This is a genomic window from Uliginosibacterium paludis (assembly GCF_039631355.1).
GTDB classification, from domain to species: Bacteria; Pseudomonadota; Gammaproteobacteria; order Burkholderiales; family Rhodocyclaceae; genus Uliginosibacterium; species Uliginosibacterium paludis.
The window spans coordinates 56,424-107,081 of record NZ_JBDIVF010000010.1; the positions used below are offsets into that span (position 1 = coordinate 56,424).

The window sequence follows — 50,658 nt, forward strand, 5'->3', positions numbered from 1 at the left end:
CAGGTTTCGTCCGAATATTGGTGATGAGAAAGTTTGACGGTTTGCGGCCAGGAGCGGAGGGTCAGGCTTGCTGCCGGTTAGCCCTAAAGGAGAAAAAGTGCAACTGCCTGAAGAATTCCTTCAAGCAAAGCTGATACAGCGATTTCATCGCTTTGCCATTTTTGAGCATGGTGAGCACGCATACTTTGGCCTTTTGGGCGAAGATGGTATTAACAATTACTTCCAGTGCTCTCGTGCTGTCATTACTGGGCTTGCTTTGGAATTTGGAGGCATGGCCGGACACATGGAAGCTTTATCAAAAAGCTTACCGCCATCGCCACAATTGGTTCCGTTTTATACCACCATGGTATTTGCAGGAGCCCTGCACGGAGGCGATGCCGGCGGCCAAGTAATGCTGAATTTCTTCACTCCATCTGGCAATGGCCTGACAACCATTTTGAACGCAGAGTGTGCGGCAACGCTTGAGTTTTCTCTAAAAAACTCGCTCGACGCCCTTCCTCACAGGCCGAAACCCGCTAACATATTCAACACTTACACACCTGGGGCTGAGTCAAAATCCTCCTCGACAACAGAGTATTTTGGGCAACAGTACCCTTCCAAAACGCTTGAAGCACTCGGCTTACTAATGGTGCGAGCGAACCTTCTCGATCGAGCAATGGTTCAATTATTCACAAAACTAAGCGGCTTAAGCACAGACAAAGCTGAGGCCTTGTTTTTCTCAAGCCGCAATAATGCGGCACGCGTAGGAATGATAGTGGCACTACTTCCGACTGTTGACATCAAGAAAGAACAAAAAGAAGACATTAAAAAGTCCCTTGATAAAGCTCGATCAGTGATGGACCAGCGCAACGACCTTGTTCATGGGGAATGGCGCTTTAATGAAGACAAAATGGCGGTGGACCTCTTCACTCCAACTGCGCCGAAGCCAGAGAAGAGGCATAAGACACTTACGGTAACTCCGCAGTTCATTGAGGCACTTGCATCTGAATACAGAGGAGCGACCATGATGATATCTGCCGCCTGTCACTATCAAACTCCAGCCGGCAACAAGGATACATAGCAAGCTAGGATGAAGGTGAATCCGGTTTCCAGGGTCTTTCCTCGCCGCAGTGACCGCTCCCCGGACTCCGCTTTGCTGCATCCGGGCTACGTTTTAAATGCCTGCTTTTTTCCCCGACCGACCGCTCTGGAGCGAAAAGTGTCTCTCGAAGTCGCGCAAAGCAGCCATCTGCCGGAGCGGCTGCTATGCGGATAACATGGAGGGCAGGTGCCGGCCAGGAGCGGACGATCGAGCCTGCATGCCGGAAGCAATAATTCGCGGGGGTCGAAGTGCCTGCAGGGTGTGCCCCCTGCCAATAAGTGGGGCCGAATTAGCTCGGCGAGCACCACCCTCTTGAATGGTGCCAACATGGCCTAGAAGCAGAACACAAGACCACTTATCCGCAATTTGTGGCGAGGAGATGAAAAATGGATTTGAAGGTAGCCAGTCGCTTGAGACCTGTCACCGAGGCTGGGACTTCGGTTGGTCGCATCTATCTGTACCCGCTGCAGGAAAAAGATTTGAATAACTTCGAAAAGCTTCCCCCTGCGGACGTCATCAAGCAGGTCAGGAATTTGCTCACCAGCATTGGCAGCCTGACCTTGGAGTCCGAAGAAGCACCGGATCGTATTCCTCTCGATCCTGAAATCACGACTACGCTTTCGCAAGAAGAGGTGGAGCAGCTTGCTGAAGCCTATGTGAAATCGTCTGAGTGGCAGACAGCTCTGAAAGACAGTCAAGAACGCACACCTGTTGCGCGGGAGGCGGGTGAAAAGGCTTCGGCTTACCTGATTCGGCTGGTTGAGGACGAAGTCCAACAGCTTGGTCAGAAGACGAAGCAACGGCACGAGAAGATGCTTGGCTCCAGTCGTGGCATATTTGACCAAGTGCAGAAGAGCACAGATGCTTTGGGCGTGACGTTGAGCGAATTCGAAAAACTCACCAAATCACATGGCGTGACGGCAGCGGGGAGCTATTCCGCTAGCAAAGACGACCTTAGTGAGGTCAATTCTTTGATGGCGGATCTAGCTTGGACTCGTGGGGAAGAGCGTGCAGAAGAATTGGAATTGCATCGACTCACTGGTCAGATGACAGCTGATTCCGCTAAGGCCCTCAAAGATTTGGTGGCAGCGGCTACGAAAATGATGGGGGATATGGACGCGCGTGACATTCGAAACGATAAGTCGACGCGCAGGCAAATCATAATTGCAGTGTGGTCTGTTGGTATATCTGCAGTCTTTGCGTTAGTCGCTTTAATATTTTCTGTGCTCTCATACTTTCAAGACAGAAATAACAACACCACCGATGACCAGTGGCAGACGAAAGTATTGACTGTTATCGAACAGGTAAGTCAGCAGCATTCCGCTCTTCAGCGAGAAACTCAGGCACTTCAGGCACAGGTGGAGTTGCAGGGTGCTCGCATCACTGAGCTGAGAGCAATTCAGCGCGCCACCGCCAAATCAATTGGAACGTCACGCCCCCTCTCCAAGCCCGAATAGCTTTTTAAGGTAGGAAATCCTTCCTGCTCGCCGGAAAGATGGGCAAAAAGGGGCTTTGCGTGAATTTATTTCCGGGATCTTATCCAGCAGTGGCCGGAGTTATAAAGCAAAATTGCTGTCAAAATTTAAGGGCTTCACTATGCACAGCATCCCGAAACAGCTCTATCGATATCGCAGCATTGAAGGCGAAGCACAAGCAAGAACCCAACGCTTGATCGAGACGGGAATTCAATACTTCGCCGCTCCCACTTCTTTCAACGATCCGTTCGACAGCCGCCCAGATTTCACTCTGTCGGGCACAGAGGACGAAGTTCGTGCCTATCTGAACGAAATGTGGTCGCGACAAGCGCCGCATATCTCCAGCGAAGACAGAAAGCGAGAGATCGAGGCGATCCTTCGAGACCCGAATCGCGATCCGCGCTTGCCAGAAAACAGTATGCAAACCGCCGCTGTCTACGAAGCCATGGTCACCGCCAAGATAGGCGTGATGTGCCTTTCTGCGGTAAGAGATAGCGTCCTCATGTGGTCTCACTATGCCGATTGCCATCGAGGTATCTGTCTCGTATATGACACGTCAGATGAATTCTTTGCCACGGCGCAACCGGTTCACTATCAACACGCGAGGCCGCAAGCAAACCCAATAGCTCATACACCTGAGGAGATGCTGGACAACGCCATCTTTACGAAGTCAGACGCATGGTCGTATGAGCAGGAGTGGCGCATCCTGCACTATCAGCGAGGCCCCGGTGAGCGCCAAATGCCACCAAACTGTCTGCGCGCTGTCTTGCTGGGTGTTGCTGCATCCGACTCCACGAGAAGACTAGTTGAGTCTTGGGCAAAATCATCCGAGGCAAAGCCACAAGTCATCCGAGCTCGTCTTTCCCCATCGGCTTTTGAGATTCAGTTCCCAGGAGACAGTGGTGAAACCTCTCAGGTCAATCCTCACAACCCTTTAATTCTTAAAGGCGGTCAAGATTGACTTCCGGCCGATTACTTCGCTAACCCTTCCGTCGAGAGGACGCTCGCCCGGCATGCCGTTCAAGGCCGTAACCCGGAATCCGGGCCCGAGTAGTAGGTCGGAAAAGCGAAGCGCCTTCCGACTTCCGGAGTGTTCCGCCTCGGTAGTTTTTGTACCGCCAAGCGTCGGAAAGCGCCCGCGGCTTTTCCGACCTCTGCCCTGAGAAGCATACCGCAGGCTAACTCATCATCCCACCGGACCCGCGTGAAAATCAGCGTAGGTCGCTGCATTCAAACGTTGGTCAACTCAAAGGAAGAATCATGAAACTTGGTACTTGCGTTGATATCGTCACCGCTCTTGTCGCGGCCGCTTTGCTGGTTGGCTGCGCTTCGGCACCAACGCAGGAGGAAATATCGCGTGCCGACTACGGGCAGCCAATGTCGCAACAGGAATGCCTGTCGATCTCGGAGGCTGCAATAGCCAATCAACTCAAAGATCCGAGCTCTGCGCAGTTTCGTAACGAGCCCCCTTGCTACACCGGTTGGGTGAGTTCAGTTCCGCTCATGGGACTGAGGGCTGCGTTCGGCTATGTGCAAAGGGGCGAGGTAAACGGCAAGAACTCATTTGGCGGGTATGTAGGGTTCCGTCCGTACCTGGTTCTTATTAAAAATGGTGTCGTCGTACGTAGTTGCATCACTGACCCTAATGGCGTTTGCATTCCAAGCGGGCAGTAGGCTTACGTGTTCGCGCGGAGTGGCCCAACATGACGCTCAACCTCACTCCCTTCGATCGCTGGCCCTAGGACGCTGCGTGATAAGTCCGCGCAGCGCTGGTTAGCACTGCGTTGAATATCGGCCTTCCAAAAGTCTGACTTTCTGCAACGGGTCGTTACGAGCCAGCGAACTGTCATCAAAAGTTGGCGATGCTTGCAGCCTGAAGGTTCAAGACCCCCTTTTCCACCGCCTCAGTATCTCCGGCAGCTCTGCATTGACCTTTTCCACCATAGGCTCAATGCGTGCGGCGATGGAATAAGGGATGAAGAATTGAGCGAGCAGGATGAAGAAGGCAACGGCGAGCAGCACTGAAACCAGTGTCAGCAAATACGCCGCGGGCAGAGACGTGTGCATCACGATGAAGATCGCAAGCAGGCAAACGCCCAGGCTCATCAGGATCAAGCCGGTGACTTTCGGCACCCAGTGATCCAGTCGGAGGGTGAAGTGGTCCTCGACGAACTCCATCTCGTCTTTCCAGATCTTGGAGAGTGATCTGGCGGTAACGTCTTCCTTCATCAAGCGGATCAGCGCAACACGCGCCGGGGCGGAAGCCCACATGCCGGTTGCCTTGTAGAACTCCGCCTCGTCGATATACACCGGCGGCGCGGGCAGCTCGCTCGCAACACAATGAAGCGTGGCTTTGCCTTTGACCACCACGCCGATATTTCGCCTGAACTCGAACCTGTCTCCCATGCTCATTCCTACACGCGCTGATTGAAAAAAACAGAGCCGCGCAGCAAACACTGCGCGGCTCTTTCAGACGTCATTGTATGGCTTTGGCATAAGGCGGGCACCCCGCCCCACGATCCTCGATCTCTGCGAAACGACGCGGACTCAGCGTTTGCGCTTCCCGCCCACGTTGAGCTCACCGATGGTGACAGGTCCGTCGATACGGGCACCCACGTTGCCGTGCACGATAAAAGAATCCCCGGAGGTTTGCCCGGTCAGTAAGGCGGCAAGCGCTGCTTTGCGGACGGCCTCCGGCGCTGCGCGATAGGCCGCCAGCATCTCAGCCTCATTGGCTTCAACGATACCGACCGCGTGCTTGCCTGTTAGGACGTACAACACGTCGCCTCCAGCATCGGCCAGCTTAGCCAGGAACTCAGACTTGGGTTGCGTCTCCCCCGACTCGTAAGCGCAATAGGAGCGCTTTGAGGTTCCACAACGCATGGCCATCTCATCTTGCGTGAGCCCCATTTGCTCGCGCTCGGATTTTAGGCGGTCCCAGAGATGCATTTTTCTGCAATTCCTTGTTGACTTGTTGCAGCTTTCTGCAACAATTCGGTTGTGTCTTTTACTGCATCTCATCGTACCCCATGAAAAACACCGCCGTACAAGCGCCGCGCAGCCGCACGCCAAGAGGAACTGGCGAAGCGGGGCGAATCAATCTCTCTCTGCTACCGAATGAGCGGGCAGAACTTCAAAAACGAGCAGATGCAGACGGGCGCACCCTCAGTGCCATGGCACGCGTCCTGGTGCTCCGCGCATTCTCGGATTCCACCACTCAAGGAGAGCAATCTTGAAACACCTTACGATTTCCATTGAATACGCTGGACTGTCCCTACCTGTAATCAAGAACGAGCGTGGAACCGAGCTGGTACCGCTCAAACCCGTTTCTGACTCATTCGGACTTCATTGGCCGAGCCAGTTTTCTCGAATGAAGGAAGACTGGACTGCGCGCTTTCTTGGTGTCTGCATTCAGGATATCCAGAACGCAGGTGACCAGAAGCGCGAGATGGTGTGCATCCGCCTGGACCGTGTTGCGGCCTATCTGATGAGCCTCAATCCGATCAAGATCCGAGCGGCAGGCAACACCACCGGCGCCGACTTCCTAGAAGCGCGCCTCAATGAGTGGGCCGACGCACTGCACGACTACGAAACCCTCGGGGCCGCGGTGAATGAGCGCCACATCGCCGGCCAGGCCACGCTCCGCGCGGCGAACGCCGCCCTCAAGCTGATCCGCGCCAAGGCGGCAACGGTGTCGAAGGCCGATCGCGGTTTGATCGACGGGCTGCTGCAGAACCTGTCCCGCGAGAACGGCATTCCCTACCAGCCCGATCTGGTGCCCAGCGCTGAGTGATGATCTGAAAGGTACGCGCAATGAAATCGAGCGTCATGTGTCCCGGCTCACAAAGCCTGATCGCCAGCCTACGCGCCGCCGTCACCACCTGGCGCCAGCGCAACAACTGGAGCCGTGAAACGGTGATCGCCGAGATCGTCGGCGTGCACAAGCGCATCGGCGCCGAGGCGGCCAGCGGCATTCAGTTCGAGGAAGGGGGCGACGCCTTCAACCGCATGCGCGCCAATGCCGAGCGCGTCTGGCGCTGGCTGGATGATGAGACGAAAGACACGAACCTGCTGCCGGCGAACTTCATCCGCAGCCTCATCGTGGCGCTGCCGCTCGATCTGCGTCTGCAGGTGATGGATGCGCTGCTGATGGGCACGGGCCTGCATGCCGATGTGCTGAGCGACGCGCAGAGTGATGCGAGCCTGCCCCAGCACCTGCGGCGCATCAGCAAGGAGTGCGGTGAGGCTGCGGCGAGCATTGCCCAGGTGCTGGACAAGGGCGACGCCACCGATCTGGCCAATGCCGACCGCGAGCTCGCCGAAGCGGCCGAGGCGATCGAATCTGCCCGCAATGAGATTGGCCGCCGGCGCACGGTTGCGGCTGCTTCCGCTTCTGCCGCGTAGGAGGCGACATGGCTATCCAGACCAGCGTGCTTCGCCACACCTCGATCCCCTGCCCGCTCTGCGGCTCGATCCTCACCGTGCGCACCTCGCGCCAGCTCACCGAGGTGCTGCGCGAGGAGTATGTGGATTGCAGCAACCACTTGTGCCCGGGCCGATTCAAGGTGAGCCGCGAGATCGTGGCGAGCCTCTTCGAAGGCAGTTATGACCACGGCCTGAAGCTGCCGCAGAGCCTGCGCAAGCAGGCCCTCGCCCCGACGCCGGCGCCGGACCCGAACCAGCTCCAGCTGCCGGGGCTGGACCCGGAGCCGCCGCCCGATCTGAGCTGCTACGGCAGCCCGCCCGGCCGCCAGGCCCGCGCGACCTGATCCCCCGCTAACCCTTCGCTCGACCCACCCGACATGCCTGTTTCAGCAGGCGTGCGGGACCTTTTACGCCCGAATTCCCGACCACCACCACCCACCACGCAACCTGGAGCACCACCATGAACCGTGAAATCACCCAGATCATCGAGGCGGCGGATGCCGTGAAGGCCACCGTCGAGGGCGTCGCCAATGTGGGCGACAGCGCCGCCTCCAGCGCGCTGATCGGCGCACTCGACACGCTCGATGCCGCCACCGAGGCGCTGCGCCGGGCGCCCCGCATGCCGGCCGTCAATGGCCTGTGGGAGCGGCGGATCACTGTCGAGGCCATGTACTGGCCTGCCGTCTATTTCGACGCGCAGTTCAATGGCGAGGCGCTCGCCGAGCTGGTCGAAACGCTGGACGATCACGGCACCACCGGCGTGCCGCGCGCCGTGACTGCCGCCACCGCCGAGAAGATCCGCCGCAATGAGTACGAGGGCCTGATCGCGGTCGTGACCATGTACCGCAATGAATCGAGCCGCTGGTCTGGCGTGATCACCGCGGAAGACTTCGAAACGCTGGCCCTGCGGGCCATCGAGTGGGGCGACGCGGTGCTCCACCGCCATCAGGCCAGGAAGGCTCCGCTCAGCCTGGTGAAGGCAGCCTGAGCATGGCCACCCGCGAACCTACCGACGCGATGCGCGCCCAGCTGCGAATCCACCTCGCCTACCTCGCGGATGTGCAGGGCTGGACGAAGGCCCAGCGCATCGAGCTCGTCGCCGACTACCAGCAGGCGATGCAGACGGAGGAAGGCTTCGCGGTCATCGAGGCCCACCTCGCCAGCGTCACCCCGCATCAATCCGCTTTCCTCGCCAAGATCGGAAGGACAACAGCATGAACACCCGGAACACCTCGCACGTCGTCACAGACCTCAGCGGCCGCGCGCTCAAGCTGGTGGGGGTGCTGTGATGGCCCGCCCCGCCACCGGCCCCTATCGCGCCGGGATATTCCACCAGTCCGACTACCGCCGCTGCGACAAATGCAAGGTACCCACCCTGCGTATCCAGGGCGACTACGTCGAAACCTCCCGCACAACCATGATTTGGTGCTGCCCCAAGTGCGTGCAGCGCCTCACCGCCTCCGGCCTGCGCCTGGCGGTTTGAAGGAGACTGTTATGGCCCCCCGCATCACCCCCGGCCCCTGGAAGGCCGTCGCCTACATCGACCCGGCGGAGCTCATCAAAGGCCCGGACGGTCAGGTGCTCGCCATGCGGCAAGACGACGCCACCACGGCAGACATGACTCTGATGGCTGCCGCGCCGGAGCTGCTCGCAGCCCTCACCGCCCTGGTCGAAGAGGCCCAGCCGCTGGGCCTCCAACGCCGCCCCTACAAGACCGCCCTCTCTCTGGTCCTGAAACTGGAGAACGCGGCATGACTTCCGCCCACCCCGGCCCAGCTGCGCCCGAGAGAGGCCTGGCAGGCGGACGTCGGCAAACAGCATGCCCGCAACGAAGACCAGAACTGAGTGACAACAAAGATGGCAAGCATTGAAGAAATCAAAGACCGAGTAGATCTTCCAGACCTCGCCGCCAGCCTCGGCATGAAGCAGGGCGCTGGCCAGAAGGCCAACTGGTTCAGCCCCGCCCGCGAGGAGAAGAATCCGTCGCTCTCCATCACGCAAAAGGGCGGCCGCTGGAGCTGGAAGGATTGGGCGGGCGATGACAGCGCGGCCGGCAGCTGCATCGATCTGGTCATTTACTGTGGCCGTGCGAATGACGTGAGCGAGGCGCTCAAGTTTCTGCATGAATACTTGGGCATCCCGACCGAGTCGCCGCTGCGCGATGAGCCGCGCCGTGAGCGCACGCTGGCCGAGAGCATCGGTGAGGATTGTCTGCGTCAGGCCGAGCAGGCGAAGGACTACCTGATGAGCCGTCGCATCAGCGTCGAGCTCATCAATGAAGCCATCGCCCGCAAAAGCATCGGTTTCAACACCTACACCAGCAAGAAGGTCGAGGCTGGCCAAGCGGGTCACGGTGGCCCGGCCGTGGCGTTCATCGTGCGAGAGCTCACAACACCGCGCATCGTGGCGGTGGATCTGCGCTACCTCGATCCTGCGCTCAATGGCGGCGTCAAGACTCAATGCCAGGGCGACAAGCAACTGCACGGCTGGACCTTGTGCCCGCGGAAGCTGGCGGAAGCGCGTACGGTAATCCTCACCGAGTCCAGCATCAATGCCCTGTCTGTGGAATGTGCTCGGCTCCCGAAGACGGCGGCCTATGCGGTGCTCGGCACGAAGAACATCAAGCATAAGGACTGGCGCTGGTTGCGCGGCCGGCAGGTGCTCATCGCATTCGATCACACGGATGCGGTAGACGAGAAATCTGGCAACCGACCCGGGCTCTCCGCAGCCTGGGAAATGCACGAGATTCTGACCCGTCTCGATATCTCCGCGATGCTCATCGACATGTCCGGCTGGGGTGAAGGGTGTGATCTCAACGACTACCTGAAGGAGCATGGCCCGGAAAAGCTCGCAGGCGCCTTAAGACGTATTGAACCCTGGCTCTTTCAGGGCATGGCCGGCTTTGACAAGAAGGATGACCGGCCGGAAGGACGGCAGCGCGTCTATCTGCCCTGGCATGACGCCTCGGTGTATTGGCGCTACCGCGTGCAGAAGGATTTCACCACCTACATCACCGAGCTCAAGACGGACGACCAGGGCGCGGTCAGCATGGATTCGAAAGAGGTCTGCAGCTTCCGCGTGGCGGGCCTCTCACGCGTCACGATCCAGGGCACAGTGGCCACCACCACTGGTGAAGAAGATAGCCAGCCCTCGGTGGCCTTTGCCGCGGTGGTTCAGGCGGCTCGACATGGCGACAAGCTCATGCGTCAGGTGGTGGAGGACGAGAAGCTCTTCAACATCGACACCTGGAAGAAGTTCGGCGCGGTGTGGGATCAGAGCCGCTTCATGCGCATGCTCAACATTCTCGAGCGGGGCGCAGGCATCGGCGAGCGCAAGGCCGCGAACTTCGTGGGCCTGTGCTTCATGGACGGCCGGCTGACCGTGAGCGAAGGCAGCGACACCTATTTCACCAACCCGAAACAGCAGTGCCCTTACAGCAACCTGAGCTTTCCGACCGGCCGGGCCAGTGACGCCCGCAAGGTAATCGAAGCGTATCAAGCGACCTTCCGCGATAACGCAGCCAGCATTCTGCTGGCCTGGACGATGGGCGCGCACATGAAGGTGTTGCTGGGCTTCTGGCCGCACATGCAACTCCAGGCGAGCAAGGGCAGCGGCAAGAGCGTGCTCACCGGCCGCCTCGAGCAGACCACCGCCATCAAGGTGTTCTCGAAGGAGGCAATCAAAACGGCGTTTCGCCTGGTGATCACCACCAGCGCGACGAGCCACCCGGTGGGCTGGGAGGAAATCTCGGCCAACCAGCAGGTCGTGATTGATGCTGCGGTCAGCCTGCTGCAGGAGGCCTACAACTTCAAGAGCTCGCCACGCGGTACGGACGCCCTGGAATATCTGACGTGTGCGCCGGTGCTCCTCATCGGGGAAGACGTGCCGGTTCGCTCGCTGACGGGCAAGCTGGTGCGCGCTGACCTCACCGGCAAGAAGGGGCCGATGATGCCCATGGACCTGCCGCGCTTCCCGGTTCGCCAGTGGCTGGAATTCCTGGCCAGCCAGGACCGCCACGCGGTGCACCGGAAGTACGAGGAGCTCCGCAAGCATTGCCTGGCCAAGAGCCGGGCGAGCGGCACCGATGATGGCGCGCAGCGGATGGCGGCGAACTATGCCTGCATCCTGCTGGCCTGGCGTTACCTATGCGAGTTCGCCGGCATCGAGGCCTACGACCAGGGCGGCTTCCCGCAAGACGTGCTCGCCGAAATGAACCGGCACATCGGCGAGACCAGCGCGGACCGCGAGCCTTGGGTCTGGATCATGGAGACGCTCCTATCTGAAATCTCCTCCCATTCTTTCGAGCATCCGTACGTTTGGGATGTTGTGAAGGACGCGGCCGGCGAGGAGGCGCTCTGCCTGCTGCTGCGCCCCTCACATGTCATGGACCATATCAAGACCACCACGCGCCTGCGAGACATCTGGAATGGCCTGCCGGTGAAGAGCGATCGGGTGTTCAAGCAGCAGCTGCGCCACAGCGGCGTGATCGTGGCGGACGACATCGAGCGGATGATCGGCCCGGATGGCAACCGGCAGCGCATGGGCCACCTCACCGCCATCAGCCTGGAGCGCCTGAAGGCCTTCGGCCTGCACGCCGTACAGCGTGGGGGCGAGCGCGGCGATGCCCTGCTCTATGACGGTGTCGCACCCGCGGCGAGAGGTATGGCGGCCGCTGCATGAAGCCTGCAGCGCCCATTTCAAGGCTCATCACCCCTTCCGGGCGAAAGCCCGGCTGATCAGGAAAGTGGGCCGGCCGAGGCTAATCGCTTGGCCGCCGCCCCCCTTACCCCCCGCACAAGAAACCCGGCCCAACGGCAGGCTTTGAAGGCAAAGGGGGCAAAAACTGCGCCAGTCGGTGGAATTGCAGGAGCGGGCAGAGTTCAAGAACCCGTGGATTTCGGTGGATAAGTCGCTAAGTCATTGATCGGCGCGGGGTATTTATGCCGAGAGGGTGCGAAATATCCACGAAACAGCGTGATTTCTCCACGGGTTGCATTTGTCATTATTTGTGAGAGTTTCCCTATATGTATTTCTATCTATTTGTTTTTAAAGAGAGAGAAGAGAAAGAGGAAAGAATGAAGAGCATCCACGGGAACAGGCAAAAAATCCACGGGTCGCGAAGCTGCTCAAAAATGATTCCACGGGTTGGCTCCCCGCAAAACACCCCAACCCGTGGAATCCGTGGATACATTTGTCTTTTATATTCAATCGTTTGCAGCAACAACAGACCACATCCACGCATCCACGGATTTTTTTCCCCCTACCCCCTCCGGAGGCCGGCATGATCTTCCTCACGCGTACCAATCTCACTGAACTCAGTGGCCGGAAGCGCCCGAACGCTGTTCGGGCTTGGCTCGATTGCCAGGGCATCCCATACGTGGTTGGGGCGGACAAATGGCCACGTGTGCTGGAGGCCGCTATCCTTTCCAAAATGGGAATGGCAGACAGCTCTGCCGGCGAAGAACCGAGGCTGATCCTTGACTAAGAGCAGAACGCTACCGCGCTGGATGCACCTAAAGCACGGCCGCTACTACATCGTCCGAGAGAACAAATGGACACCACTGGCGCGAGATCTGCACGACGCGCTGGTGGAGTACGCTCAACTCACGGCCACGACCAACCGCGGGGAAATGGCAGAACTGGTAAACCGGGCGTTGGAAGATATGCGGCTCACGGTCGCCGACAGCACGTATAAGAACTACAGCGTCTGTGCCAAGCGGGTGAAGAGATCTTTTGCCAAGTTCACGCCACGCCAGGTCAGGCCGGTGCACGTCGCTGAGTTCCTTGATCACCACAAGAAGAAACCGAGCATGGCGAACCTGCTGCACTCGTTCCTGAAAGGGATGTTCCAACGTGCGGTGCGCTGGGGCATCGTCGAAGCCAACCCGGTGCGCGATATCCAACAGTTCGCCACCAAGCGCCGCGACCGCTACATCACAGCCGACGAATACCAAAAGATCCTGGCCAAGGCTCCAGAGACGCTGCAGTGCCTCATGGAAATCGCTTACATCACCGGTCAGCGCATCGGTGACGTAATGAATATCCGGTATTCGGACATTACCGAGGCGGGCCTCTTCGTCAGACAGCAGAAAACCAAGGCCCGGGTAATGATCACCATGACGCCAGACCTCACCGCAGCCATCAACAAGGCGCGCTCGATCCACCAGTCAGTGAAAGGCCTGACGCTCTTTCACAAGCGTAACGGCGAGTTGCTGGCCTACTCGACGATCTACGGCCACTGGCAGAAGGCTTGTAAAGCGGCAGGCGTGGAAGACGCCCACTTCCACGATATCCGCGCTGCCTCCGCGACGGATGCGAAAAAACAGGGTCTCGACAGCAGAAAACTCCTTGGCCACACCACCGAAAGCAGCCACAACCGCTACCTTCGCGACAAGGAAACTCCTGTTGCGACACCTGTCCCTGCAAGAAAATCTTAGACGCGTCTAAGAAAAAACCGCCAAAACCCTGCTGTAGAGGGAAGAAAAATTAACGCTACATGAACTTCGACAAGATCGAGGAATACGTTGAAGTAGCGAAAGAAGTCAGCATCTGAGCGCTGCCGGCACGAGCCTCAACCAAGCCCGGAAACCCGCCGCAAGGCGGGGCCGGGCTTTTTAACTTTCCGGGCGCTTGCCGCGCGGACCGTCCCCGGTGTGCCCAACAGTCGTCCGCCTCGCGCCCGCAAGGGCCTGACCTGTCAGGCGCTCCTCTTGCCCTCTGATCGATGCAGGGGCAAGTTGCGGATGCTTTTGCGCCCATGCCACCATCTGTCCGTTAGTCGGCTTGAAATTGCGGCAAATAGCAATCGCGAAATACAAAGAGGGTAAGCTAGCCCCCATACTTTAGTTATACGCATTCAGCATCAGAGCGATTACTCAGCCCAAACTCCCCACTGCCGCACTCATTCGAACGTCATGATGCCCGCCTTTCCCGGATCCGGCCCGATGAAACCTCAGCGCTCAAGGTTCTGTGGTTCCTCGTCCGGTCATCAATCGGGAGGACATCTTTTCGATGCGCTGCGCGAACTCGAGTTCGAGCAAAGTCTGGAAATCGACGGCCAGCGCCTCCGGGTCGGCCTTGCCAACAATGCCTGGCAGATGTACCAGGCGCACCTGCTGCTGGAAAAACTGCATGCGCGAAACGGGCAGCGCAGCCATGTGCGCCCGCTGTGTCCCGGCCTGAATCACGCCGTGGCCGTTGCGCTCAAAGTCCAGCCCGCTTCCCGCAGCCTGCGCGCACAGGGAATCCTGGTCCTGCGACGCGACAGCCATGAAGGGCTGGCACTTGAGCAACGTCATCTGGCGCAACTCGAGTCGCTGCGCCAGCAGGGCGCCCGTCTCATCGAGATCGAGCTGGTTGCCTTCGAGGAAGTGACCCAGCTTGAAAACCTGCTCCACGCGATGATCAGGAGCCTGCTGCAGTCGGTCAATGACTGGCAGGCAACGGACATCCTGGTGGAATGTCCGCGCGAACACGCAAAAATCTATTGTCGCCGGCTCGGCTTCAAACGCTGCGGCGAGCGCGGGCATGGCAACTCGCGCCTATTGCTGAGACTCTCAGCCGCGCGCCTGCTGGACCGCATGCCCCGCATTTCCTGAAACACGGGGTCATGCATCGAGCGGCACTGCCCCGATCAACGCGTCGGGCTCTTGCTGCAGAGCGTGCTGGCCCGCACGACCAGGTCGTGATAGAGCACCGGGCTTTCCGGAATGGCGCAGGCTTCCGGATAAGGCTCGCCACGGCGCTCGCAGATCCGGCGTACCAGCAGGCGCAAAGCGACCTCTGCCATGCGCGGCGTGTCCTGGGTCATGGAGGTCAGCGGCGGAATCAGGAAGGCACTTTCCGGCTGGTTATCAACGCCCATGACCGCAATGTCTTCCGGCACGCGCAGACCCAGTCTGTGGGCTTCAGCCAGAACACCGATTGCCATCCGGTCACTGCCCACGAACACGGCGTCCAGCTGCGGGCAGATTTCCCGCAGACGGCGCAGCCCGGGCCCGCCACTGGTGACATCCCAGTCGCCTTCAACGAGATTGCGCCCGGCTTCGGGCAGCCCCGCTTCGGCAAGCGCTGCTCGCCAGCCTTCCACGCGCTGCTGAGTCACCCAACGGTTGGCCGGCCCGGAAATGTGTCCGATATTGCGCCGCCCAAGGCTCAGCAGGTGCCGCGTAGCGAGCCGGCCCGCTTCGAAGTTGTCGAAACTGACGGTATCCACACCCGGGCGCGCCTTGGCATTGATGGCCACAAGCGGCATGGGCAGGGACGCGAGATCGAAGTCATCCAGCCAGGCGTGACTGTCTCCGATTTCAGGTCCGGCCCAGATGACGCCGTCGACCTGTCGCTCGATCAGGAAATCGAGCATGGCCCGTACGCTGCCTGCGCTGAAATCAACCATTTCCTTGATGAGCAGCGCATAACCCATGCGATCTGCCTGCCGAACCATGCCGAGGTAGGCGACGCCGGTCACCAGATACCCCTGACCGCCGTTACTCACCACACCGATGGTCTGACTTCTGCCCGTACTGAGCTGTCGCGCGAGAGCACTCGGCCTGAAGCCGAGCGTTTCGATACAGTGAAGCACACGCTCCCGGGTGTCTTCGGTCACATGCGCGCTGCCGTTTACCACCCTTGAAACGGTCTGCTTTGAAACACCTGCCAGCTTGGCTACGTCTGCCAGGGTGACGCGTTTGTCCCCGCCCGGAATCGTCACGATTGACCTGCCCTTTCCTGTTCTCTGAATGCGCTTGCCTCGGCCACGGCGCCTCTTGCCAGCATGAAACACATCCAGGCGAGGCGCCCAAGTTCCGGCACTGCCCGGGATTATCACCTGAAAGGCCGCCGCCAAGCCTGCAGTGGTCGTCCCTGAGTGTTGCGCCGACGCCGCAGAATGAACCGTGCTTCAGGTGAGACCGGTAGCATCGTGAGCCGAAAGCACAACAAGGCCGCAACGCCGGTCAGTAAAGGGAGGAGACCATGCCGCAGCACAGAACATTGATGCCACTCGAAAAGGCGACCACATATTTGACGGCAGTGGCACTTTCGGCCGCAGCCCTGACAGCATGCGGCGGCGGTGGAGGCGGCGTACAGGTCGGATCCGGAGGCACTTCAGCCGCCTCGTCCGCAGCGGCATCATCGGCGTCCTCAACTGCCAGCAGTTCGGTAGCATCCAGCGCCACAGGGGGCAATGCGTCATCCGCCTCCTCGTCGTCGCTCGCGTCCTCATCGCTCTCGTCAACCGCCAGCGCACTCCCGGCGCCGGTCGATCTGCAGGTACCGACGCTGGCCTATGACGACACATCGATCACGCTGGTCTGGAAGAAGCCGGATGACTACAGCAAGATTGTCGATTACCGCGTCTACATGAACGGGAAACCGCTTGGACTGGCCTCTGCCAACAACAGCACGCACTCGCCGGCCAAACCCTACATCGACGCCTTCTACGCGGCCGATGCGGCGGGCTTCCACCGCAAGATCACCTTCCAGAACTTTCTCGCGACCGGACTTGCAGCAAGCACGAGCTACAGCTTCACGGTTCGCTCCATCGACGCCGCAGGAAACGAATCCGCCGACAGCACCGCGCTGGTGTGGAAAACCGCAGCAGGCTACGCAAAGGTGGTGAACCTTGCCAGCGCCGGCGCTGTCGGTGACGGCGCAACCGTCAATACCACCGTCATCCAGAATGCGATCGACACCTGTGCGAGCGGTTCAACGTCGGCTTACGGATGCAAGGTCATCGTTCCAGCTACGGCTGCGAGCGGCAAGGTGTTCGTCAGCGGAGCCCTGTTTCTCCGCAGCAACATGACGCTGGAAATCGAAGAAGGCGCAACATTGAAAGGCGCCACGCTTGCAAGCGAGTATCCGCTCAATCGCGGCTACCAGCTCTACAGCTACTTCACGAACTCGACCGATGACCGTCGCCCCCCGTCACTGCTGAATCTGCTGAGCACCTCGCACATGAACGGCAGCAGCGCCCTGACAGACCATCAAGGTTACGACGACTCGCGAGGCAGCTTCACCAACATCCGGATCGTGGGCAAGGGAACGCTTGACGGCAGCGGATGGGTCCGAAGCAGCACTGACACCGTCGACGAGATCGGCAACAAGCTCGCCTACTACGAAGCAGGCAGCGCCAGCAAATGGAGCACGCTGGGGCTCCTCGCGAAGAATCAGATGCTTGCCGCGCAAACAGAGGTCGGCACCACACTCAACAGCACGCAGAACGCCAACTACTACAGCAACCGGAGGTCCAGCCTTGCCACCTTCCGCGGCGCGCGGAACATCTACGTCGGCGGGCTCATGCTGCTGAATCCCGCCTATCACGGCGTCATGTTCCTGGAGAGCGAGAACATCGTTTTCGCCGGAACGCGCTCGCAGACCTATGACATCAACAATGCCGACGGCGTGGAGTTCGGCAACAGCGACAACGCCATGATCTTCAACAACTTCTTCGACACGGGGGACGATGACGTGAACTTCGCAGCGGGCCAGGGTGCGGATTACGAGAACGCCCTTGCGCAGCAGAATGCCTGGATTTTCAACAATTACATGCGTGAGGGACATGGAGCGGTTGTGGCAGGCAGCCACACCGGTGGCTGGATCCAGGACATCCTTGCCGAAGACAATGTCATGTATCACACCGACAACGGCCTGCGTTTGAAGAGTACACCTGCAACAGGTGGCGGCGCGCGGCGCATCACCTTCCGTGACAACGCGATGAAGGACATGAGCACCAACGCATTTATCTTCACCCTGGCCTACAGCGCGGGAAGCAATGTGTTCAGCAGCGCCGGTCAGTGTGCACGCTTCCACGACATCAGCATCCGAAACGTAAGCGTGGACAACATCGGCGCGGGCGGCGCTCCCATCGCAGTGGACGGCTATGCCGGCACGGACGCTACCCTGCCCTACCCAGAAACCTTCCAGGAGGCGATCAGTTTCGATACGCTGAAGATCACCAATGCGAAATCGGCCACGAGCATCAGCCGACTGAAAAACAGCAGCTTCAAGGATGTGACGATCACCAACAGTCCGAGCACTTTCTGGGTATTCAGCAACTCCAGTGGCAACAGCTTCACCAACGTAAGTCCGGCGCCCTGATCGCCTGGAGACAGCGGCGCTTCGAGCCCCCATTCCACGGAAGGCGGGGCCGAAGAAACAGGCAAGCAAAAACAACACGGGGAGCCGAAGCTCCCCGTGTTGTTCATCGGGCCTGTTTGAACAATCAGGCTGCAGCGGCCAGATTCGACTCCAGCAGCAACTGAGCGCGGGTGGCAACTTTCTGCTCCCCCATGCCGCCCAGCAATTCCTTCATGTCGAGGATCAGCACGATCTGTCCGTTGGACAGGGTGGTGACTCCCGCGACGCCCTTCGGTCGGAAATCGTCGAGCGACTTGATCACTGCATCTTCCCGGCCTGCAAACGAATCGATTGCCAGAATGAAGCTCTGCTCGGCCGACTGCATCAGCACGCCATACTCGGGTACCCGCTGTTGCGGCCAGCCCAGCAACGCAGCGAGCGTGACGATCGGCAGCACCTCGCCGCGAACCACCATCGTCGCACGGCCACCCAGCTCCTGAACCTCCTTGGCCTCGATCGGCAGGATTTCGCGAACCATCGAAAGCGGCACCGCAAAAGGCTGATCCTCAAGGCACACCAGCAGCACAGGCAGAATGGCCAGCGTCAGCGGCAGGGAAATGATGAACTCGGTTCCCTTGCCCTGCACCGAGCGGATGTCGATCGAGCCGTTAAGTTTCTGGATATTGGTTCGCACCACGTCCATGCCGACGCCGCGGCCGGAAACGTCCGACACGGTGGAAGCCGTCGAGAAGCCCGGCAGGAACACCAGGTTGTAGCTCTGGCGCTCATCCATCGTGTTGGCTTCCTCATCGGTGATGAGTCCCTTCTCCAGAGCCTTGGCACGGAGCTTCTCCGGATTCATGCCGCGTCCGTCATCGGCGACCAGGATCACGATGTGATCCCCTTCCTGGCGCGCTTCTAGGCGGACGTTGGATTTTTCCGGCTTGCCCATTGCCATGCGTTCGGCAGGCAACTCGATGCCGTGGTCCACTGCATTCCGGATCAGGTGAATGATCGGATCGGAGAGGTCCTCGATCATCGTCTTGTCGATCTCGGTCTCCTCGCCCAGCAGCAGGAGTTCAACATCCTTGCCCAGCGAACGTGCGAGGTCTCGTGCAATCCGAGGATATTTCTGGAACAGGCGGCCGATCGGCTGCATCCGCGTCTTCATGACAGCGTTCTGAAGATCAGACACCAGCAGATCGAGCTGGCTCACCGCCAGATCCAGCGCATGCAGGGTATCCGTATCGTTCTTGCCGTTCAGGATGTCGGAGCGCAAAGCCGTCAGGCGGTTCTTCGTCAGGCCGATTTCACCGGAGAGGTTGAGCACCTGATCCAGCCGCGAGGTATCGACGCGAATCGAGTTGTCCCGCTGGCGTTCGCCTTCGCGGCGACCTCCCGGGGGCCCCTGATATCCGGGCTTGTCCGTTGTACGGCGTCCGACGGCAGCCTGGATGATTTCGGCAGCCACCGTTTCAGTCAGGTGCGGCGCGTCATCCGCCTCGGGCGAAATGGCAGCCACCACGGGCACGCCACCGGCAGGAACGATCCCCGTCACGGCATGATAGTAGGCGTTCCAGTCCGGGTCATTCGGCGAACCAGCCACCGGTGCAGCGGCCGCCACTACCGGAACGGCGGGCTCGGCGGCCGGACGGGAGCGGGCCACATCGGCGAGGGTGCCCGCCAGCGCATGCTTGAGTTGGTCCATCAGCTGAGGGTCCGCAGAAGCCGGCAACATGCCGCGCTCGAGTTCGTTGAACATGGTCCGTACTGCAGCCGTGGCCGCAAGGATCACGTCAAGCATCTCGGGGCCGACCTTGAGCTCTCCGGTCCGCAATTTGTCGAACAGGTTTTCCGTCAGGTGGCACAAGGCCACCAGTTCGGTCGCGTTCAGAAAGCCCGCGCCGCCCTTGATGGTGTGAAAACCCCGGAAGATCTCGTTGAGCAATCCCAGATCGTTGGGGGTGCGCTCCAGATCTACGAGTTTGTTGTCGACGCCAGAGAGCAAGTCTCCGGCTTCAACGAGGAAGTCCTGCAGCAGATCTTCCATTCCCGCGAAATCGCTCATGGCTGACTCCGGTTATACGCTGACAAATTCGAACGCATGTCGCCGCTTCGCGCCGACACTCAGAAACCCAGACTGTCGAGCAGATCGTCGACCTGCTCCTGACTGGTCACGACATCCTCCCGCCCTTCCGCACTCACGACCGGGCCGTTGAGGAGACCATCTTCTGCAACCACACGCTTGCTCTCGGGCATGATGTCGATCAGGACCTTGAGCAAACCGTTTTCAAGCTTGGACGCCATCTCGACGATTTTCTTGATCACCTGGCCGGTCAAGTCCTGGAAGTCCTGCGCCATCATGATCTCGAGAAGCTGCTCGTTGACCACCTTGCTGTCTCTCGCCGACTGGTCAAGAAACTTGCGGGTACTCGCAGCCAGCGCCTTGAACTCTTCAACCGACAACTCCTTGTTGTAGAGCTGTGACCAGCGCTTGCCGAGCTCGGCAGATTCGCTCTCGATCCGGTCCTGAATCGGCTTTGCAATATCGGTAGCGTTGAGCACGCGGCTCGCCGCCTGCTCGGTCATCTGCGAAATGTACGAGAGGCGCTGACGCGCGTCAGGCAACTTCTCCGCGGTTTCTTCCAGCATGCGGTCATAGCCGAGCTGGTGAATGGTGTCGTGCAGCAGACGGGTCAGCTGACCGATCTGCACGAATGCCTGCTGCTGACGCTCTTCTGCGGACATGGCAGATGCGGCAGCCACCGCTTCCTTGATATTCACGGAGTCATCTGCAGGAACAACCGGTGCGCTCTGCGCGGGCTTCGTTGCCACGCTGTCAAACAGGGCCTGCAACTCTTCAGAGTCGCCACCACCGTCCGATGCAGGTGCTGCAACCGGAACACTCGTCCGTGCTACCGGAGCAGCCGGAGCCGGCTCCGAAGTGTTCGTGATGGAATCGAACAGTGCCTGCAATTCGTCGTTATCGCCTGATTCGTCCGCTTTCAGCCGTTTGGCCATGGTATCGGCTCCTAATCCTGTATCTCAGCGGCCTTGCCGCTCACATGCTTGAAGTACTGCCGGACGGCGGCATTACTTGCCCAGTTTTTCGAAGATCTTGCCAAGCTTCTCGGACAAGGTCGCCGCAGTGAAAGGCTTGACGATGTATCCGCTGGCCCCGGCCTGGGCGGCTTCAATGATGTTTTCCTTCTTCGCCTCGGCCGTGATCATCAGCACCGGCAGGTGAGCCATGCCTGCATTGGCCCGGATGGCACGAAGCAACTCGATGCCTGTCATGTTCGGCATGTTCCAGTCGGTCACGACGAAGTCGATCCCCCCGGCTGACAGCTTCTGCATGGCCACGACACCGTCTTCCGCCTCATCGACGTTGGTGTAGCCCAACTCCTTGAGGAGGTTCCGGACGATGCGCCGCATCGTCGAGAAGTCATCCACCACCAGGAATTTCATTTTTGGATCCGACATGATTGGTTTTCTCCGGATTAGTCCTTGTAGGCCTTCAACAGATACGGACGCAAGGTTTCCGCCAGTATTTCCGCATCGAACTTCGCAACGTACGCATCAACGCCGACCGCCTTGCCCATCGAGCGGTTAGCTTCCGAGGACAATGACGAATGCATGACGACGGGAATGCCGTCGAAGCGCTGATCGTTCTTGATGTTTCGGGTCAGGACATATCCATCCATCTCCGGCATTTCTGCATCGACGAGAATCATGTTGATTTCGTCGCTCAGTTTTCTCTTCTGCTGCTGGGCATGGGCGGCCATGCCGTCGAGCCGGGTCCAGGCCTCCAACCCGTTCAGTGCGTGCTTGTGACGTACGCCCAGCTTGTCGAGTACTTCGGCAATCTTCTTGCGCGCGATCGCCGAGTCGTCGACAAAGAAGATGTTCGTTTCGCTGTTCCGGTCGAGCGAGGCGATCTGGCCCACCGGAGCCTCCCCGAAGGTCTGGGAGAGGATGGTTTCGACGTCCAGGATGGAAACCAGCTTGCCGTCAGCGAGTTCGGTCAGCGCCGTAATGTAGTTCTGGGAAGTGCCCGACATGTTCTCCGGCTGCCGGACCTTGCTCCATTCGACGCGAATGATCCTGTCCACGTCGTGAACCAGGAAGCCCAGCGTGCGCTTGCTGTATTCCGTCACCATCATCGAGCCGCCGAGACCGTGCTCGGGTTTGTTGATTCCAATGATCCGCGCCAGCGAGAGGACCGGAATCACGTTGCCGCGCAGCGAGATCAGTCCTTCAACTCCCGTCGGCATGTTCGGGGCCTTGGTGATGAAGGGTGTCTTGGAAACTTCTCTCACCTTGAACACGTTGATGCCGAAGATCTCGCTCGTGCCGAGCGAAAACAGCAGGATTTCCATCCGGTTGGAACCGGCAAGCTTGGTACGGCCATCGACCGTTTCGAGCAGATTGGTGTTTGCGTTTTCCATATTGACCTCCAATTCGCTCAAGCCAGCATTTCGGGGGTGTCTTCCGGCGACAGCATTGCCCGGATGGCACCCGCCAGACGATGAGGTTCAAATTTGGGCACATAGCCATCCACGCCGACCGATTTCCCCAAAGTCTGGTTCGAAATGCTCGACAGGGAAGAATGCATCAGGACCGGCACGCCGTCGAAGCGGGGATCGGTCTTGATTTTCTTGGTCAGAATGTAGCCATCCATTTCCGGCATTTCGACGTCCGTCAAGATGAGGTGAAGCACTTCCCACACCTTGCGGCCGGTTACCTCTGCATGCTTGGCGATGCGCTCCAGCTCATCCCACGCAGCCCGACCATTCACGGCAGACACGTGGCGGACGCCCAGCACATCCAGTGTTTTCGCGATCTGCCGGCGTGCCACGGAGGAGTCGTCGGCGAAGAGCACGGTGAAGTCACGGCCGATCGGGGGAATGTCCTTGAACATGTAGTCGTCGTCATACTTTGTCGTTTCGGCCAAGACCTTTTCGACGTCGAGCATCATGATCAGGCGGTTGTCTTCAAGCTCGGTGACGGCCGTGACCAGTCCGCCGAGGCGGGTCGTCATCATGTCAGGCGGAATCCGCATCTGGGCCCAGTCCAGGCGAAGAATGGTGTCAACGCCCTCGACCAGGAAACCCTGGGTATGACCGTTGTACTCGGTCACGATCATGATCTCGCGCTTGCCCTCAGGATCGATCCCGCAGTACTTCGCCAGATCGACGATGGGCACAAGCTGGCCGCGCAGCGACACCATGCCTTCGACACCCGGCTGCATGTCGGGGGCAGCGGTAATCGGCGGCGTGCGCATTACTTCACGCACCTTGAACACATTGATGCCGAAACTTTCCTTGCGCCCGCTCCGGGCGTCGGTTCCCAGCGAGAAAAGCAGGATCTCGAGCTTGTTCGTTCCTGCCAGCCTCGTCCTCGCATCAATATTCTTCAGCAATTCCGACATGGTGTTCTCCGCTTGACTGTCTGCAGCGCATCCCGGCAAAAAACCGTGAAGCGTTGTTCCTGAGAGCTTTACGACACCCGATGCGCAAACTTGAGGGAGCTGCCTGCACATCAACGGTGGCGAAAACCAAAGCCTTGCCATGGCCCTGCTCTGCCGGAATTAGCGGTCGAACACGGAATAACTTTAAGGAGGAAAAGGGCGGGGGAAAAAGAGAGGGGACTTGCGGGAACTGCCGGCACCGGAAGGTGCCCCCTGCGGCCTTGCACCGCAGGGAATACCGGTCATTTGCAGTGAATCAGCTGATCGCGAAAAGCTTGGAGAAATTGGCGATATCCAGCACCTGCCGGACACTGCCCTTCACGCCGATCAAAGCGACATCCTTGTTGGCGGCCTTGGCCTTGTCACGCAGCATCAGCAGCATGCCGAGTGCAGAGCTGTCGAGATAGGAAACGTCGCCCAGATCAACCTGGAGAGGTTTTCCACCTGCCTGTCCGAGCAGGGAATCCACGGCATCGCGAAACTCACGGTGGGCCTTGAAATCGAAACGCCCGCCAAGCCGCAACACCGCCTGCGAATCGCTTACCGTGACCTTTGCATCCATCGAAATATTCTCCTTGCAGAAACTGTGAATTCTTAGCGGGTCGGTCAAAAGGGTCTGACCTCTTGGCTCAATTACGGCACATCCCTGCCTGTCTGGCCCCATTATGCCCAGCCGGGCGGTCAGCCGCCACGCAATACGCTGACGATCCTGGCCGGAATATCGTGCAATGAAGCCACCTCACTGGCCGCACCATTCATGGTTGCTTCTCGCGGCATTCCCCACACCACGCAGGAATGCTCGTCCTGACAAATGTTGTGACAACCTGCCTTGCGCATCGCAAGCATGCCTACGGCGCCGTCCTTTCCCATCCCCGTCAGCATGACGCCCAACCCGATCCTGCCCGCCTCCTTGGCCGCCGAATGGAACAGCACATCGACGGAGGGACGGTGCCGATTGACCGGTCCGGCGCGTGAAAGTTCGCACTGAAACCCGCCTCCGACACGCTTGACCAGCAGATGAGAGTGCCCGGGCGCAATATACACGCACCCCGGCCGTACGCGTTCGCCCTCTTCCGCCTCTTTGACAGAGAGCCCACAGAGGCCATCGAGCCGCTTGGCAAAGGATGCCGTGAACATTTCCGGCATGTGCTGCACGATCATGATGGGCGGCATGTGTGCCGGCAAAGCGGTCAGCACCGTGCGAAGCGCCTCGGTTCCGCCCGTCGAGGCCCCGATGAAAACGATTCTTTCCTGGAGCACACGGCCCGGCAGCGGCACATGCATGCCTGCATGGGCAAGCCCCGCGCCCGGCTCAGCCTGGTGCGGGGCGGCCTGTGTCTGCGATACGGCTGGTTTGAGCGATTTCGTATGCATGGAAGCTTACCTGCCCCGATCGCGGGGTTCGCCTGGAATGCCCTTGTCTGACCTGAAGTGGCGCCGACGCGTCAATCCGCCCTGGCTATGCGCCTCTGCGCTGATCCGCCCGTTCGTAGACCGTTCGCCCGAGAGAATGAAAAAGACTGGCGGCATGAATGAAATTCTCTGAGTGCCCGGCATACAGCAAACCCTTGGGTTGGAGCAGCGACACGAAGCGCTCGAGAATGCCGTACTGCGTAGGCTTGTCGAAATAGATCATCACGTTGCGACAGAAGATCGCATCGAATCCGGACTGCAAGGGCCAGTTCGGCGCCAGCAGATTGATCTGGCGGAACTTGATCAGGCGTGAAAGCTCGGGCTTGACGCGGAACTGCCCCTCGGGGTCGCCCGGTCCCCGCACAAAAAACCGCTGCACACGCTCCTTGCTCAGGCGCTCGACACGATCGGGCGTGTAAAGGCCCTTCTGTCCATGCGCCAGCACGTTCGTATCCAGATCGGAAGCGATGATTTCGACCGGAGGATTGTTGCCGAAGACTTCGCAGGCTGTCATGGCCAACGAATAGGGCTCTTCCCCGGTAGACGCGGCATTGCACCAGATACGGAATGGCCTGCGATCCGACATGCGCTTCATCTGCTCTGCAAGCATGTCGAAGTGATGCGCCTCGCGGAAAAAGGACGTCAGATTCGTGGTCAGCGCATTCACGAAGGCCTCCCACTCCGATTCGTCATGGCTGCGTTCGAGCTGGTCGAGGTAGTCCGTAAAGCGCTTGAGCCCCTTCGCACGCAAACGTCGGGCAAGGCGGCTGTAGACCATGTCCTGCTTGACTGGCGAAAGCGAAATACCGGCCTTTTTGTAAATCAGCGCGCGGACGCGTTCGAAATCCTGTGGCGTGAACTCGAATTCACGAACCCCGGCATCAATCCGCTGAACCGGCTCGAGCGGCGCAAGTCTGGAGGTTCCCGATGCAGCCGTTGCGGGACGCGCCGAAGCCAGCGGACGTTCCGTTCGCGCTACCGACGCATGGCCGGTCGATGCAGCGGGCCCCCCGGGCAACGGAAATTTCGTGCGGTCGATCATCGGAAGTTTCCTTATCAAGTCAGGCTCGGGCAAAGCGCCACCACTACGGAAGTCGGAAAGACGCGCCGGTCATCATCGTCGTGGCGGGCTGGTTTCTGCGGGAGAGAGCACCCGGCGGGCGCCATCTACGATGGGCGCGGCGTCGAGTTGCCGGTTGGCATCCACATCCAGATCGCCACCTTCGTTACGGATGGCTTCTTCGGTCCGCTTGTTCATCACGATCAGCGTGATGCGCCGGTTGATGGGATTGAGCGGATCGTTGCGGTCGAGCGGAATGGTCGATGAGAGCCCGACAACGCGCATGATCTTGCGTTCGTCCATGCCGCCTACGATCAGCTCGCGGCGTGAGGCGTTCGCACGATTTGAGGAGAGTTCCCAGTTTGAAAACCCGCGATCTCCGCCGGCATAACGCGCGGCATCGGTATGTCCGGAAATGCTGACCTTGTTCTGTACCTGATTGAGCACCTGGCCAATGGCCCGCACGATGCTGCGCGTATAGGGCTTCATCTCGGCACCACCCGAATCGAACATCGGCCTGTTCTGATCGTCCACGATCTGAATGCGCAGGCCTTCCGATGTAAGGTCCAGCAGGAGCTGGCTCTTGAACTGCCGAAGATCGGGACTGGCTTCGATCACGGCCTCCAGCTTGTCCTTCACATCCTGCAGACGCATTTTTTCTTCCTGCTCGATCTGCTTCTCGGCAGCTTTCAGATCGGCCTGCCCCGTCCCGGTGACAGCATTCGATTCGGCAGGAGTCACCTTGACCTCACTGATCTTCTTCGGCTCCTTGTAGGAACTCTTCGCGATCTGCCCGACCGACTTGGTCAGATCCTGACCCCCACCTGAAATCGGCGCCGTCGCGCTGCCGGAGCCCGGTCCGCCAGCCATCGAGACTTTCAACGGGTTCTGGAAAAAATCCGCAATGCCCTTCAGATCTCCCTGGGTTGTGGAACCGAGCAGCCACATCAGCAGAAAGAACGCCATCATGGCCGTCACGAAGTCGGCATACGCGATTTTCCATGCACCACCATGAGCGCCGCCCCCGCCCTTCTTGATGCGCTTGACGATGATGGGTTGCTGGTTGTCGCCGCTCATGCTGCGCTCATCTCCATCCGCTCAGGGCTCACTTCTTGCGGCTCTTGATTTCTTCTTCGAGTTCGGTGAAGCCCGGTCTGTCACCTGCAAACAGAACCTTGCGACCAAATTCGACCGCCACCTGCGGCGCGTAACCGCTCATGCTCGCCAGCAGCACGACCTTCATGCACTGATAGATCTTTCCGCCCTCTTCCACCTTCTGCTCGAGCTGCGAGGCAATCGGGGCAACGAAACCGTATGACACAAGAATACCGAGAAAGGTCCCCACCAGCGCACCACCGATCATCTTGCCCAGCACCGCCGGGGGCTCGCCCACCGACCCCATGACGTTCACCACCCCCATCACCGCCACCACGATACCGAATGCTGGCGTCGCATCCCCCGTCTTGGACCAGATGTGCGCCGGGGCATGGGCTTCGGCATGATGGGTTTCGATCTCGATATCCATCAGGTTCTCGAGCTCGAAAGCATTCAGGTTGCCGCCCACCATCATGCGCAGGTAATCACAGAGAAACTCGACAGCGTGGTGGTCGTGCAGAAAGGCGGGGTACTTGGAAAAGATCGGGCTGGATTCCGGGTTCTCGATGTCGCCTTCGATCGACATCAGCCCTTCTTTGCGGACCTTGGCCAGGATCTCGAACAGCATGGCCAGCAGCTCGATGTAGAAGGTCTTGTTGTAGGGCGAGCCCTTGAACAGGGCAGGCAGTGCGCCGAAAGCGGCCTTGACGTTCTTGGGCGAATTGCCGGCCACCAGACCACCGATGGTCAGCCCCACGATGGCCAGATACTCCATGGGCACGAACAGGGCCGCGAGGCTGCCGTGTACCGCGTATGTCCCCACGGATGCCGCGAGGATGATGACGTAACCGATGATGAGGAACATCGCTCAGACCTTCTGCCCGAATTGATCAACCGGGTCATGCCCAGACCTACCGGGATATCGGCATCCCACAGCGAAACTTGACAGTCGCTCGCCGCTCAACAGACACAAAAAAGCCGGCAATGCCGGCTTTTTTCGCGATCCAGAAATCAAGGAATCAGACCGCCACGGCGCTCACATCGCGCATCGGGCGCTTACCCTTACCCGCACGGGCGGGGACGTGACAGAGCCCGCAGACATAACCGTGGGACGGATCGAAGGCATGCGCCACGAAATGCCCCGAGCACTTCGTGCAGCATGTCTGCTGCAGCATCTTTGCATCAAAGAACCGGACAAGCGTCCAGGCGCGGGTCAGGCTCAACACCTCTTCCAGGTCATTGCGCTCGAGCTGCTCCCGGTACATGCGATAAGCCTGCAGTGTGGCGGCCAGACCGTCGAGGCGGGCGTTGCGCGTCACGAAGCCACGCAGGGACATGAACAGTGAGGCGTGCACGTTCTGCTGCCACGGGATAAACCAGTCAGTCGAGAAAGGCAGCATGCCCTTGGGCGGCGACTCACCGCGGATTTCCTTGTACAGCTTCAGGAGACGTTCGCGAGAGAGTCCGGTCTCGGACTCCAGCATCTGCATGCGGGCGCCGAGTTCGATCATCTCGATCGCCAGCCTCGTTTCCTCTGCATCCTGCACCAGACTTTTCATTCTCATGACGCGCTCCCGGATCCCGGCTCAGGAAAGATGTTCAACAGGCTTGGAGGCCGCGAGGATGGTGGCATGAATGCGGGCCGCAGCATTTTCGCGACCATGATTGCTCATCAGATTGAGCAGCAAACTGTCATCGAAGCGGAAACGGCACAACAGCATTTCGTTTGATGCCATGCGCAGGATCTGGGCCGGAGAGAGGTTCTCGACGATATCGGCGACGTCTTCGCCGATTCCCAGCTTGAACATGGCGTTCGCCCGGTCGGACTGCAGCATCTGCTGCGCAAGCATCAGGTAGGAGAGATTGAGTTCCCTGATTTCGCCGCCAATATCCATTTTCATGTTTGCCTCCACTGCACTGTTCGGGGGACCCGTTCTGCTTTCGGGTTTGTGTGTCAATTGTTGTCGACGCAGGGGGCGACAACAATTCAGGCAGTGTCGGAAAATGACGTACCAATAAGACGCGCAAGGCGTGTAGGAACATGTCCTACACGCCTTGGCAAAGGAATCCAGAATTCAATCAAATTGATGATTTTTAAGGAAAAATCAAAAACCTATGCGGCACTCATTGATGATTTACGACCGCATCGGAGCGAACTTTAGGGTGTGTTTGAAATAATAGGGACTTTCCCTTTATTCGCCCGCCTGCAAGGCAGAAACGCGATTCCGGCCAGCCTGTTTCGCCCGATAAAGGCTCTGGTCAGCCTGACGCACCAGCGCATCGGCATCCGGCGTATGACGATCCCGGCAGGCCACGCCGAGGCTGACCTGCGGCTTCAGCCGATGCGGGCCCGCCGTCACATCCACAGCGATCACTGCGCGCCGGATGCGTTCGGCACAGGCCTGAGCCGCCTCGAGCGACAGCCCCGGGCACAGCACAACGAACTCGTCGCCGCCGAGGCGGGCCAGCAGATCGCTCGAGCGCAGGCTGCTGCGGATGGCAACTGAAACCGCACGCAGCACCTTGTCACCCGCCTCATGGCCGTGAGCGTCGTTGATGCCCTTGAAGCGATCGATATCGATCACGATACAGGCCAGCAACGCATTCGAAGCCTGGGTGGCAGACCAGATTTCCTCAAGTCTTTCCACAAAGCACCTGCGGTTCGGAAAACCGGTCAGCGAGTCCGTCAGCGCGACCTCCTGCAGACGGCGATTGCTCACCGCCAACTCGGCTGCAAAGCGGCGGATCTCCTCGCGGTCCTGCTCGATCTCGTATTGAAGCGAGCTGATGCGCTTGCCGGCTTCCAGGCGCGCAAGTAGCAATCTTTCTGACACGGGCAGCGACAGGATGTCGTCTGCTCCGCCATCGAAGGCGGCAATCGTGGTCTCCTCGTCACCGCTCAGCGTGAGCAGCACGATGTAGATGGCCCGACCGATCCGGGTGCGGCGAAGGCTGGCCAGCATTTCAAGCCCGGAAACATCCGGCAGTGACCAGCCAAGCAGCATCATGTCGGGACGGAAGTCGAGCGCCGTCTCGGTCGCACTGAACCCGTCCGTAGCTTCAGCCACTTCATAACCGGCCTTGAGCAGGTAGGCACGCAGCGACGCACGCTGCGAGGGATCCGCTTCAACCAGCAGCACCCGCATCCCGTCGCTCGCGCGCTGACTGGCACTTACGCCCTCGTCGTCTGCCGGCAACGCAGACGCCGGCAGCTCCGGCCCCTCCTCTTTCGACTGGAAGGGCGAACAGCCATCGGTCGCAACATCCAGCAGCACACCCCATTCGCTCCACTCCAGGAGCGCGGTGTCGATCATCCCGGAAACGGTTTCCTCATCGAATCCGAGACAGGAGCCTGCGGTGAGCAGCTTCCAGCGCAGCGGCTGGCAGTCCTGCTCGGTCGTGTTGCACAGACCACCCGCAATCCGGGCGAAGCTCAGGGAATACTCGAGTGCAGCCTGACGCGTGCCCTCGCCGTGATGGCCGGCACGCAGGATCGCCACGTTGAACGCGGCATCGCAAAACAGGCGTGGCAGGCCCCAGTCCGCGAGCATGGCGGCTCCCAGCTCGGCGCTGTTCATCGCGAAGGCCCGGGTTTCATGCTCGAGCAGTTGCAGCGGATCGCTGCCGGCCTCCTGGCAGATGCGGGAGTAGTCGTGCGGATAGAGCGTGGCGAGTGCGAGCTGGCCGACCCGGGCGAGCAGACCGAGGCAATAGCTCTCATCCGGCGCAACGACGCGTGTGCGCAGGGCCACCGTCTGCATCGTGACCGCGGTGAGCAACGATTTGCCCCAGAAGGCACGATAGTCGAAGCCCTCGCAGGCGCCGCTGCGGTAGTTGTTGAGCAGGGAGAAACCGAGCGCCATGGCTCTGACGGCGGGTACGCCGAGCACGTTCAGCGCCTCGCCGATCGAGGCAACCGGTCGCCTGCCGTAACCGATGATGTCGTTGGCAGCCTTGATGAGCCGCCCTACGAAAGCCGGATCGCTGCGGATCAACGCGGCAAGCTCGGCCAGCGACATCCGCTCCTGCTGCGTCAAGCGGATGACGGCCAGCGCAATCCCCTTGGGCGAGGGAAGATCGCCCGAGGCTTTCAGCTGTTCGAAACGGGAAATATCAATCGGCACCTGAACACATGTCCATAGCAAGAAAGGCACAGCTGGCAGACAGTGCGCAGCCGGAGCCAGACATGCTTTTACGTCGCGACGCGGGCTTTCTTGAACCCGGAGCGATCAGGCCAGGTTGACGCGATTCCGCCCTTCACGCTTTGCAGCATAGAGCGCCTGATCGGCTGCGACCATGAGATCCATCATGTTTCCGTAATCGGGAAACTGCGCCATGCCGGCACTGAAGGTGACCGAAAAAATCCCGTCGTCGTACGCGTGATAGATGCGCGAAAAACTGTCGCGGATGCTCTCCAGCCGCTCAAGCGCCTGCTCGACCGGCGCATCCACGAACACCACGACGAACTCCTCGCCGCCGTATCGCCCGACGATGTCCGCCTTGCGCAGCCGTTGCTTGAGGAAACGCGCCAGCGAACGCAGCACGCGGTCGCCCACGGTGTGGCCGTAGGTGTCATTCACCTTCTTGAAATGATCGATATCCAGAATGGCATAACACACAGGCGACCCCACGCGCTCGGCCTGCAACAGGGCCTGCTGCAGCAGCGCCTTGGTTTTCACGTGGTTGAACAGGCCGGTGAGGCTGTCTTCCACCATCAGCTTGCGCAGGCTGCGATAGCGCTCGGCCTTGCTGATGACGGTATTGACGAGCTGAGCCTGACTGATCGGTTTGGTCAGGAAATCGTCACCGCCATGGCGCATCGCTTCGAGCTGGATGGCTTCGCTGGTTTCGCTGGTCAGGTAGATGAGCGGAATGGATTCGAAGGCCTTGTTCTGGCGAATGATCTTGGCCACCTCAAGACCATTGCATTCCTGCATGTGGAAGTCGAGCAGGAGCACGTCCGGCGCAAAATCCATCAGTGTTTCGAGCACCAGTTCCGGCTGGCGCACCGCGCAGAAGCGCAGGTTCGGCTGGGATTCGAGCGCCTTCATGATCGACGCGAGCACGGTGACCGAGTCATCCACGATCATTACCCGGAAGGGTTCCTCACGCGCAGTGAAGATCAGCGGATCGATGGCATCGACGAAGGCCGTGGCGGTCAGCGGCTTGAGGAAGAACCCCTGTGCCTTGAGGCGGACGGCCTGGAGACGCAACTTGAAATCGCCGAAGCTCGACAGCGGGAACCATTTCACGCCAGCCTGCGCAGCTTGCCGGGTCATCTCGATGGTGGCCTCGTCAATCTCGGCATCCACCTCCACAACCAGGGCTGCAGCGCGTTGAGTCACCGCCAGGCGCAGTGCCGCAACCGCATCGGAAAACACCTTGAGCGCATAACCGTAGTGCTCGACCTGCATGAGCAGTTCTTCGAGCTCGTCCGGATGCCGGCTCAGCACCACCACCAGGGGCAAGCCGGTCTCGTCTTCGGCCAATTGGGTCTTGCTGCGCCGGGGTGCAGGCCCGCAGGCCTCGCGCACGGCTGCAAAGATGCCGGGCAGCAGCCGATCAACGGCAGATTTTTCGCTGTCGTTCGGGGCCGCCAGGCCTTCCATCATGTGAAGAAGCGGCGCCAGTGCAGCTTCCAGCTCATTGAGCCCCTGCTGCCGGGCCAGCGCATTGAGCCGGTCACAATGAAGCATGAAGGCGGCCCACAGTTCGAGGTCGTCCACGGCCTGCCAGACCAGCTTCCAGGCCAGTACCAGCTCATTCCATGAATCGTGGATGTCGCGTCGGTTGAACATGCGGGGCGGACGAAAATGCCTTGAATGGGCCAAGGATACCCGGAAAACGCGAGCCCCCTTCACCTGCCTGCGACGAGGGGCTATTCTCCGTCAAACATGTGTGAAGAAATCCGATTCTGCAGCCGCTGCGGCACCCCCGTCGAAACACGCATTCCCGATGGTGACACCCGTCCGCGTCAGGTGTGTCCCGCCTGCGATAGCGTGCATTACGTCAATCCCAAGCTGGTGGTGGGCAGCCTCCCGGTCTGGCAGGACAAGGTGCTGCTGTGCCGACGAGCGATCGAACCGCGCCGGGGTTACTGGACCCTGCCCGCCGGATTCATGGAGTCTGACGAAACCCTGGCGCAGGCTGCCGAGCGCGAAACCCTCGAGGAGGCCTGCGCTCGAATCGAACTGCAGGGCCTGCAGACCATCGTCAATATTCCGCATATCAACCAGGTCCATGTGATTTATCTGGCCGGATTGATTGGCGGCCAGTTTTCGCCCGGCATTGAATCGCTGGAAACAAGACTCTTTTCAGAAGAAGAAATTCCCTGGGGTGAAATTGCTTTCCACTCCGTCAGCCTGAGCCTGAAACATTATTTTTCAGACCGTCGCAAAGGCGCATTCCTGCTGAGGGAAGAGACCCTCGACGCGGCCGGAAACCCGCCCTGAAGAGCCAGAGAGCTCAAGTCACTCAAGGATTGCCCGTTATCTCCGTCAACTAAACGTGACCATCTCCGGGATAGGCACGTTTCCATAAAAGGAGACACTCATGCGCTGGTTCGACGATCTCAGATTCCGCAACAAGTTATTACTCAACTTCGTGGTCAGTAGCGGAGTACTGATCGCGGCGCTGATTTTCGGCACGATGCAGATCGGAACGCTGCAAGGCGAAATCGGCTATTTCGCCCAGTCTTCCATGCCCGCCATCAAGGCCGCAGGCAAAATCAGCGAGCTGCGCCTGCGCTATCGCGTGCGCAGCCTTGAATATGCCCTGCCCAGCAGCCCCGAGGAGCGCGCGAAACTGGAGAAATCCCTCGCAGAGCTCGATGCATCGGTCCAGAAGTCCATCGATGACTATGCTGCCCTGAGCACCAGCCCGGACGAGAAACGCATTCTTGACGAAATCCGCCAGTACTCGGCCGACTACCGGAACTCGGTGAACGACGCCGTCGCCAAGATCAAGGCGGGCGACGAGGAAGCTGCGCAGAACATGCGCCGCACCGATTGGGTCAAGCGGGCCAATGCCTTGCGCGACAAGACCGACGAGTTGAGCAATCAGGTCCTGGAGACCGCACAGAAGCGGGGCGCCGCCGCAAGCAGCATCGCACGTCAGGACCAGATCATGGCCTGGGTGGCGCTCGGTTTTGCGTCGTTTGTCGCAATCGCCTTCTCGCTGTGGTTCTCGACCCGTGTCTCCGGCATTCTGGAGTCACTCGTAGGGATTGCACACCGGATTTCCGACGGCAACCTGAACGTTCCGGTCCCCAAAGGCAGCCAGGACGAAATGGGCAAGCTCATGGGCACCATGGAAGAGATGCGGGACGCCTTGCAGAAGGTGGTCCGCCGCATGCGTGATCAGGCCGAAGGCGTCTCGGCCGCCTCCCGCCAGCTCTCTGACGCGACCCGCCAGACCGAGGCCAGCAGCGCCACGCAAAGCGAGGCGGCATCGGCCATCGCTGCGAATGTCGAAGAGCTGACGGTCTCGATCAGCCATGTTTCGGCCAGTACCGATGAAGCCAGCACCCTGGCCGGCAGCGCCGACAACCAGGCGGCCGCCAGCGGCCAGCGACTGGAGCAGGTGGTAAGCGAGATCCAGCGCATCGCGACCACCGTGCGCGAAGCCTCGCAACGTATCGAGGTGCTGGAAATCGAATCGGGCAAGATTTCCAACATCGTCACCGTCATCAAGGACATCGCCGACCAGACCAATCTGCTCGCGCTCAACGCGGCAATCGAGGCTGCCCGCGCAGGCGAACAGGGACGCGGCTTCGCCGTGGTGGCCGATGAGGTCCGCAAGCTCTCGGAGCGCACCGCGGCCTCGACCACCGAAATCACCCAGATGATCAGCAATATCCAGCGCTCCACGCGTGAAGTGGTGGGCGGTATCGAGAGCGGTGTGCAGTCTGTTGAGAAAGGCGAAAGCCTGGTTCAGCAAGCCAACGAGTCGGTCAGCGAAATCCGGACGCTCGCCCGCAATGTGGCTGAGCTGGTCGGCGACATTGCCCAGGGCTTGCGCGAGCAGGCCGTGGCCTCAACCGATGTCGCGACGCGGGTCGAGCAGATCGCCGTCCATGCCGAGGAGCTCAACGCCAGCACCGCCAACACCGGCACCGCCGCGCGCAGGCTGCAGGAGATCGCGGAAGACATGCTGGTCTCGGTCGGTCACTTCAAGCTCAACTGAGCCGGCGCCCCGCACGCCATCACGGCCCGCTGCACGCTTCGCGCAGCGGGCCGTCTGTTTGTGGCGCCGAGTCATTCCTCGGCCCACACGATGCGGCCCTGACCGGCTTCGCTCACCTGTGCCCGAAAGCCCGAAGCGGCCTGCTCGGGCAAGACAATCTCGAAGCTCACCTGCTCGCCGTGCGCCACGGCTTCGAGCCGTGCCCCCTCGCGCTCGATGGCACGGCGGATCATTCCTTCCAGCGCATAGGGTGCATCGCAGGCCAGGCGGCAAAGGCGCACGACAGGAATCCGCTCGGCCTGACGCAGGGCCTGTGCCACGCTGTCGGAATAGGCGCGCACCAGACCGCCTGCCCCCAGCGGAATGCCGCCGTAATAGCGCACAACGGTGGCCAGCACGCCATCGAGATCCTGCAGGCGCAGCACGTCCAGCATCGGGCGACCCGCCGTACCGCCGGGCTCGCCGTCATCCACGGCGGCTGATTCCCCACCAGCCAGCAAGGCCCAGCAGACATGCGAGGCGGAAGGATGCTGCGCCCACAGACTCGCCACCACCTCGCGAGCTTCGGCGCGACCGGCAACCGGCTGCACGCAACCGATGAAACGGCTCTTCCGGATCAGGAGTTCGCTGTGGGCGGGGGCGGCAATGTTCCAGGGCATGAAGCGAGGTCAGCGAAATGATCAGGGGCGCGGCAATCGCGGGATGCGGCCGGTGCGAAAGTATAGGGCCTTGCTGCGCAGAGCCTGCCGCAACACCTCAAACAGGCCCGCCCACATGAAAATGCAGCGGCCGCCTTGCCTGTTTGCGGCCTCGTGCCTCGCGGATCAAGACAGCCCCGCCACCATTGCGGCACACTCCCTTCCTGCTGCCGACATCCACACTGGAGTACTGATTTGTCCGATCGGGAAATCGCCCCCGGCCTCATGATCCTGCATGGCAACCAGCCCGAGCTGCTGCGGCAGCTGGTCGTGCACTGGTTCCGCGCCCATCCGCTGGCACCGCTGGAAGACGAGATCGTGCTGGTGCAGAGCAACGGCATCGCGCAGTGGCTCAAGCAGGCGCTCGCTGCACATGACTCGGGGCGCCCCGAAGGCGGCATCGGTATTGCCGCCGCCTTCGACCTGCAGCTGCCCTCGCGCTTCATGTGGCTCGCCTATCGCGCCGTGCTGGGCGAAGCAGCGGTGCCGGAGGCATCGCCCTTCGACAAGGCCATCCTGCTCTGGCGCCTGATGCGTCTGCTGCCGCGGCTCGCCACCCAGCCCGGCTATGCGCCGCTGGCGCGCTTTCTCGCCACCGATGCCGACCTTCGCAAGCGCTACCAGCTGGCCGGCCGGGTGGCCGACCTCTTCGACCAGTACCAGGTCTATCGCGCCGACTGGCTCGAAGCCTGGGCGGACGGGCAGGATGTCCTGCGTCATGCCGACGGCCGCGAAACCCGGCTGGACGACGAATCCCGCTGGCAGGCGCTGCTCTGGCGCGAACTGCTGGCCGACGCGGGCGGCGCCCGCAGCAGCGGCCGCGCAGCGGTGCACCAGCAGTTTCTGGAAGCTGCCGATGCGCTCGCCCAGCGCCCGCCGCTGCTGCCCCGCCGGGTCACGGTGTTCGGGCTGTCGTCGCTGCCCCGCCAGTCGCTTGAAGTACTGCGCAAGATCGCGCGCTTCACGCAAGTCATCCTCTGCGTGAACAACCCCTGCGAACATTACTGGGCCAATCTCGTCAGCGGGCGCGACGAGGCGCGGCGCCGCTCCGGCCGGCACCGCAGCCGCCCCGGCACGCCCCTCGAGATCGCCCCCGAAGCCCTGCACCTGCACGCCCATCCGCTGCTGGCCGCCTGGGGCAAACAGGGGCGCGACTACATCGCGCTGCTCGACGAGCTGGACGAGCCCGAGCAGTACCGCGGCCACTTCGAACAGGTCGGCGAGCGCATCGATCTTTTCGAGTCGCCCGGCAGTGCGACCCTGCTCCGCCAGCTGCAGGACGACATCCTGCAATCGCGCCCGCTCACCGAATCGCGCGCGCTCGGCCGCAGTCTGGATCCGGCCCGCGACGACTCGATCCGCTTTCACATCGCCCACAGCGCGCAGCGCGAGGTCGAGATCCTGCACGACCAGCTGCTGGCGGCCTTCGATGCCGATCCCACGCTGCGCCCGCGGGACGTGATCGTGATGATGCCGGACATCGACGCCTACGCGCCCCACATCGCGGCCGTATTCGGCCAGATCCCGCAGCAGGACCCGCGCCACATTCCCTTCTCGATTGCCGACCTCGGCTCACAGCGGCAGGCGCCGGTCACCAGCGCGCTGCACTACCTGCTACGCCTCCCTGAAGCACGCTTTGCTGCCAGCGAGATCCTCGACCTGCTCGACGTACCGGCCATCCAGCAGCGACTGGCAATCGAGCCGGCCGACCTGCCGCGCCTGCAGCAGTGGATTGCTCAAAGCGGCATCCGCTGGGGGCTGGATGACGCCCACCGCAAGGGCATCACCGGCAACGCGCAGCTGCAGAACACCTGGCTCGCCGGCCTGCGCGCCATGCTGCTGGGGTACGCGAATGGCATCGACCCGGCGGGCCGTGAAGATCTCTCCTGGCACGACATCGAACCCTTCGGTGAAGTCGCCGGTCTGGACGCCGCCCTGATCGGTCCGCTCGAGCGCCTCGTCGCCCGGCTTGCCCATCTGCTGGAGAGCTTCAGCACGCCGGCCACGCCAGCGCTCTGGGGAGCGCGTCTGAGCGCGCTGCTGCGCGACTTCTTCTCCCCTGCCGCGCCGGAAGACAGTTTCCTGCTGCAGCAGATGCAGACGAGCCTCGAAACCTGGCTCGAGGCCTGCGAAGCGGCGGGAGCCGACGAAGCCCTGCCGCTCGAAATCGTGCGCGAACACTGGCTCGGCCAGCTCGAATCCGGCTCACTCTCGCGCCGTTTCATGGACGGTCGGCTGACCTTCGCCACGCTCATGCCGATGCGGGCGATTCCCTTCCGGCGCGTCTGCCTGCTGGGCATGAACGATGGCGATTACCCGCGCTCGCGGCCCCCGCTGGACTTCGATCTGATGGCACGCGACAGCCGCGCCGGCGACCGCTCGCGGCGCGATGATGACCGCTACCTCTTCCTCGAAGCCCTGCTCGCGGCACGCGAACACCTGCATGTCAGCTGGGTAGGCCGAAGCGCGCAGGACAATCAGGAACGCCCCGCCTCGGTGCTCGTCGGCCAGCTCCGCGACCACCTCGCGGCCGGCTGGCAGCTTGCGGGTCAGCCCGAAGAAGCGCCGCGCCACGCGCTGCTCGACGCGATCACCGTTGAGCACCGCCTGCAGGCTTTCAGCCCGGCCTATTTCGGCACCTCGCCCGCACTCTTCTCGTATGCCCGCGAATGGGAGTTCTCGCCCGAGCTCAAGCGGGAAGCGGGTGACACGGCGCTGCCTCTGCCGGTGCTAGATGCGCCGATCAGCCTCGACACCCTCATCCGCTTTCTCAAGGATCCGGTCAGGCATTTCTTCCGCGAGCGGCTGCGGGTGGATTTCTCCCTCCGCGATCTGGCCAGCGAGGATGATGAGCCCTTCGCGCTCGACGCACTGGAAAGCTGGAGCCTGCAGGACGAACTCATCGCAGCCCGCCTCGACGCCCTTGACCATGGCGATGACGATGCGCGCGCGGCCGAACTCGGGCTCGCCCGCATCCGCCGGCGCGGCGGCCTGGCAATCGGCGCGCTGGGGACCCTGCAGTCAGAGCAGCTGAGCGCGCCTCTGAACGAACTTTTCCAGCGTTACCGTGAAGCGCTGGGCGGAGAAGCGGAGTCGCCCGGTAACACCCTGAACATCCGTGAAGTGTTCGCCACACCCGCAGGCCCGGTCACACTCGCCGGCCAGATACCCCGATGTCATTCCCGGGGCGATGAACGCCTGCGTGTGCTGGTCGCCAACCGCAGCCTGATGGATCGCAAGAAGCCGCGTCGCAGCGCCCTCATCGAAGCCTGGGTCGCGCATCTGGCCTGCCATCTGGATGGCACGCCGACCCGCAGCGTCGTTGTCGGCAAGGATGCGAGTCTGACACTGGCCGCGCTGGGCGCCGATGACGCTCGCATGCTCCTCGAAACCCTGCTGCATGCCTGCATCGAAGGCCTGTGCCGGCCGCTGCCCTTCATGCCGCGCACCGGTTTCGCCTGGCTCGAGGGCGCGAACAAATCCGCCGCTGACGCCGAACAGGCCGCCCGCAAGGCTTACGAAGGAGATGGCTTCAACGGCTACGCCGAGCTGGATGGCAAGCCATGGCTGCGCCGCTGCTATCCTGATTTCGCGTCGCTCTCGGCAAGCGGTGAATTCACCCGATGCTGCGAACGCCTGCTTGGCCCCATCCTGGCCAGCGGGGAGGAATCCTGATGCAGCCCGACATGCAGAAAACACTCGACGCGCTGAGCTTCCCGCTCACCGGCAGCCATCTGATCGAAGCCAGCGCCGGCACCGGCAAGACCTTCACCATCGCCATGCTCTACCTGCGCCTGGTGCTGGGCCACGGCAGTGAGAACGCCTTCCGGGGTGGCGCGCTGACACCACCAGAAATCCTTGTCGTCACCTTTACCGAAGCGGCCACCCGCGAGCTGCGCGATCGCATCCGCGTGCGCCTGACCGAAGCTGCCGAAGCCTTCCGTCGGCCTGAGCGCACACCCGATCCTGCCCTTTGCGCGCTGCGCAGCGATTATCCCGAAGCCGACTGGCCCGCCTGCGCAAGCCGACTGGAACTGGCCGCCGAGTGGATGGACGAAGCGGCCGTGTCCACCATTCACGCCTGGTGCAACCGCATGCTGCGCGAGCATGCCTTCGACAGCCAGAGCCTGTTCTCCCAGGAGCTCGAAACCGACCAGAGCGAGATGCTCGCGCAAACCGTGCGGGACTACTGGCGGCGGCATTTCTATCCGCTCGACCGCGAGCTGCTGATCGCCGTGCTCGAGCACTGGCAGAGTCCGGACGAGCTTGAGAAAGCGGTTCGCCCGCTCCTGCCCCATGTCGACCAACTGCCTGCAGCCGACGCACCGGCGATCGCCCTGCCCCGCCTGCTGGCCGCACGCCGCAAGGCGCTCGGCGCGCTCAAGGCCCCCTGGGCGGCCTGGCTCGATGAGGTGGAGGCCCTGCTGGCTGCCGGGCGCGCGGGCAAGCGTTTCAATGGCAGCAAGCTGCGCAGTGACACCTGTGCAAACTGGCTTGCCGGCATGCGCGAATGGGCGGGCAGCGCAGCGCTCGCCCTGCCCGAGCTCACCGCCGCGCAATGGAATCGCTTCACACCCGAAGGCATTGCCGAGGCCTGGCCCGATGGCACGCCGGCGCACCCTGCGTTCGACGCCTTCGCCGGCCTCAGGGCCGCGATCGATGCGCTGCCCGCTACCGGCCCGACGCTGCTGGCGCATGCTGCACGCAGCGTGAGCGCAGACTTCGCACGGCTGCAGGCGCGCCGCGCACGCATCGGTTTCGACCAGCTCCTCACCGGGCTGGACGCCGCGCTGCAAGGCCCCAACGGCATGCGCCTCGCAGAGGTCATCCGCCAGCAGTTTCCGGTTGCACTGATCGACGAGTTCCAGGATACCGACCCGATCCAGTACCGCATCTTCGATCGCGTCTATGAGGTCGCGGCGGACCGCACGGACAGCGCGCTGATCCTGATCGGTGACCCGAAGCAGGCCATCTACGCCTTTCGCGGTGCCGACATCCACACCTACCTCACCGCGCGCCGCGCAGTGGCCGATCGCCTCTACACGCTGGACACCAACTTCCGCTCGACGCTGGGCATGGTGGCAGCTGCCAACCAGGTCTTCAGCCTGGCGGAATCCCGCGACGCCGGCCCGGCCGCGTTCCGCTTCCGCCACGCCGGTGGCAATGCCGTGCCCTTCTACCCGGTCAGGGCGCGTGGCCGGCCGGAACTCTTCGTGACCGGGGGCCAGGAAGCCGCCGCGCTCACCCTGGCACTGGCGCCGCCGCCCAAGGATGAATGCTGGACCAACAAGGCCGACTTCCTCGCCTGCATGGCCCGCGCCTGCGCACACGAGCTGGCGGAGCTGCTGAGCCAGGCTGCCGAAGGCCGGGCCGGCTTCCGGCATCCGGACACCGGATTCACCCAGCTGCGACCGGGTGATGTCGCCATCCTGGTCAACAACGGTGGCGAGGCCCGGGAGCTACGTCAGGCGCTGGCGCGTCACGGCATCCGTTCGGTCTATCTCTCCGACAAGGACACCGTCTACAGCATGCCGCAGGCGCAGGAGCTGCATTTCTGGCTGCTCGCCTGTGCCAGCCCGGACAACGACCGCGCGCTGCGCGCGGCACTCGCCACACCCTCGCTGGGTCTGGAGTTTGCCGAACTCGAGGCGCTCAACCTCCACGAAGACCGCTGGGAAGCCCGCGTGCTGCAGTTCAAGGCCTACCGCGAACTGTGGCAGAAGCAGGGTGTGCTGCCGATGGTGCACCGGATCCTGAGCGACTTCGGCTGTGCGGCCCGCCTGCTGGCGCCGGACGAGCAGGCGTCGGCCGGCAGCGGCGAGCGCGTGCTCACCGATCTGCTGCATCTGGCCGAGCTGCTGCAGCAGGCGAGTTTTGCGCTGGATGGCGAGCACGCGCTGATCCGCTTTCTCGCCGAGCAGATCGCCGCCCCCGAAGGCGACGCGGAAGGCCGCAAGCTGCGGCTGGAAAGTGACGAAGCGCTGGTCAAGGTCGTCACCATCCACAAGTCCAAGGGCCTGGAATACCCCGTCGTATTCCTGCCCACGCTGCCGCTCTACCGGCCGGTCAAGGCGGGTGACACCCCGTTGCGCTGGCACGATGAGGCGTCGGGCACCCGGATCGTGCTGCAGGCAACTGACGACATTGTCATGAAGGCGGATGAAGAGCGCATCGGCGAGGATGTGCGCAAGACCTATGTCGCGCTCACCCGTGCCCGCCACCACACCTGGCTCGGGCTGGGCGCGCTGTCGCTGCAGAAAGAGGATCTCGCACGGCACGGCAGCGCCATCGGCTACCTGCTGGGTCTCAACGGGCTCGGCCACACGGCGATGAGCGCCGCACTGCAGGCGTTCGTGCAGAACCAGCCGGCCCTCGCGCTGCGCGAGATCGGCCTGCCGGACGCCCCGCTGCGGGTGCCGGCCGAGCCGCGCAGCACGTCGGGCCATGCACGTCGCATGAGTCGGGCGGTGCGCGAGCACTGGTGGGTCAGCTCCTACTCCGCCCTGCGCGTCGAAGGGCATGCGCCGCAGAGCACGCTGGCCGAGGATTCACCCGCGGCGGAAAACCTGCTCGAACCGGAACACCTCCCCGCGCCGCGGCTGGGCGCGCCGCGGCCGGACCGCCCGGTTCACCGCTTTTTCAAGGGTGCGGAGGCCGGCACCTTCCTGCACGAAATCATGGAATGGGCCACGCAGCAGGGTTTTGCCAGCGCACTCGCCAATCCGGAAGCCCTGCGCGACACGCTCGCGCGCCGCTGCCGGCTGCGCGGCTGGGAGGCCTGGGTCGAGCCCCTCACCGACTGGACGCTTTGCCTGCTCGACACGCCGCTGCAGCTTGGCCCCCAAGGCCCGCAACTGCGCCTTGCCAGCCTGCCACGCGCCCGCGCCGAAATGGAATTCTGGTTCGAAGCCAGCCATGTGCCACTCGCCACGCTGGATGAGCTCATCATTCAGGCAACACTCGGCAGCGCACCGCGCCCCCGTCTGCTGCCCGACCAGCTCAACGGCATGCTGAAAGGCTTCATGGATCTGGTGTTCGAGCATGAGGGCCGCTACTACGTGGCCGACTACAAGTCGAACTGGCTCGGCCCGACCGATGCCGACTACACGCCCGAAGCCATGCACGCCGCCATCCGCTCGCACCGCTACGACCTGCAATACGTGATCTATCTCTTCGCCCTGCACCGCCTGCTGCGCAGCCGCCTGCCCGACTACGACTACGAGCGCCACATCGGCGGCGCGGTCTACCTCTTCCTGCGCGGCATCCATGCCGACAGCGCCGGCGTGCATTTCGAGCGCCCGCCTGCCACGCTGATGGACCAGCTCGACGCGCTCTTCACCGGCGAATCCGCAGGAGCGCACGCATGAACACCTGCCTTCACGACACCGCCGCACTCATGGCGCTGCTTGAGGACTGGGTCGGCCTGGGCTGGCTGCGCGAACTCGATTTCGCCTTCGCCCGCTTCCTCGACCGCGAAGTACCGGGCACGCCAGCCCCGGTGCTGCTCGCCGCAACACTCGCCAGCCATCAGCTCGGGCGCGGCCATGTCTGCCTTGATCTGGACGACACCCTGGCCGACCCCGGCATGGCGCTCTCCCTGCCGCCGGATGAAGACGAGCTTCCCGACGGCGCACAGGCCCTCACGCCGGGCGCCCTGCTCAGCGGGCTCGGCGCGGCGGACTGGGCCGCGATCCTGGCCGGCGCGCGCGTCGTCGGCCGTGACGACGAGCCGGAAAACCGGCCACTGGTGCTTGTCGGCCATCGCCTCTACCTGCGTCGCTACCGCCGCTGCGAGCAGGCCATCGAGCGCCGGCTGCAGCACCTGATGGCGCAGCCCGCTCTCACCGCCGGGCCAGCCCTCAAACCCCTGCTCGACGAACTCTTTCCCGATCAGGATCCGGCCCGGCCGGACTGGCAGAAGATCGCCTGTGCATTGGCGGCGGGTGCAGCCTTCAGCCTGATCACCGGCGGCCCGGGTACGGGCAAGACCACCACCGTGGTCCGCCTGCTGGCGCTCCTCCAGGGCGAGGCGCTGCAGACAGGCAGGCCGCCCTTGCAGATCCGGCTCGCGGCCCCGACAGGCAAGGCCGCTGCACGCCTCAAGGAATCCATCGGCCGAGCGATCAGCGGCCTGCCCGGGCGCATCCTGAACAATGTCGAATGGCTGGCGAGCATTCCAACCGAAGTGGCCACGCTGCACCGCCTGCTGGGCTCGCGGCCCGACACCCGCCTCTTCCGCCACAACGCGCGCAATCCGCTGCCGCTGGATGTGCTGGTCGTCGACGAAGGCTCGATGGTGGACCTGGAAATGATGGCCACACTGCTCGAGGCCCTGCCGCCGCACGCCCGCTTCTTCCTGCTGGGCGACAAGGATCAGCTGGCCTCGGTGGAGGCCGGCTCCGTGCTGGGCGATCTGTGCCGTCGCGCCGAGGCCGGTCACTACACGGCGGCCACCCTGGCTCGCATCCGGGCGCTCACCGGCACGATGCCCGACACCACGCTGCAGGATGCCGACGGCATCGAGCTGGACCAGCACGTCGTCATGCTGCGCGAAAGCCGCCGCTTTATCGCCGGCAGCGGCATCGGCCGCCTGGCGGCTGCAGTAAACCGGGGAGAGCTCGCCACGCTTCGCGCGCTCTGGCAGGAGGCGCCCGACGACCTCCGCCGCATCGGGCTGAGCGATCTTGAGGATCCGCGCTTCGAGGCCCTGATCCTGGGCTCCACCCGTACGGAATCAGACTGGCCGGGCCATGCAGGCTATCTTCGCCGGATCCGCAGCGGAACGCCGCCTGCTGACGCGCCGCAAGCGGACATCGATCAATGGGCTGCCGGTGTGCTGGCGGCACACGGCCGCTTCCAGCTGCTCTGCGCGCTGCGCAAAGGTCCGTGGGGCGTCACCGGCCTCAATGAGCGCATCGAAACCCTGGCGCGTCAGCGTGGCCTGATCCAGGGCAGCGAGCTCTGGTACGCCGGCCGCCCGGTCATCGTGACGCGGAATGACTACAGCCTGGGCCTTATGAATGGCGACATCGGCATCTGCCTGCCCCGCCCCGCCCCACAGGCCGGCGGCAGCCCGGTGCTGCGCGTGGCCTTCCCGCGCGACGACGGCAGTGGCGGCATCCGCTGGGTGCTGCCCAGCCGTCTGCAAGGCATCGAGACCGTGTTCGCGCTGACCGTGCACAAATCCCAGGGCTCGGAGTTCGATCACTGCGCCCTGCTGCTGCCCCCGCGCCCCAACCCCATCCTCACGCGCGAACTGGTCTACACCGGCATCACCCGCGCGCGGCAGCGCTTCACGCTGATCGACACCGGCCGGCAGGACATGCTGATCGATGCCGCCGGCCGCAGCGTGCAGCGCAGCGGCGGGCTGTTCAGCTGAGCACCGGCCTGCCGGCAGGGAAGAACATCACGGTGTCATCCGGATGCGGGCACACGCGCTACGCCTGCGCCCGCAGTCCCGGCGATTCCGTTCAGCCGAAGACCGCCTCCGCCACCGGAACGGCCGCGTTCGTGCGCCCCGGATAGCCCAGCCATTGCATGACGGTGTTCAGATCATCGATGACGACCTGTGCCGGCACGACCCGGCCCGGGGCGAGCGCCAGATCCTTCGTGGTGTGCGCATCACTCAGCAGCGTGAGATCAAAGCCGCGTTCCAGCGCGCCGTAAGCTGTCGCACGGATGCACCAGTTGGTCGCCGCGCCGGCGAGGAACAGACGCGATACGCCGAGTCGATCGAGTTCAGCCAGGAGTGCCGTGTCTTCGAAAGACGAGTTGAAATGCTTGTGGATCCACAACTCACCGGGCGTGGCCTGAAGCTCCGGCACCCACTTCCAGTCAACGGAGTCGCGCGGCAGATCGTCGTCCTCATGCTGCACCCAGATGACCGGCACTCCCGCCGCTCTCGCACGCTCAACCGCCCGGGCAATGTTCGCCACGATGCGGTCCCGATCCCATGCCGTCGCGACCACGCCTGCCTGCACGTCAACTACCACCAGCGCTGCGTTTGTTCCGGAACGTGTTGCCATCGATTCATTGCTCCCTTGAAAAATTACTTGCTGCCCGCGCCCCCGGCGGCGCTGCCCTTTTCGGGCGGCGAGAAGATACCGGCCCGGACTGGATGGACTGAACCCGGCAGCTTCGCCGGGCTGAACGTCACCTGCGAAATCTGGAGGTTCGCGAGCACCTGTCTGGCTAACTTGATCACCGCGCTGACGGAGTCTGCGCACCCCGCTGATTTAGCTGAGCATCGGCTTTCGACCCGTTGCGGACGGTCAAGAGATTGGAAAGCTGACGCTCAACGTGAAGATGAGGGGCGGCCGGAGCCGAAGGCGGAGGGGACCGCAAGCACCAGCTTGCGGACGTCCCTCTCGATTGCAGGGTTAGACGTCTTTTTCAGGCCCATAGATATCAATTGCCAACTCGATGCCTCGCTCACCTAAAGCTTTGAGCGTTTGTGGGGAGACGGAAACACCTTCATTTCCTTCTTTCATAAACCAGCCACAAAATAAATCTATTTTGAATCGAGATGCCAGATCTCGCCATATTTCTAGATTTGTAGTTAGCTGGCTGAGCAAAAAATCGACCTGGGTATCAGTATTTTCAGGCGCTGATTCATTCGCAATCAATCGCCACACCCCACTGTTTGCCACGTGTGTGCTTTTGGAACCGACTATGAGCTGACCTTTTCGGTGCGCTTTAGTCGCTTCTCCTTGAAGTAGCGCCGATACTTCATCTGGATCGAGATCGTCACCCATGATGCGAAGAGTAGCTACGGATCGTGAAAGATGCGCCATTTGGTGGGTGACGTCTAACGAGGGTGTAGAAAAATCCCCTTCACCGAGATGAGGGGGCGACTTCGGGGGGCGTCAGCCCCTCCCGGAGGGGCGATTGTTCAATACAGCGCGTTTTGAGCGGTCGGTTTTCGTGTTGGTCCATGCTTGAAATTGCAAACCGGTTTTTTCTACTACCTCAGCGTTTGAGATCAGTGGATGCCAGCTTGCTGGCAGTCCCCGGGATTGAATTGTTAGGGCTTCGGAAAAACCCGGGGCGCAACAAACCAACCACGCCGGAAACCAAGAGCAGAACCGCAAGGAGGTCGATTAAAAGACTACCAAGGATATGCTCCCTTTCGAATCGGCTCACTGTGATACTTGCGCCGCGTGCTGATGCGATAGGGCATGCACCACCGCTGGTGATCGTGACGTAGTAGGTACCGTGACCGAGACGAAAGTTGTCCCCGGCTACGAACGTTTGAGTGTTTGCCCAGCCGACCTCGCTCGCAGTACTGATGCTGTCGGCATGCCGAGATATGATTTGATTATCACCATCTTGTACGGTGAAAAGAATATCGCAAGGAAACGACTTTTCGTTCAATCGAAAATTGCCGTCCACTTTCGGCGTTGAAACCTCAATCCGATAGTCGCCGGCAAATCTTACTGGAAGTTCCAAGCGAACTCTTGCACTTGCTGCTAAGGGAAACGGCCTGACATCGATTTTAGGGGCGAATTTACTGAACTCAAGCAACACAGCTGCAATGACAAAACCCAAGAATTGCAAGCGTCTTCTCATGAAAGGCCTAGCGCGGAAGTGAGGGGTCGCCGGAGCGAAGCGCAGGGAACCAAAAGCGCAGCTTTTGGCTATCCCTCTCGACTGCAGAGTTAGCCGAATAGTGTGTCACGGCGCTTTGCATTGACATTCTCCGAGGTTCTTTGCATCGGACAACATGTGCCTCGGATATTTCTGGACCAACTCCGCAGCCATACCAACCGTCTTGCACTGTGCTTCGCATTGCGCAAGCTGTGAGGGCTGCGTGGATCGCCAGTATGCAAATCCGGCAAGCAATGCAATTACAACCCCAAACCCGAGGATCACAGTGGTGCCGGGACTGAGGGATATCTTCATTGGGCTAACGTTGAAAGTAACCTGCTGCCGGAGTTGCGCAGCAACGGAGGGAAACCAAAGCGAAGCTTTGGGCAGTCAGGTTGACTGAAAGGTTAGGCGAGCGGTGATAAATTTTAATTAGTCCCAATGAAGTAACCGTTCGTTACCTGCCTCAATTTCGAGGAATACACTTGAGCGTGGATTGATTTCCGGAAATTCGTGGCCGGGGTCGCAACGAACAATGCAGCCTAGTTCTTTGGCAAGATGCCGCCCCAGCGCTGGGCATGAAGACCAAACACTGCTATTTCGTACCCAGATGCTGAGGAAGCCATCTTCGCTGGGTTGCAGAATCACCGTGATACTCCCGGAGTGAAATGTCAGCCCTACATCCTCGTGGGCACAGCTCTGCTGCAGCGGCCCGAGGCTCTGCGACAGCAGCAGAATGACAGCATTTCCGCTGTCAATCTTTGCATAAACCTCGATATCGAAGGCTTCAGCGTTCATCGCGCCTAACTCGTTAGTAGACGGACCCGAGGGTCCGTCTACGGTTAATAGTGCGGACAGACATAAAACGCGCTAAATGATTGATCAATAAAGAGCAGAATCCCGTCCGATCCGTATACGCGTATCAATATACGGACAGAGAGCGAGGCACGATAGCGCATGAATGCCCGCTTTCCGTGCGTATGTTTGAAGGTCCGTTCTTGGCCGATTGCCGCCAACTGATCACTTCGGCCAGCACGCAGGCATCATAACAACAGCGCCGTGATCACATTGGTTCAGAGGGGGCGATCAAGTTCACCGGATTGCGCATCACTCCGTCTGCGGCCGCAGATCAAGCGTCATGAAGACGCTGTACGGATCAAGGCGGTAGTCGCCAAACGGACCGCATTCCCTGAATCCGACGCTTTCATAGAGCCGGCGCGCCGCATCGAAAGCAGCGGGCGTTCCGGTCTCCAGACTCAGGCGCGTGTAAGCTCGCCGTTTCGCCTCGACCAGGATGTGCTCCAGCACAGCCCGACCCGCCCCCCTGCGCCGAAGCGCGGCAGGTGTGCGCATCGACTTGATCTCGCCGTGCTCGGGCGAGAGCTGCCTGAGCGCGCCACAGCCCAGCAACAAGCCGCCTTCTCGCACCGACCAGAACGTGATGTCCGGCGTTTTCAGCCTCGATACATCCAGCGCATGCACGCTCTCGGGCGGCGAGAGCTCATGCATGTTGCGCAAATGTTCCTCAAGAAGCGCCAGCACATCCGGGCGCGCGGGATCATCCATCTCAATCTGCAGACTCATGCACATCGCTTCCTGTCGGGGGTCGGGGAAACCGGTCGCGCAGCATCATGTCGTGGCTGCGCATGCCGGCGGTATTGCGTGACTTTAACGCTGTTTCAGACGCTTGAGGCGTCTGCATACGCACCTCTGCGCAATCGAAGCGCCGGTCGGCGCGCTGATCATCATGCCGATGCGTTAGAGTCCATGCATGCCGGTCGAACAGCGGGGCCGCCGTTTTCGTGCAGTGCTTCGATACGCGGGAATGGAGGCCGCTTGAACCAGTCTCGCGATGCCGCTCTCCACGGTCTGATACGGGTCATGGCCGATCATGCAGCCCCTCAAACACAAGGACACCACATTGAGCAGTCTCTCGAACTTGCCTCAAGCGCTTCAGGACCGGGTCCGCTCGGAACTCAAATCCGGGGAATCGGTGATGTGGGCGGGACAACCGAACCCGAACAGATTCATGAGGTCCGGTTTCAAGATCTGGTTCTTCTTCATCCCGTGGACGGCTTTCTCACTTTTCTGGATCGCCGGAGCAGCCGGCTTTGAAATGCCGCATTTCGACAGCGGCTGGAGCCTCTTTCCGCTCTTCGGCCTTCCCTTCCTGCTGGTCGGAATCGGTGGCCTGTCCGCCCCCCTGTGGTTGCGCAGACGGGCTCGCTTCACGGTCTACGTCCTCACCAACCGCCGGGCAATTTCAATCGATGGCGCGAAAACGATCACGGTCAAATCCTATCCCGCCTCAGAGATCGCAGGCATCGAACGCGTCGAGCGCCAGGACGGCTCGGGTGACCTGATTCTCAGGACCGAGTACTACCGGGACAGTGACGGCGATCGACAAACGAGACAGCACGGATTCTTCTCCATTGATGAGGTTCGAAGCGTGGAGAACCTTGTCGAAGCGCTTCTGCGCAACAAGCAGGCTCCGTCTCAACACTGAAGTGCGCCTTCCGTTTTTCTCGCGTCAGGCCTCGTCGACAGGCTCAGTTCAAGCCATCCGCCCGTTGCCGGAACGCCGCCGGCCCTGTCTCCACAGCAACGCGAAGCGCAAGCCCGCAATGCATTGGCGCCCACATCGAAGCACATGAAAACCCTCAACACGGCACGCTGCATCCTCGAACCCCTGACGCGGGCTCATGCACCGGAAATGTTCCAGGTACTCAGCGACCCGGCCCTCTACGAATTCGAGAACGCGCCGCCAGAGAGCGAAACCTGGCTTCGCAACCGTTACGAGCGTCTGGAAGCGCGAGGCCCCGCCGACAAGTCAGAGATCTGGCTCAACTGGGTGATCCGGCTTCGCTGCGGCGCGCTTGCCGGCTACGTTCAGGCCACGGTCTTGCCGGATCGCAGCGCTCTCATCGCCTACGAACTCAACAGCCGCTACTGGCGGCAGGGTATCGGCAGTCTGGCGGTCAGTACCGTACTGGACGAACTGCATGCGAACCATGCCATCCCGAGTTCGACAGTTCGTCGCGTAAGTTGTTGATTCGTATATGAGCGAATCTCAAACGTGCCCCTACAAGAAAGTG

At 61.3% G+C, this 50,658-nt stretch carries 46 protein-coding genes; 23 read left to right on the forward strand and 23 right to left on the reverse strand.

The genetic code is table 11. The features are described from left to right. The first annotated feature begins 97 nt into the window (after positions 1–97). The 4 genes from ABDB87_RS17680 to ABDB87_RS17695 all read left to right on the forward strand — a co-directional run bounded on the left by ABDB87_RS17680 (position 98) and on the right by ABDB87_RS17695 (position 4,230). Entirely contained in the window at positions 98–1,060 is a 963-nt protein-coding gene (locus tag ABDB87_RS17680) for a hypothetical protein (RefSeq protein ID WP_345929518.1), read from the forward strand. Positions 1,061–1,467: 407 nt separating this feature from the next. Continuing rightward, positions 1,468–2,538 (forward strand): hypothetical protein, encoded by a 1,071-nt coding sequence (locus tag ABDB87_RS17685; protein ID WP_345929520.1) that lies wholly within the window; start codon positions 1,468–1,470, stop codon positions 2,536–2,538. 55 nt (positions 2,539–2,593) lie between these two features. Continuing rightward, entirely contained in the window at positions 2,594–3,517 is a 924-nt protein-coding gene (locus ABDB87_RS17690; protein WP_345929522.1) for a DUF2971 domain-containing protein, read from the forward strand. 299 nt (positions 3,518–3,816) lie between these two features. Continuing rightward, positions 3,817–4,230, forward strand: a complete 414-nt coding sequence (locus ABDB87_RS17695) for a hypothetical protein (RefSeq protein WP_345929524.1) — start codon at positions 3,817–3,819, stop codon at positions 4,228–4,230. 207 nt (positions 4,231–4,437) lie between these two features. On the opposite strand, the gene ABDB87_RS17700 is transcribed toward ABDB87_RS17695, so the two are convergent. Together ABDB87_RS17700 and ABDB87_RS17705 are read right to left on the reverse strand one after the other, a co-directional pair. Continuing rightward, positions 4,438–4,962 (reverse strand): hypothetical protein, encoded by a 525-nt coding sequence (locus ABDB87_RS17700; protein WP_345929526.1) that lies wholly within the window; start codon positions 4,960–4,962, stop codon positions 4,438–4,440. Positions 4,963–5,103: 141 nt separating this feature from the next. Then, positions 5,104–5,505 carry a helix-turn-helix domain-containing protein gene (locus ABDB87_RS17705; protein ID WP_345929528.1) on the reverse strand — a complete coding sequence of 134 codons (402 nt, stop codon included), beginning with the start codon at positions 5,503–5,505 and terminating at the stop codon, positions 5,104–5,106. Positions 5,506–5,788: 283 nt separating this feature from the next. Between ABDB87_RS17705 and ABDB87_RS17710 the strand changes: the two genes are divergently transcribed. From ABDB87_RS17710 to ABDB87_RS17755, 11 genes are all read left to right on the forward strand, one after another. Continuing rightward, complete coding sequence (locus ABDB87_RS17710) at positions 5,789–6,349, forward strand: phage antirepressor N-terminal domain-containing protein (protein WP_345929530.1); 561 nt, start codon at positions 5,789–5,791, stop codon at positions 6,347–6,349. Between the two features lie 20 nt (positions 6,350–6,369). Continuing rightward, the gene (locus tag ABDB87_RS17715; RefSeq protein ID WP_345929533.1) at positions 6,370–6,960 is read left to right on the forward strand and encodes a hypothetical protein; all 591 of its coding nucleotides are present in this window, start codon (positions 6,370–6,372) and stop codon (positions 6,958–6,960) included. Between the two features lie 8 nt (positions 6,961–6,968). Beyond that, entirely contained in the window at positions 6,969–7,325 is a 357-nt protein-coding gene (locus ABDB87_RS17720; protein WP_345929535.1) for an ogr/Delta-like zinc finger family protein, read from the forward strand. A gap of 116 nt (positions 7,326–7,441) precedes the next feature. Next, positions 7,442–7,969, forward strand: a complete 528-nt coding sequence (locus ABDB87_RS17725) for a hypothetical protein (protein ID WP_345929537.1) — start codon at positions 7,442–7,444, stop codon at positions 7,967–7,969. A 2-nt stretch (positions 7,970–7,971) separates the two neighbouring features. Further along, positions 7,972–8,199 (forward strand): hypothetical protein, encoded by a 228-nt coding sequence (locus ABDB87_RS17730; protein WP_345929539.1) that lies wholly within the window; start codon positions 7,972–7,974, stop codon positions 8,197–8,199. A 67-nt stretch (positions 8,200–8,266) separates the two neighbouring features. Beyond that, positions 8,267–8,464 (forward strand): hypothetical protein, encoded by a 198-nt coding sequence (locus ABDB87_RS17735; protein WP_345929541.1) that lies wholly within the window; start codon positions 8,267–8,269, stop codon positions 8,462–8,464. 11 nt (positions 8,465–8,475) lie between these two features. Beyond that, the gene (locus tag ABDB87_RS17740) at positions 8,476–8,736 is read left to right on the forward strand and encodes a hypothetical protein (RefSeq protein ID WP_345929543.1); all 261 of its coding nucleotides are present in this window, start codon (positions 8,476–8,478) and stop codon (positions 8,734–8,736) included. 102 nt (positions 8,737–8,838) lie between these two features. Further along, the gene (locus ABDB87_RS17745) at positions 8,839–11,661 is read left to right on the forward strand and encodes a toprim domain-containing protein (protein WP_345929544.1); all 2,823 of its coding nucleotides are present in this window, start codon (positions 8,839–8,841) and stop codon (positions 11,659–11,661) included. Between the two features lie 601 nt (positions 11,662–12,262). Then, positions 12,263–12,466 carry a DUF4224 domain-containing protein gene (locus ABDB87_RS20585; RefSeq protein ID WP_353978516.1) on the forward strand — a complete coding sequence of 68 codons (204 nt, stop codon included), beginning with the start codon at positions 12,263–12,265 and terminating at the stop codon, positions 12,464–12,466. After that, the gene (locus ABDB87_RS17750) at positions 12,459–13,418 is read left to right on the forward strand and encodes a tyrosine-type recombinase/integrase (protein ID WP_345929546.1); all 960 of its coding nucleotides are present in this window, start codon (positions 12,459–12,461) and stop codon (positions 13,416–13,418) included. The genes ABDB87_RS20585 and ABDB87_RS17750 overlap by 8 nt, the downstream gene beginning before the upstream one ends. A 507-nt stretch (positions 13,419–13,925) precedes the next feature. Next, complete coding sequence (locus ABDB87_RS17755) at positions 13,926–14,579, forward strand: N-acyl amino acid synthase FeeM domain-containing protein (RefSeq protein ID WP_345929548.1); 654 nt, start codon at positions 13,926–13,928, stop codon at positions 14,577–14,579. Positions 14,580–14,614: 35 nt separating this feature from the next. Here ABDB87_RS17755 and ABDB87_RS17760 read toward each other — a convergent pair whose 3' ends face one another. Next, positions 14,615–15,691 carry a LacI family DNA-binding transcriptional regulator gene (locus ABDB87_RS17760; RefSeq protein WP_345929550.1) on the reverse strand — a complete coding sequence of 359 codons (1,077 nt, stop codon included), beginning with the start codon at positions 15,689–15,691 and terminating at the stop codon, positions 14,615–14,617. Between the two features lie 284 nt (positions 15,692–15,975). Here ABDB87_RS17760 and ABDB87_RS17765 point away from each other — a divergent pair, with 284 nt between their 5' ends. Beyond that, positions 15,976–18,078, forward strand: a complete 2,103-nt coding sequence (locus tag ABDB87_RS17765) for a glycosyl hydrolase family 28 protein (RefSeq protein ID WP_345929552.1) — start codon at positions 15,976–15,978, stop codon at positions 18,076–18,078. 124 nt (positions 18,079–18,202) lie between these two features. Here ABDB87_RS17765 and ABDB87_RS17770 read toward each other — a convergent pair whose 3' ends face one another. From ABDB87_RS17770 to ABDB87_RS17835, 14 genes are all read right to left on the reverse strand, one after another. Continuing rightward, positions 18,203–20,125, reverse strand: coding sequence for a chemotaxis protein CheA (locus ABDB87_RS17770; RefSeq protein WP_345929554.1), 1,923 nt, complete (start codon positions 20,123–20,125; stop codon positions 18,203–18,205). A 59-nt stretch (positions 20,126–20,184) separates the two neighbouring features. After that, complete coding sequence (cheZ, locus tag ABDB87_RS17775; RefSeq protein WP_345929556.1) at positions 20,185–21,078, reverse strand: protein phosphatase CheZ; 894 nt, start codon at positions 21,076–21,078, stop codon at positions 20,185–20,187. 72 nt (positions 21,079–21,150) lie between these two features. Continuing rightward, positions 21,151–21,540, reverse strand: a complete 390-nt coding sequence (gene cheY / locus ABDB87_RS17780) for a chemotaxis response regulator CheY (RefSeq protein ID WP_345929558.1) — start codon at positions 21,538–21,540, stop codon at positions 21,151–21,153. 17 nt (positions 21,541–21,557) lie between these two features. Continuing rightward, positions 21,558–22,505: a chemotaxis protein gene (locus ABDB87_RS17785; protein WP_345929560.1), complete on the reverse strand. Its 948-nt coding sequence runs from the start codon at positions 22,503–22,505 to the stop codon at positions 21,558–21,560. A gap of 17 nt (positions 22,506–22,522) precedes the next feature. Beyond that, positions 22,523–23,488, reverse strand: coding sequence for a chemotaxis protein (locus ABDB87_RS17790; protein ID WP_345929562.1), 966 nt, complete (start codon positions 23,486–23,488; stop codon positions 22,523–22,525). Positions 23,489–23,783: 295 nt separating this feature from the next. After that, positions 23,784–24,089 (reverse strand): STAS domain-containing protein, encoded by a 306-nt coding sequence (locus tag ABDB87_RS17795; protein ID WP_345929564.1) that lies wholly within the window; start codon positions 24,087–24,089, stop codon positions 23,784–23,786. A 119-nt stretch (positions 24,090–24,208) separates the two neighbouring features. Beyond that, on the reverse strand, positions 24,209–24,901 hold the full coding sequence (locus tag ABDB87_RS17800) for a chemotaxis protein CheB (RefSeq protein ID WP_345929566.1): 693 nt from the start codon (positions 24,899–24,901) through the stop codon (positions 24,209–24,211). A gap of 85 nt (positions 24,902–24,986) precedes the next feature. Then, positions 24,987–25,982 (reverse strand): CheR family methyltransferase, encoded by a 996-nt coding sequence (locus ABDB87_RS17805; RefSeq protein ID WP_345929568.1) that lies wholly within the window; start codon positions 25,980–25,982, stop codon positions 24,987–24,989. 72 nt (positions 25,983–26,054) lie between these two features. Beyond that, positions 26,055–27,077 (reverse strand): flagellar motor protein MotB, encoded by a 1,023-nt coding sequence (motB, locus tag ABDB87_RS17810; RefSeq protein ID WP_345929570.1) that lies wholly within the window; start codon positions 27,075–27,077, stop codon positions 26,055–26,057. A 28-nt stretch (positions 27,078–27,105) separates the two neighbouring features. After that, positions 27,106–27,960: a flagellar motor stator protein MotA gene (gene motA / locus ABDB87_RS17815; protein WP_345929572.1), complete on the reverse strand. Its 855-nt coding sequence runs from the start codon at positions 27,958–27,960 to the stop codon at positions 27,106–27,108. Positions 27,961–28,114: 154 nt separating this feature from the next. Further along, the gene (flhC, locus tag ABDB87_RS17820) at positions 28,115–28,660 is read right to left on the reverse strand and encodes a flagellar transcriptional regulator FlhC (protein ID WP_345929574.1); all 546 of its coding nucleotides are present in this window, start codon (positions 28,658–28,660) and stop codon (positions 28,115–28,117) included. Between the two features lie 21 nt (positions 28,661–28,681). Further along, a complete protein-coding gene (gene flhD, locus ABDB87_RS17825) occupies positions 28,682–28,996 on the reverse strand; it encodes a flagellar transcriptional regulator FlhD (protein WP_345929576.1) in 315 nt (104 codons plus the stop codon). A 291-nt stretch (positions 28,997–29,287) separates the two neighbouring features. Beyond that, positions 29,288–31,219 (reverse strand): GGDEF domain-containing response regulator, encoded by a 1,932-nt coding sequence (locus tag ABDB87_RS17830; RefSeq protein ID WP_345929578.1) that lies wholly within the window; start codon positions 31,217–31,219, stop codon positions 29,288–29,290. A gap of 105 nt (positions 31,220–31,324) precedes the next feature. Continuing rightward, a complete protein-coding gene (locus ABDB87_RS17835) occupies positions 31,325–32,893 on the reverse strand; it encodes a GGDEF domain-containing protein (RefSeq protein ID WP_345929580.1) in 1,569 nt (522 codons plus the stop codon). A gap of 96 nt (positions 32,894–32,989) precedes the next feature. On the opposite strand from ABDB87_RS17835, the gene ABDB87_RS17840 reads away from it, so the two are divergent. Together ABDB87_RS17840 and ABDB87_RS17845 are read left to right on the forward strand one after the other, a co-directional pair. Then, the gene (locus ABDB87_RS17840) at positions 32,990–33,547 is read left to right on the forward strand and encodes an NUDIX hydrolase (protein ID WP_345929582.1); all 558 of its coding nucleotides are present in this window, start codon (positions 32,990–32,992) and stop codon (positions 33,545–33,547) included. Positions 33,548–33,647: 100 nt separating this feature from the next. Beyond that, the gene (locus ABDB87_RS17845) at positions 33,648–35,279 is read left to right on the forward strand and encodes a methyl-accepting chemotaxis protein (protein ID WP_345929584.1); all 1,632 of its coding nucleotides are present in this window, start codon (positions 33,648–33,650) and stop codon (positions 35,277–35,279) included. Between the two features lie 71 nt (positions 35,280–35,350). Here the strand turns inward: ABDB87_RS17845 and ABDB87_RS17850 are convergent, their stop codons facing one another. Next, complete coding sequence (locus ABDB87_RS17850) at positions 35,351–35,938, reverse strand: IMPACT family protein (protein WP_345929586.1); 588 nt, start codon at positions 35,936–35,938, stop codon at positions 35,351–35,353. A 234-nt stretch (positions 35,939–36,172) separates the two neighbouring features. Between ABDB87_RS17850 and recC the strand changes: the two genes are divergently transcribed. From recC to recD, 3 genes are read left to right on the forward strand one after another with little or no spacing between them, the layout of a single operon-like run. Then, positions 36,173–39,652 carry an exodeoxyribonuclease V subunit gamma gene (recC, locus tag ABDB87_RS17855; protein ID WP_345929588.1) on the forward strand — a complete coding sequence of 1,160 codons (3,480 nt, stop codon included), beginning with the start codon at positions 36,173–36,175 and terminating at the stop codon, positions 39,650–39,652. Then, positions 39,652–43,344 (forward strand): exodeoxyribonuclease V subunit beta, encoded by a 3,693-nt coding sequence (gene recB, locus ABDB87_RS17860; RefSeq protein WP_345929590.1) that lies wholly within the window; start codon positions 39,652–39,654, stop codon positions 43,342–43,344. Before recC ends, recB begins: the two co-directional genes overlap by 1 nt. Then, on the forward strand, positions 43,341–45,356 hold the full coding sequence (recD, locus tag ABDB87_RS17865; protein WP_345929592.1) for an exodeoxyribonuclease V subunit alpha: 2,016 nt from the start codon (positions 43,341–43,343) through the stop codon (positions 45,354–45,356). The genes recB and recD overlap by 4 nt, the downstream gene beginning before the upstream one ends. A 91-nt stretch (positions 45,357–45,447) precedes the next feature. On the opposite strand, the gene ABDB87_RS17870 is transcribed toward recD, so the two are convergent. The 5 genes from ABDB87_RS17870 to ABDB87_RS17890 all read right to left on the reverse strand — a co-directional run bounded on the left by ABDB87_RS17870 (position 45,448) and on the right by ABDB87_RS17890 (position 49,147). Beyond that, the gene (locus tag ABDB87_RS17870; RefSeq protein WP_345929594.1) at positions 45,448–46,002 is read right to left on the reverse strand and encodes an isochorismatase family protein; all 555 of its coding nucleotides are present in this window, start codon (positions 46,000–46,002) and stop codon (positions 45,448–45,450) included. Between the two features lie 354 nt (positions 46,003–46,356). Further along, complete coding sequence (locus tag ABDB87_RS17875; RefSeq protein ID WP_345929596.1) at positions 46,357–46,731, reverse strand: DUF4279 domain-containing protein; 375 nt, start codon at positions 46,729–46,731, stop codon at positions 46,357–46,359. 214 nt (positions 46,732–46,945) lie between these two features. Then, positions 46,946–47,533 carry a hypothetical protein gene (locus tag ABDB87_RS17880; RefSeq protein WP_345929598.1) on the reverse strand — a complete coding sequence of 196 codons (588 nt, stop codon included), beginning with the start codon at positions 47,531–47,533 and terminating at the stop codon, positions 46,946–46,948. A 462-nt stretch (positions 47,534–47,995) separates the two neighbouring features. Further along, positions 47,996–48,361, reverse strand: a complete 366-nt coding sequence (locus tag ABDB87_RS17885) for a hypothetical protein (protein WP_345929600.1) — start codon at positions 48,359–48,361, stop codon at positions 47,996–47,998. A gap of 309 nt (positions 48,362–48,670) precedes the next feature. Next, a complete protein-coding gene (locus ABDB87_RS17890) occupies positions 48,671–49,147 on the reverse strand; it encodes a GNAT family N-acetyltransferase (protein WP_345929602.1) in 477 nt (158 codons plus the stop codon). A gap of 307 nt (positions 49,148–49,454) precedes the next feature. On the opposite strand from ABDB87_RS17890, the gene ABDB87_RS17895 reads away from it, so the two are divergent. Both ABDB87_RS17895 and ABDB87_RS17900 read left to right on the forward strand, forming a co-directional pair. After that, positions 49,455–50,069, forward strand: a complete 615-nt coding sequence (locus ABDB87_RS17895) for a hypothetical protein (RefSeq protein ID WP_345929604.1) — start codon at positions 49,455–49,457, stop codon at positions 50,067–50,069. 144 nt (positions 50,070–50,213) lie between these two features. Further along, positions 50,214–50,615, forward strand: a complete 402-nt coding sequence (locus ABDB87_RS17900; protein WP_345929606.1) for a GNAT family N-acetyltransferase — start codon at positions 50,214–50,216, stop codon at positions 50,613–50,615. The last annotated feature ends 43 nt before the right edge of the window (positions 50,616–50,658 follow it).

What these genes read in the sequence shown, in the direction of transcription:
- ABDB87_RS17685 (WP_345929520.1), top strand. Translation starts at nt 1,468, where the DNA reads ATGGATTTGAAGGTAGCCAGTCGCTTGAGACCTGTCACCGAGGCTGGG.
- ABDB87_RS17695 (WP_345929524.1), top strand. Translation starts at nt 3,817, where the DNA reads ATGAAACTTGGTACTTGCGTTGATATCGTCACCGCTCTTGTCGCGGCC.
- ABDB87_RS17700 (WP_345929526.1), bottom strand. Translation starts at nt 4,962, where the DNA reads ATGGGAGACAGGTTCGAGTTCAGGCGAAATATCGGCGTGGTGGTCAAA.
- ABDB87_RS17705 (WP_345929528.1), bottom strand. Translation starts at nt 5,505, where the DNA reads ATGCATCTCTGGGACCGCCTAAAATCCGAGCGCGAGCAAATGGGGCTC.
- ABDB87_RS17715 (WP_345929533.1), top strand. Translation starts at nt 6,370, where the DNA reads ATGAAATCGAGCGTCATGTGTCCCGGCTCACAAAGCCTGATCGCCAGC.
- ABDB87_RS17720 (WP_345929535.1), top strand. Translation starts at nt 6,969, where the DNA reads ATGGCTATCCAGACCAGCGTGCTTCGCCACACCTCGATCCCCTGCCCG.
- ABDB87_RS17725 (WP_345929537.1), top strand. Translation starts at nt 7,442, where the DNA reads ATGAACCGTGAAATCACCCAGATCATCGAGGCGGCGGATGCCGTGAAG.
- ABDB87_RS17730 (WP_345929539.1), top strand. Translation starts at nt 7,972, where the DNA reads ATGGCCACCCGCGAACCTACCGACGCGATGCGCGCCCAGCTGCGAATC.
- ABDB87_RS17740 (WP_345929543.1), top strand. Translation starts at nt 8,476, where the DNA reads ATGGCCCCCCGCATCACCCCCGGCCCCTGGAAGGCCGTCGCCTACATC.
- ABDB87_RS17745 (WP_345929544.1), top strand. Translation starts at nt 8,839, where the DNA reads ATGGCAAGCATTGAAGAAATCAAAGACCGAGTAGATCTTCCAGACCTC.
- ABDB87_RS20585 (WP_353978516.1), top strand. Translation starts at nt 12,263, where the DNA reads ATGATCTTCCTCACGCGTACCAATCTCACTGAACTCAGTGGCCGGAAG.
- ABDB87_RS17755 (WP_345929548.1), top strand. Translation starts at nt 13,926, where the DNA reads ATGAAACCTCAGCGCTCAAGGTTCTGTGGTTCCTCGTCCGGTCATCAA.
- ABDB87_RS17765 (WP_345929552.1), top strand. Translation starts at nt 15,976, where the DNA reads ATGCCACTCGAAAAGGCGACCACATATTTGACGGCAGTGGCACTTTCG.
- ABDB87_RS17770 (WP_345929554.1), bottom strand. Translation starts at nt 20,125, where the DNA reads ATGAGCGATTTCGCGGGAATGGAAGATCTGCTGCAGGACTTCCTCGTT.
- cheZ (WP_345929556.1), bottom strand. Translation starts at nt 21,078, where the DNA reads ATGGCCAAACGGCTGAAAGCGGACGAATCAGGCGATAACGACGAATTG.
- cheY (WP_345929558.1), bottom strand. Translation starts at nt 21,540, where the DNA reads ATGTCGGATCCAAAAATGAAATTCCTGGTGGTGGATGACTTCTCGACG.
- ABDB87_RS17785 (WP_345929560.1), bottom strand. Translation starts at nt 22,505, where the DNA reads ATGGAAAACGCAAACACCAATCTGCTCGAAACGGTCGATGGCCGTACC.
- ABDB87_RS17790 (WP_345929562.1), bottom strand. Translation starts at nt 23,488, where the DNA reads ATGTCGGAATTGCTGAAGAATATTGATGCGAGGACGAGGCTGGCAGGA.
- ABDB87_RS17795 (WP_345929564.1), bottom strand. Translation starts at nt 24,089, where the DNA reads ATGGATGCAAAGGTCACGGTAAGCGATTCGCAGGCGGTGTTGCGGCTT.
- ABDB87_RS17800 (WP_345929566.1), bottom strand. Translation starts at nt 24,901, where the DNA reads ATGCATACGAAATCGCTCAAACCAGCCGTATCGCAGACACAGGCCGCC.
- ABDB87_RS17805 (WP_345929568.1), bottom strand. Translation starts at nt 25,982, where the DNA reads ATGATCGACCGCACGAAATTTCCGTTGCCCGGGGGGCCCGCTGCATCG.
- motB (WP_345929570.1), bottom strand. Translation starts at nt 27,077, where the DNA reads ATGAGCGGCGACAACCAGCAACCCATCATCGTCAAGCGCATCAAGAAG.
- motA (WP_345929572.1), bottom strand. Translation starts at nt 27,960, where the DNA reads ATGTTCCTCATCATCGGTTACGTCATCATCCTCGCGGCATCCGTGGGG.
- flhC (WP_345929574.1), bottom strand. Translation starts at nt 28,660, where the DNA reads ATGAGAATGAAAAGTCTGGTGCAGGATGCAGAGGAAACGAGGCTGGCG.
- flhD (WP_345929576.1), bottom strand. Translation starts at nt 28,996, where the DNA reads ATGAAAATGGATATTGGCGGCGAAATCAGGGAACTCAATCTCTCCTAC.
- ABDB87_RS17835 (WP_345929580.1), bottom strand. Translation starts at nt 32,893, where the DNA reads ATGTTCAACCGACGCGACATCCACGATTCATGGAATGAGCTGGTACTG.
- ABDB87_RS17840 (WP_345929582.1), top strand. Translation starts at nt 32,990, where the DNA reads ATGTGTGAAGAAATCCGATTCTGCAGCCGCTGCGGCACCCCCGTCGAA.
- ABDB87_RS17845 (WP_345929584.1), top strand. Translation starts at nt 33,648, where the DNA reads ATGCGCTGGTTCGACGATCTCAGATTCCGCAACAAGTTATTACTCAAC.
- ABDB87_RS17850 (WP_345929586.1), bottom strand. Translation starts at nt 35,938, where the DNA reads ATGCCCTGGAACATTGCCGCCCCCGCCCACAGCGAACTCCTGATCCGG.
- recB (WP_345929590.1), top strand. Translation starts at nt 39,652, where the DNA reads ATGCAGCCCGACATGCAGAAAACACTCGACGCGCTGAGCTTCCCGCTC.
- recD (WP_345929592.1), top strand. Translation starts at nt 43,341, where the DNA reads ATGAACACCTGCCTTCACGACACCGCCGCACTCATGGCGCTGCTTGAG.
- ABDB87_RS17870 (WP_345929594.1), bottom strand. Translation starts at nt 46,002, where the DNA reads ATGGCAACACGTTCCGGAACAAACGCAGCGCTGGTGGTAGTTGACGTG.
- ABDB87_RS17875 (WP_345929596.1), bottom strand. Translation starts at nt 46,731, where the DNA reads ATGGGTGACGATCTCGATCCAGATGAAGTATCGGCGCTACTTCAAGGA.
- ABDB87_RS17885 (WP_345929600.1), bottom strand. Translation starts at nt 48,361, where the DNA reads ATGAACGCTGAAGCCTTCGATATCGAGGTTTATGCAAAGATTGACAGC.
- ABDB87_RS17890 (WP_345929602.1), bottom strand. Translation starts at nt 49,147, where the DNA reads ATGAGTCTGCAGATTGAGATGGATGATCCCGCGCGCCCGGATGTGCTG.
- ABDB87_RS17895 (WP_345929604.1), top strand. Translation starts at nt 49,455, where the DNA reads ATGCAGCCCCTCAAACACAAGGACACCACATTGAGCAGTCTCTCGAAC.
- ABDB87_RS17900 (WP_345929606.1), top strand. Translation starts at nt 50,214, where the DNA reads ATGAAAACCCTCAACACGGCACGCTGCATCCTCGAACCCCTGACGCGG.